Source organism: Kluyvera sp. (assembly GCF_047971185.1).
In the GTDB taxonomy this organism is placed as follows: domain Bacteria; phylum Pseudomonadota; class Gammaproteobacteria; order Enterobacterales; family Enterobacteriaceae; genus Kluyvera.
Map to the genome: position 1 here is coordinate 114,716 of NZ_JBKDZH010000035.1, position 40,411 is coordinate 155,126.

36 protein-coding genes (1 of these 36 only partly in view) are annotated in these 40,411 nt (G+C 56.9%); 25 read left to right on the forward strand and 11 right to left on the reverse strand.

The features are described 5' to 3' along the window. On the reverse strand, positions 1 to 1,148 hold the 5' portion of the coding sequence (ampH, locus tag ACK5JN_RS10160; RefSeq protein ID WP_416870060.1) for a D-alanyl-D-alanine-carboxypeptidase/endopeptidase AmpH. Its footprint begins 16 nt before the window's first position; only the first 1,148 of its 1,164 coding nucleotides appear in the window; it begins with the start codon at positions 1,146 to 1,148; the stop codon falls past the left edge of the window. A gap of 331 nt (positions 1,149 to 1,479) precedes the next feature. Between ampH and sbmA the strand changes: the two genes are divergently transcribed. Together sbmA and ACK5JN_RS10170 are read left to right on the forward strand one after the other, a co-directional pair. Continuing rightward, positions 1,480 to 2,703 (forward strand): peptide antibiotic transporter SbmA, encoded by a 1,224-nt coding sequence (sbmA, locus tag ACK5JN_RS10165; protein WP_416870061.1) that lies wholly within the window; start codon positions 1,480 to 1,482, stop codon positions 2,701 to 2,703. A 31-nt stretch (positions 2,704 to 2,734) separates the two neighbouring features. Then, a complete protein-coding gene (locus tag ACK5JN_RS10170; protein WP_416870062.1) occupies positions 2,735 to 3,841 on the forward strand; it encodes a DUF1615 domain-containing protein in 1,107 nt (368 codons plus the stop codon). On the opposite strand, the gene ACK5JN_RS10175 is transcribed toward ACK5JN_RS10170, so the two are convergent. After that, positions 3,838 to 4,140, reverse strand: a complete 303-nt coding sequence (locus tag ACK5JN_RS10175) for a DUF2755 family protein (protein ID WP_416870063.1) — start codon at positions 4,138 to 4,140, stop codon at positions 3,838 to 3,840. The genes ACK5JN_RS10170 and ACK5JN_RS10175 overlap by 4 nt on opposite strands. A gap of 249 nt (positions 4,141 to 4,389) precedes the next feature. Between ACK5JN_RS10175 and ACK5JN_RS10180 the strand changes: the two genes are divergently transcribed. Continuing rightward, entirely contained in the window at positions 4,390 to 4,584 is a 195-nt protein-coding gene (locus ACK5JN_RS10180; protein ID WP_416870064.1) for a DUF2754 family protein, read from the forward strand. 49 nt (positions 4,585 to 4,633) lie between these two features. On the opposite strand, the gene ddlA is transcribed toward ACK5JN_RS10180, so the two are convergent. Next, entirely contained in the window at positions 4,634 to 5,734 is a 1,101-nt protein-coding gene (gene ddlA / locus ACK5JN_RS10185) for a D-alanine--D-alanine ligase (RefSeq protein ID WP_416870065.1), read from the reverse strand. 276 nt (positions 5,735 to 6,010) lie between these two features. Here ddlA and ACK5JN_RS10190 point away from each other — a divergent pair, with 276 nt between their 5' ends. The 4 genes from ACK5JN_RS10190 (at position 6,011) to ACK5JN_RS10205 (ending at position 9,709) form a co-directional block, all read left to right on the forward strand. Next, complete coding sequence (locus tag ACK5JN_RS10190) at positions 6,011 to 7,210, forward strand: multidrug efflux MFS transporter (RefSeq protein WP_416870066.1); 1,200 nt, start codon at positions 6,011 to 6,013, stop codon at positions 7,208 to 7,210. A 300-nt stretch (positions 7,211 to 7,510) separates the two neighbouring features. Next, positions 7,511 to 7,771, forward strand: a complete 261-nt coding sequence (locus ACK5JN_RS10195; RefSeq protein WP_416870067.1) for a sigma-S stabilization anti-adapter protein IraP — start codon at positions 7,511 to 7,513, stop codon at positions 7,769 to 7,771. A gap of 99 nt (positions 7,772 to 7,870) precedes the next feature. Further along, the gene (phoA, locus tag ACK5JN_RS10200; RefSeq protein ID WP_416870068.1) at positions 7,871 to 9,274 is read left to right on the forward strand and encodes an alkaline phosphatase; all 1,404 of its coding nucleotides are present in this window, start codon (positions 7,871 to 7,873) and stop codon (positions 9,272 to 9,274) included. A 99-nt stretch (positions 9,275 to 9,373) separates the two neighbouring features. After that, complete coding sequence (locus ACK5JN_RS10205) at positions 9,374 to 9,709, forward strand: PsiF family protein (protein WP_416870069.1); 336 nt, start codon at positions 9,374 to 9,376, stop codon at positions 9,707 to 9,709. A 55-nt stretch (positions 9,710 to 9,764) separates the two neighbouring features. On the opposite strand, the gene proC is transcribed toward ACK5JN_RS10205, so the two are convergent. Further along, a complete protein-coding gene (proC, locus tag ACK5JN_RS10210; RefSeq protein ID WP_416870096.1) occupies positions 9,765 to 10,574 on the reverse strand; it encodes a pyrroline-5-carboxylate reductase in 810 nt (269 codons plus the stop codon). Positions 10,575 to 10,733: 159 nt separating this feature from the next. On the opposite strand from proC, the gene ACK5JN_RS10215 reads away from it, so the two are divergent. The 4 genes from ACK5JN_RS10215 (at position 10,734) to ppnP (ending at position 13,305) form a co-directional block, all read left to right on the forward strand. Next, positions 10,734 to 11,186, forward strand: a complete 453-nt coding sequence (locus ACK5JN_RS10215; RefSeq protein ID WP_416870070.1) for a YaiI/YqxD family protein — start codon at positions 10,734 to 10,736, stop codon at positions 11,184 to 11,186. A gap of 272 nt (positions 11,187 to 11,458) precedes the next feature. After that, positions 11,459 to 11,983: a shikimate kinase AroL gene (aroL, locus tag ACK5JN_RS10220; protein WP_416870071.1), complete on the forward strand. Its 525-nt coding sequence runs from the start codon at positions 11,459 to 11,461 to the stop codon at positions 11,981 to 11,983. Between the two features lie 281 nt (positions 11,984 to 12,264). Then, complete coding sequence (locus ACK5JN_RS10225; protein WP_416870072.1) at positions 12,265 to 12,942, forward strand: AroM family protein; 678 nt, start codon at positions 12,265 to 12,267, stop codon at positions 12,940 to 12,942. 78 nt (positions 12,943 to 13,020) lie between these two features. Continuing rightward, entirely contained in the window at positions 13,021 to 13,305 is a 285-nt protein-coding gene (ppnP, locus tag ACK5JN_RS10230) for a pyrimidine/purine nucleoside phosphorylase (protein WP_416870073.1), read from the forward strand. Between the two features lie 33 nt (positions 13,306 to 13,338). Here ppnP and ACK5JN_RS10235 read toward each other — a convergent pair whose 3' ends face one another. Beyond that, entirely contained in the window at positions 13,339 to 14,172 is an 834-nt protein-coding gene (locus tag ACK5JN_RS10235) for a helix-turn-helix domain-containing protein (protein WP_416870074.1), read from the reverse strand. A 194-nt stretch (positions 14,173 to 14,366) separates the two neighbouring features. Between ACK5JN_RS10235 and ACK5JN_RS10240 the strand changes: the two genes are divergently transcribed. Then, positions 14,367 to 15,689, forward strand: a complete 1,323-nt coding sequence (locus ACK5JN_RS10240; RefSeq protein ID WP_416870075.1) for an MFS transporter — start codon at positions 14,367 to 14,369, stop codon at positions 15,687 to 15,689. 10 nt (positions 15,690 to 15,699) lie between these two features. Continuing rightward, positions 15,700 to 18,318 (forward strand): family 78 glycoside hydrolase catalytic domain, encoded by a 2,619-nt coding sequence (locus tag ACK5JN_RS10245; RefSeq protein ID WP_416870076.1) that lies wholly within the window; start codon positions 15,700 to 15,702, stop codon positions 18,316 to 18,318. 81 nt (positions 18,319 to 18,399) lie between these two features. Here ACK5JN_RS10245 and rdgC read toward each other — a convergent pair whose 3' ends face one another. Beyond that, a complete protein-coding gene (gene rdgC, locus ACK5JN_RS10250) occupies positions 18,400 to 19,311 on the reverse strand; it encodes a recombination-associated protein RdgC (RefSeq protein WP_064547833.1) in 912 nt (303 codons plus the stop codon). A gap of 87 nt (positions 19,312 to 19,398) precedes the next feature. On the opposite strand from rdgC, the gene mak reads away from it, so the two are divergent. Beyond that, on the forward strand, positions 19,399 to 20,301 hold the full coding sequence (gene mak, locus ACK5JN_RS10255; RefSeq protein WP_416870077.1) for a fructokinase: 903 nt from the start codon (positions 19,399 to 19,401) through the stop codon (positions 20,299 to 20,301). Positions 20,302 to 20,392: 91 nt separating this feature from the next. Here mak and sbcC read toward each other — a convergent pair whose 3' ends face one another. Both sbcC and sbcD read right to left on the reverse strand, forming a co-directional pair. Then, positions 20,393 to 23,533 (reverse strand): exonuclease subunit SbcC, encoded by a 3,141-nt coding sequence (sbcC, locus tag ACK5JN_RS10260; RefSeq protein WP_416870078.1) that lies wholly within the window; start codon positions 23,531 to 23,533, stop codon positions 20,393 to 20,395. Then, on the reverse strand, positions 23,530 to 24,732 hold the full coding sequence (gene sbcD, locus ACK5JN_RS10265; protein ID WP_416870079.1) for an exonuclease subunit SbcD: 1,203 nt from the start codon (positions 24,730 to 24,732) through the stop codon (positions 23,530 to 23,532). Before sbcD ends, sbcC begins: the two co-directional genes overlap by 4 nt. A 180-nt stretch (positions 24,733 to 24,912) precedes the next feature. Here sbcD and phoB point away from each other — a divergent pair, with 180 nt between their 5' ends. From phoB to malZ, 5 genes are all read left to right on the forward strand, one after another. Further along, complete coding sequence (gene phoB / locus ACK5JN_RS10270) at positions 24,913 to 25,602, forward strand: phosphate response regulator transcription factor PhoB (protein ID WP_416870080.1); 690 nt, start codon at positions 24,913 to 24,915, stop codon at positions 25,600 to 25,602. 21 nt (positions 25,603 to 25,623) lie between these two features. Then, complete coding sequence (gene phoR, locus ACK5JN_RS10275) at positions 25,624 to 26,919, forward strand: phosphate regulon sensor histidine kinase PhoR (protein WP_416870081.1); 1,296 nt, start codon at positions 25,624 to 25,626, stop codon at positions 26,917 to 26,919. 410 nt (positions 26,920 to 27,329) lie between these two features. Continuing rightward, a complete protein-coding gene (brnQ, locus tag ACK5JN_RS10280) occupies positions 27,330 to 28,649 on the forward strand; it encodes a branched-chain amino acid transporter carrier protein BrnQ (protein WP_416870082.1) in 1,320 nt (439 codons plus the stop codon). A gap of 127 nt (positions 28,650 to 28,776) precedes the next feature. After that, a complete protein-coding gene (gene proY / locus ACK5JN_RS10285) occupies positions 28,777 to 30,129 on the forward strand; it encodes a proline-specific permease ProY (RefSeq protein WP_416870097.1) in 1,353 nt (450 codons plus the stop codon). A gap of 154 nt (positions 30,130 to 30,283) precedes the next feature. Next, a complete protein-coding gene (gene malZ, locus ACK5JN_RS10290) occupies positions 30,284 to 32,101 on the forward strand; it encodes a maltodextrin glucosidase (RefSeq protein WP_416870098.1) in 1,818 nt (605 codons plus the stop codon). Here malZ and ACK5JN_RS10295 read toward each other — a convergent pair. After that, positions 32,095 to 32,997 carry a LysR family transcriptional regulator gene (locus ACK5JN_RS10295; protein WP_416870083.1) on the reverse strand — a complete coding sequence of 301 codons (903 nt, stop codon included), beginning with the start codon at positions 32,995 to 32,997 and terminating at the stop codon, positions 32,095 to 32,097. The two genes, malZ and ACK5JN_RS10295, sit on opposite strands and share 7 nt — an antisense overlap. Before the next feature lie 272 nt (positions 32,998 to 33,269). Between ACK5JN_RS10295 and ACK5JN_RS10300 the strand changes: the two genes are divergently transcribed. From ACK5JN_RS10300 to ACK5JN_RS10310, 3 genes are read left to right on the forward strand one after another with little or no spacing between them, the layout of a single operon-like run. Then, positions 33,270 to 33,911, forward strand: coding sequence for a hydrolase (locus ACK5JN_RS10300; protein WP_006685746.1), 642 nt, complete (start codon positions 33,270 to 33,272; stop codon positions 33,909 to 33,911). A gap of 59 nt (positions 33,912 to 33,970) precedes the next feature. Continuing rightward, positions 33,971 to 34,513, forward strand: coding sequence for an antibiotic biosynthesis monooxygenase (locus tag ACK5JN_RS10305; RefSeq protein WP_416870084.1), 543 nt, complete (start codon positions 33,971 to 33,973; stop codon positions 34,511 to 34,513). A gap of 19 nt (positions 34,514 to 34,532) precedes the next feature. Beyond that, a complete protein-coding gene (locus ACK5JN_RS10310; RefSeq protein WP_416870085.1) occupies positions 34,533 to 36,401 on the forward strand; it encodes an amidohydrolase in 1,869 nt (622 codons plus the stop codon). A gap of 59 nt (positions 36,402 to 36,460) precedes the next feature. Here the strand turns inward: ACK5JN_RS10310 and ACK5JN_RS10315 are convergent, their stop codons facing one another. Both ACK5JN_RS10315 and acpH read right to left on the reverse strand, forming a co-directional pair. Continuing rightward, on the reverse strand, positions 36,461 to 37,063 hold the full coding sequence (locus ACK5JN_RS10315; RefSeq protein ID WP_064547849.1) for a peroxiredoxin: 603 nt from the start codon (positions 37,061 to 37,063) through the stop codon (positions 36,461 to 36,463). Between the two features lie 171 nt (positions 37,064 to 37,234). Further along, entirely contained in the window at positions 37,235 to 37,816 is a 582-nt protein-coding gene (gene acpH, locus ACK5JN_RS10320; protein WP_416870086.1) for an ACP phosphodiesterase, read from the reverse strand. A gap of 91 nt (positions 37,817 to 37,907) precedes the next feature. Here acpH and queA point away from each other — a divergent pair, with 91 nt between their 5' ends. The 3 genes from queA to yajC all read left to right on the forward strand — a co-directional run. Continuing rightward, a complete protein-coding gene (gene queA / locus ACK5JN_RS10325) occupies positions 37,908 to 38,978 on the forward strand; it encodes a tRNA preQ1(34) S-adenosylmethionine ribosyltransferase-isomerase QueA (protein WP_202216351.1) in 1,071 nt (356 codons plus the stop codon). Positions 38,979 to 39,033: 55 nt separating this feature from the next. After that, complete coding sequence (gene tgt, locus ACK5JN_RS10330) at positions 39,034 to 40,161, forward strand: tRNA guanosine(34) transglycosylase Tgt (RefSeq protein WP_416870087.1); 1,128 nt, start codon at positions 39,034 to 39,036, stop codon at positions 40,159 to 40,161. A gap of 22 nt (positions 40,162 to 40,183) precedes the next feature. Next, positions 40,184 to 40,411, forward strand: a 228-nt coding sequence (gene yajC, locus ACK5JN_RS10335; RefSeq protein WP_416870088.1) for a preprotein translocase subunit YajC, incomplete at its 3' end; no start/stop codon positions are given.

Here is a 40,411-nt window from a genome sequence, read left to right on the forward strand (position 1 = left end):
ACGTTAGCTTTATTACCGCTCAGTTCGGTCACTAACTCATTAATGCCGTCGCTCATATTCACGAAACGAGTTAACGGCGAGCGGGTGACCACCACAAACGCGCCGACGTTAGACTGCGGAATCATCGCCATATAGGTGATAAAGCCGCCACCGCCGCCGGTTTTCTGAATAATGCCCGGGCGGCCATCTTTCGGTGCCATATACACCCAGCCGAGGCCCAGCGCGTCGGCGTGGCCCGGCACGTCCATGCCGATCACGCGGGTGAGCTGGTTGCGTTTGTAGACCAGCGTCTGCATCCGGTCGGCCTGGTTGCTGCGCTGGTAGAAATCTGAGGACAGATACTGCTGCATCCAGCGCATCATGTCGCCCGGCGTCGAGTACACCCCGCCGCTGCCCATCGCCGCCAGCGTGTTGTTGCACGGGCTGGCTCCTTTTTCAGCCACCATCAGGCGGCCGCACTGGTCCGGTGACGGCGTAAAGGTGGTGTCCTTCATGCCCAGCGGGCGGGTGATTTGCTCTTCAAACAGCTGTGGATAAGGTTTGTGCGCGGCGTTGCCCAGCGCATCGGCCAGCAGGTCGAAGGCCAGGTTAGAGTAGCTGGCCTGTGATCCCGGCGCGGCATGCAGTTTCGCCGTCGACAGGTAGCTCCAGCGCTGCGACTGGGTTGGCCAGACGAAGACCGGGCGATGCGCCGCGCCGCCCGGCTGCTCGCGCGGCAGGGCGCTGGTGTGCGTCGCCAGGTTGACCAGTCGAATTGGCGTACCGTTGTAGGTGGGCACCCGTGCGCCCGGCGGTGCATATTTACTCAGCGGGTCGTCGAGCTTCACCACGCCCTGATCGAGCAGTTTCACCAGCATTTCGCTGGTCATCAGCTTGCTCAGCGAGGCGATGCGAACCACCGAATCGAGCTGCGGATGCACGTTGTTGCCCGGGCGGGTTTCGCCAAAGCTGCGGAACACGCGCTGGTTGCCGTCAATGACGACCAGCGCCATGCCGGTGGCGCCGCTGCCATAAAAAATATGGTTGGCGTAACGGTCAACAATATCGGACGCAAACGCGGGCGCGGTAATCGGCTGTGGCTGAGCAGCCTGCGCCGAGGTCAATGACGCCACGCACAGCGCGGCAGAAAAAAGCAGACTACGTTTCAACGGAAGCATCCATGAATTGAAATGGGAGAGTAACGCGTATTTATACTAAAAATACATCGAATCGGCATCAGGCACAGCGCCATTAAACGGTATGATAGCGGGAAAAACGTAACCGAGCGTAAACGCGGTGATGTTTCCGCCGCGCGGATGCGCACTTTTGTGATCCGGCGCGTATGATAGATACGCCGACCGTCGGCGAACTCTGGCGGTATTTTCCGGTCTGATTGCACAGTTACATTGCCTAATACCTCTTTACGGTAAAAATGATCCGTGGCGGTATTCTGTTGTCACAGCACAAAGCAGAACCATAAGAAGTTAGCAGGAGAGCACGATGTTTAAGTCTTTTTTCCCTAAGCCGGGACCCTTTTTTCTCTCGGCGTTTATTTGGGCAATGGTCGCGGTTATTTTCTGGCAGGTGGGCGGCGGTAGCTGGCTGCTGCGTCTGACCGGCGCGAGCAACGATGTGCCGATCAGCGCCGCGCGTTTCTGGTCGCTGAACTACCTGATGTTTTATGCCTACTATCTGGTGTGCGTCGGGCTGTTTGCCGGCTACTGGTTCATGCGCAGCCCGCACCGCTGGCAGTACTGGTCGATTCTCGGCACCGCGCTGATTATCTTCGTCACCTGGTTTATGGTGGAAGTGGGCGTCGCCATCAACGCCTGGTACGCGCCGTTCTATGACCTGATTCAGACCGCGCTGGCTTCACCAAATAAGGTGTCGATTAACCAGTTCTATCAGGAAATCGGCATTTTCCTCGGCATCGCGCTGATCGCCGTCGTTATTGGCGTGCTGAATAACTTCTTTGTCAGCCATTACGTTTTCCGCTGGCGTTCGGCGATGAACGACTATTACATGGTAAACTGGCAACGCTTGCGCCATATCGAAGGGGCGGCGCAGCGTGTGCAGGAAGATACCATGCGCTTTGCATCAACGCTGGAAGATATGGGCACCAGCTTTATTAACGCCATCATGACCCTGATAGCCTTCCTGCCGGTGCTGGTGTCGCTTTCGGCGCACGTGCCGAATCTGCCGATTATCGGCCACGTGCCGTACGGTCTGGTGATTGCCGCAATCGTCTGGTCGCTGATGGGCACCGGGCTGCTGGCGGTGGTTGGTATCAAACTGCCGGGGCTGAACTTTAAAAACCAGCGCGTTGAAGCCGCCTACCGTAAGGAGCTGGTCTACGGCGAAGATGACGCTACGCGCGCCACGCCGCCGACCGTCCGCGAGCTGTTCAGCGCGGTGCGCCGTAACTATTTCCGCCTCTATTTCCACTACATGTATTTCAACATCGCCCGTATTCTGTACCTGCAGGTGGACAACGTTTTCGGTTTGTTCCTGCTGTTTCCGTCGATCGTTGCCGGTACGATTACGCTCGGTCTGATGACGCAGATCACCAACGTTTTCGGTCAGGTTCGCGGGTCGTTCCAGTATCTGATCAGTTCCTGGACCACGCTGGTGGAGCTGATGTCTATCTACAAACGTCTGCGCAGCTTCGAGCGAGAGCTGGATAATAAAGATCTGCCGGATGAAATCATTCAGCCGCAAAGTTAAGAAAACCGTTTATTTTTGATAAGGATAGCCCATGGCGATAGCCACAACGCGTTACCGTTCGTTTGCTCTGACCCTGCTGGCCGCCGCGCTGTTAAGCGCCTGTACCAGCCAGCAGGCGCCGACGCTGAAAGAGGGCGAAAAAGCGGTAGATGTGGCGACCGTTGTGCGGCAGAAAATGCCCGCCAGCGTGAAGGACCGAGACGCCTGGGCGCAGGCGCTGGCGAAAACCTTTGAGAGCCAGAAGCTGGCGCCGACGGAGGAAAATATCTGCTCGGTGCTGGCGGTGGCGCAGCAGGAATCGAACTATCAATCGGATCCGTCGGTACCTAACCTCAGCAAAATCGCCTGGCAGGAGATAGACCGCCGGGCCGAGAAGATGCATATCCCGGTCTTCCTGGTGCACACCGCGCTGAAAATCAACTCGCCCAACGGCAAAAGCTACAGCGAGCGGCTGGATAACGTGAAAACGGAAAAACAGCTGAGCGCCATTTTCGACGACTTTATCGATATGGTGCCGATGGGGCAGAAGCTGTTTGGCTCACTTAACCCAGTGCATACCGGCGGGCCGATGCAGGTCAGCATCGCCTTCGCCGAACAGCATCAGGATAACTACCCGTGGAAAATGGACGGCACCGTACGCCAGGAGGTGTTTTCACTGCGCGGCGGCCTGTGGTTTGGTACCTATCATTTGTTGAACTATCCGGCGAACTACACGGCGCCTCTCTACCGCTTTGCCGACTTTAACGCGGGCTGGTACGCCAGCCGCAACGCGGCTTTCCAGTATGCGGTCAGCAAGGCGACCGGCGTGAAGCTGGCGCTGGATGGCGACGTGATTCTGTACGGCAGCGATGAAGCGGGCAGCACCGAAAAAGCGGTCAGGAAGCTGGCGGATAAGCTGTCGCTAAGCGACGCGGAAATTCACCGCCAGCTACAGAAAGGCGATAGCCAGGCGTTTGAAAACACCGCGCTGTACAAAGGGGTATATAAGATTGCCGAGCAGAAGGTGGGGAAACCGCTGGCTCGTGAGATGCTGCCGGGCATCCAGCTGGAAAGCCCGAAAATCACCCGTCAGTTAACTACCGCGTGGTTTGCGAAACGGGTTGATGAACGTCGGGCTAAATGTATGGCGATCAACTAATCGTGATGGCGCAGGCGGTGCACCAGAGACACCACGCCGAGGATCGCGCAGCCTGCCAGGAACGGCACGACGCCGAAGAGCGTGCCCACGCCGATGCCAATTTCCACCCGCGGGCGTCCGCTGTTCTGAATCTGCATCAGGTGCTCATAGATACCCGGTGCGTGCAGCACCAGCGACAGCAGCTGCGCGCCGACGGAAAAGCACAGCAGAACAAACAGCGCGTACGCCAGGTTGCCGGAGGCGGAGGACGCCTTTTTTTTCCCACTGAACATGAGCTTTGACAACGTAAAATCTGTCATTGGGACCCCCTGGGTAACGTGAAGACGGATGATTGCGTGATACTGCGGTGAGTGTGGCAGCAGATGGCGATTGTCAATATCGGATTTATGGTAAATTTTGAGCCAGATTATTCCTGGTTTTGCGATCCGATTCTGCTATTTCCCACTTCTGCTTGACGTTAAATCCATTTAACATTCGCTAACTGCCTTTCACACCACAGACGCTGTTGCGGGTTTATGGCATCCTGTTTTTTTTATGATGGAGCCGTTATGAACCTGCCTGTAAAAATCCGCCGCGACTGGCACTACTACGCGTTTGCGATCGGTCTGATCTTTATTCTTAACGGCGTTGTCGGCCTGCTGGGATTCGAGGCAAAAGGCTGGCAAACCTATGCCGTAGGGCTGGTAACCTGGCTGATTAGCTTCTGGCTGGCTGGGTTTATTATTCGTCGACGGGAAGAGTAGGCGCTGAAGAGGTTTCAGGGGCGCATTGCCGCGCCCCCGGAAGGTGGTTTTAGTCGTTCATCGACGTTTTCAGCGCCTTATCGGCCTGATGGCGCTCCAGCGCCAGCTCAATCAGACGGGTAATCAGCGAAGTGTAGTCCAGCCCGCTGGCCTGCCACAGTTTCGGGTACATGCTGATATTGGTAAAGCCGGGCAGGGTGTTGATTTCGTTAATCACCACCGCGTTATCGGCGGTCAGGAACACGTCGACGCGCGCCATGCCGCTACAGCCCAGCGTCTGATAAGCTTCAATCGCCACACCGCGGATTTTGTCGTTCACTTCCGCGGAGATCGCCGCAGGAACCACCACTTTCGCGCCGTTATCATCAATGTACTTGGTGTCGTAAGCGTAGAAATCGCTGTTCAGCACGATCTCGCCGCAGGTGCTGGCCTGCGGATCGTCATTGCCCAGCACCGCACATTCAATTTCGCGGCCTTTAATGCCCTGTTCTACCACCACTTTATGGTCGAATTCGAACGCCAGCGCCACGGCGCTGGCATACTGCTCGGCATTATTGACTTTGCTGACGCCCACCGAAGAGCCCTGGTTTGCAGGCTTAACGAACAGCGGCAGGCCCAGCTTTGTTTTGATCTCATCGAAAGTGAAGCTGTCGCGGTTGCGGCGCGTCAGGGTAACGAACGGCGCAATGGAGAGCCCGGCGTCGCGCAGCAGGCGCTTGGTGACGTCTTTATCCATGCAGGCGGCAGAGCCTAGCACGTCGGAGCCGACGAACGGCAGGTTGGCCATGCGCAGCATTCCCTGCAGGGAGCCATCTTCCCCCAGCGTACCGTGCACGATCGGGAAAATCACGTCGATGGCGTCCAGCGGCTGGCCGCTTTCGGCGTCGATCATCTGCTGGTGCTCGCGGCCTGGAATATGGGCCAGCGTGGTGGCAGAAGGGCGCAGCGCGATACGTGCGGGGTCCTGGGGGTTGAGCAGATAGTTTTGCGCATCGCTGATGTGCCACTGTCCCTGCTTATCAATACCTAACAGCACGACGTCAAAACGCGTTTTATCAATCGCTTCTACGATATTCTTCGCGGACTGTAGGGAGACCTCGTGCTCCGCCGATTTGCCGCCAAAAACAATCCCAACCCGCAACTTTGCCATTCTCTATTTCCATCCATTCCAAACGCAAAGCACATAACATACCACGGGCGTTGCGGGCTATCTGCCTTTTCCATATCGTTCCGCGCAAATCATCTACAGGCACTAAGCATAAGTCACTAACGGCTAGCGATTTTATCGTGATATATGTCACACAAATCGGCTATTTGGCTGATAAAATCCTGAAATAATCGATTAAGCATCTCTGACAATACGGCGAGAAGGGCAACTTGCTAACCTGATCGCCTGTTCTCGTCAATTGAAGTCAAACGCGTCGTTATGGAATCCTGGAAGGTTAACCTTATTTCCGTCTGGTTCGGCTGTTTTTTCACCGGGCTGGCGATTAGCCAAATTTTGCCTTTTTTACCGCTTTACGTGGCGCAGTTGGGGGTGACCTCGCACGAGTCGCTGTCCATGTGGTCGGGCTTAACCTTCAGCGTCACCTTCCTGGTGTCGGCCATCGTCTCGCCAATGTGGGGCAGCCTCGCCGACCGTAAAGGCCGCAAGCTGATGCTGCTGCGCGCGTCGCTCGGGATGGCGGTGGCAATTCTGCTCCAGGCTTTCGCCACCAACGTCTGGCAGCTCTTTTTCCTGCGCGCCATTATGGGCTTAACGTCCGGCTATATTCCCAACGCGATGGCGCTGGTGGCCTCACAGGTGCCGCGCGAGCGCAGCGGCTGGGCGCTCAGCACTCTCTCCACGGCGCAGATCACCGGCGTGATCGGCGGACCGCTGCTCGGCGGTTTCCTCGCCGACCACGTGGGCCTGCGGATGGTGTTCTTTATCACCGCGTTCCTGCTGATGGTGAGCTTCCTGGTGACGTTGTTTCTGATTAAAGAGGGCGCGCGTCCGGTGCTGGAAAAGGGCGAGAAGCTGAGCGGCAAGGCGGTGTTTGCTTCGCTGCCGTATCCGGGGCTGGTGATTAGCCTGTTTGTCACCACCATGGTCATTCAGCTGTGCAACGGCTCGATTAGCCCGATTCTGGCGCTGTTTATCAAGTCCATGTCACCCGACAGCACCAACATCGCCTTTTTAAGCGGCATGATTGCCGCGGTGCCCGGCGTCTCGGCGCTGATTTCCGCGCCACGGCTGGGTAAATTGGGCGACCGTATCGGCACTGCGCGTATTTTACTGGGCACGCTGATCTTTGCGGTGGTGCTGTTTTTGGCCATGTCGTTTGTGACCACGCCGCTCCAGCTTGGCATTCTGCGTTTTATTCTCGGTTTTGCCGACGGCGCGATGCTGCCGGCGGTGCAAACGCTGCTGCTCAAATATATTAGCGAGCGCGTCACCGGGCGTATATTTGGCTATAACCAATCGTTTATGTATCTGGGTAACGTGGCCGGGCCGCTGATTGGCGCATCCATATCGGCAATGGCCGGGTTCCGCTGGGTATTTATTGCCACGGCGGTGATTGTGCTGATTAACCTATGGCAACTGGCGGTTATGCTACGCCGCACTCAGCCGGTTCGACAGTAATATCACGTTAACGAGGGAATTAATGGCATAACGTTATTCCCTCGTGTTACTCCTTTCTTATTCAACTTTGTGCCATGACTTTGCATTATTATGCTATCAAAACGTTTCGCTGACGGAAAAAGAAAACAATGCCCTGATATTCATGAGGATTATATTTTTGCGAGTGACTCTTGCAGAATTGTCTGGATATTGTAATCCTATTCCTGCTTGCCAAAGGGGAATAGACCGTCTGTTTTCACGGTCTATTTATTTTTACAGGACTGGTGTCCTGCCCATCGCTGTCTACAAGGATAACGCGCGATGAAAAATTTCATTGCTGAATTGCTGGTAAAACTGGCCGAAAAGGAAGATGAAGCAAACGCCCTGCGTATACAGGTTGATGCGCTTGAGGTGGTGGTGACCACGCTGCTACAGCATTTGAAGCAAGAGCCACGGGCTCAGCTGGAAAATGATATTGCGGCAACGCTGAATAAACTCACGCCGCCAGAAGATGCCGCCGATCATAATCACGAATTATTATATAACCATGTCAAACGGTTATTTCTGACCCCCGAAAATTAGTAGGTCTCTGCTTATTTAGCGCTGTCATTAAACTGTCACGCTCTTTTCTTACAGTCTCCGTGTTTTCTTTTTTAAGTATTTGTACATGGAGAAACTAACGTGAAATACAGTGCTATCGTTGCTGCTTTATTACCTCTTCTCGGTCTGCCAGCCGCTCACGCGGAGACCGCCGTTCTCGATAACCGTGCCGCGCAAGGGGATATCACCCAGCCGGGCGGTGCACGCCGTTTATCTGCCGATCAGACCGAGGCAATTCGCGCCTCCCTCAATAATAAACAGGCCAAAAACGTGATTTTGCTGATTGGCGATGGAATGGGCGATTCTGAAATTACCGCCGCCCGCAACTACGCTGAAGGCGCGGGCGGCTATTTTAAAGGTATCGACGCGCTGCCGCTGACCGGCCAGTACACCCACTATGCGCTGAACAAAAAGACCGGCAAACCGGACTACGTGACCGATTCCGCCGCATCGGCCACCGCCTGGAGCACCGGCGTGAAGACCTATAACGGCGCGCTGGGCGTTGATATTCATGAAAAAGATCACCAGACCATTCTGGAGCTGGCGAAGGCCGCAGGGCTGGCAACCGGGAACGTTTCAACCGCCGAACTGCAGGACGCGACGCCCGCGGCCCTGATTTCGCATGTCACCTCGCGTAAATGCTACGGCCCGAGCGTCACCAGCGAAAAATGCCCGACCAACGCGCTGGAAAAAGGCGGCAAAGGCTCGATTACCGAACAGCTGCTGAACGCCCGCCCGGACGTGACGCTGGGCGGCGGCGCGAAAACCTTCGCGGAAACCGCCACCGCCGGCGAGTGGCAGGGCAAAACCCTGCGCGAACAGGCGCAGGCGCGCGGCTACCAGCTAGTGGATAACGCCACCACGCTGGCAGCTATCACCGAGGCCAATCAGGACAAACCGCTGCTGGGGCTGTTCTCTGACGGCAATATGCCGGTGCGCTGGGAAGGGCCAAAGGCCTCTTATCACGGCAACCTCGACAAACCGGTGGTGACCTGCGCGCCGAATCCGAAGCGTGACGCCAGCGTGCCGACCCTGGCGCAGATGACCGACAAAGCCATCTCGCTGCTGAGCACCAGTGAAAAAGGGTTCTTCCTGCAGGTTGAAGGCGCGTCCATCGATAAACAGGATCACGCGGCCAACCCGTGCGGCCAGATCGGCGAAACGGTCGATCTCGACGAAGCGGTGCAGAAAGCGCTGGAATTTGCGAAAAAAGACGGCAATACGCTGGTGATTGTCACCGCCGACCACGCGCACTCCAGCCAGATTATTCCGCCGGAAACCAAAGCGCCGGGCCTGACTCAGGCGCTGAACACCAAAGACGGTTCCGTGATGGTGATGAGCTACGGCAACTCGGAAGAAGAGTCGATGGAGCATACCGGCACCCAGCTGCGCATTGCGGCCTACGGCCCGCATGCCGCTAACGTGGTGGGCCTGACCGATCAGACCGATCTCTACTACACCATGAAAGCCGCCCTGGGGCTGTAACGCCCCGGCCGGACCGGCGGCAAATTATCGGCTGCCGGTCTGGTAAAATTCCTGTCAGCGACCAGACTTACAGAGTTCTACTCACAAAAGGATGGTGTAATGAAAATAACATTACTGGTTACCCTACTGTGTGGTCTGTTTGCGGCCAGCGCCGTTTCTGCGGCCACCACCGCCGCCGCGCCGGAGAAGACCCTGACGCCGCAGCAGCAGCGAATGAGCAGCTGTAATCAACAGGCTACCGCCAAAACCCTGAAGGGCGATGAGCGCAAAACCTATATGAGCAGCTGTCTGAAAGGGGAAGGGGCGGCCGCTGATGGCAAAGCGTTAACGCCGCAGCAGCAGAAAATGAAGGACTGTAACGCGCAGGCGGCTCAGAAGACCCTGAAGGGCGACGAGCGGAAAACCTTTATGAGTACCTGTCTGAAGAAAAAATAGGTTCACCGTTTATGGCAAGCTTGCTGGCCCGGCACTGTTAGCCGGGCCAGTTTCATCAGGACTTGCTCATCTTGTCCGATTTTTCCATGCATTTCGCCATCGCTTCGATCACCGCCGAGCGGAAGCCTTTCTCTTCCAGCACGCGTACCGCTTCGATAGTGGTGCCGCCAGGCGAGCACACCATGTCTTTCAGTTCGCCCGGATGTTTACCGGTTTCCAGCACCATCTTCGCGGAGCCCATCACCGCCTGGGCGGCAAATTTATAGGCCTGCGCGCGCGGCATTCCGCCCAGCACGGCGGCATCGGCCATCGCTTCGATAAACATGAACACATAGGCGGGCGCAGAACCGCTGACGCCAACCACTGGATGAATCATCGGTTCGGCAATCTCTTCGGCTTCCCCGAAGCAGCGGAAAATATTCAGCACGTCGGCGATATCTTCCGGCGTCACCAGCGCATTTGGCGTAACCGACGTCATCCCGGCTTTGACTAGCGACGGGGTGTTTGGCATAGCGCGGACGATTTTACGATCGTGGCCCAGCGCGCGTGCCAGCTGATCGAGGGTCACGCCAGCGGCAATGGAGACCACCAGTGAATCTTTGTTCAGGCTGGAGGCGATGTCGCTCAGCACCTTCACCATAATGCCCGGTTTGACGGCTCCGAAGACGATATCCGCGATCTGCGCGACATCCTGCGGGCTTTGCGCCGCGTTAATGCCGAACTTATCGCGCAGCGCGGCGACTTTATCCGGGGAGGGGGTGTAAACCCAAATCTGCCCAGGAAGTACCTGTCCGCTGGCAATCAGGCCGCCAAGAATGGCTTTTCCCATGTTACCGCAGCCAATGAAGCCAATTTTCTTCTCCATCATCTCTCTCCCTCTGTCTGTTTTTTTCGTAGTGTACTGTTATAGGCCATTCCCGGCGATGGGTAACGTACTTTTGTGACGATGGCTGCACATTATTACGCCCGGGGTCGCGCTTACCGTATAATCGCCCTTTAAAAGCCAGCGTTAACCGGAGTGAGTATGACGATTTGGGTGGATGCCGACGCGTGTCCGAACGTGATTAAAGAGGTGCTGTATCGCGCCGCAGACCGTACGCAGATTGAACTGGTGCTGGTGGCGAACCAGTATCTGCGCGTGCCGCCGTCGCGCTTTATCCGCGCCATGGTGGTGCCGAAGGGGTTTGACGTTGCCGATAATGAAATCGTGCGTCTGTGTCAGCCCGGCGATCTGGTGGTTACCGCCGATATCCCGCTGGCGGCAGAGGTGCTGGAGAAGGGCGGCGCGGCGCTGAACCCGCGCGGTGAACGCTACAGCGACGCGACCATCCGCGAGCGTCTGACCCTGCGCGACTTTATGGACACCATGCGCTCGAGCGGTATTCAGACCGGCGGCCCCAGCGCGCTTTCCCAGCGCGACCGCCAGCAGTTTGCCGCCGAGCTCGATAAGTGGCTGCTGGCGGTAAAACGCGGCTGACGGGATTTCTGTCAGCGGAATGTGCTACCTTTGCCGCGTCGTTCGGCTTGTCAAAGCCTGACGGTTTCATGTACTGTTAGCGCAACGCTTTATGGAATTATTTTTTTACGCTTTACGCTTGGTCTCTGTAGGCTTATAAAGCAGATTAAGCGTTCAGAATTACTCTTGTTGTAATAAAAAGTTTACACTTACTTGTGTACTAGTTTGGTGGTATGATTCACGACTCACACACAGATCCCGCATTGTCGCGTCACCAGGGGGAATTCCAGGTAATGACACAACCTATTTTTCTGATCGGAGCCAGAGGCTGCGGAAAAACAACAATAGGTCAAGCGCTTACCCATGCCTGCGATTTCCGTTTTGTTGATACTGACCAGGTGTTACAGCAGCGGTCAGGTATGAGCGTGGCGGATATTGTGGCGGCGGAAGGCTGGCAGGGCTTTCGCGGCAGAGAGACCGAAACCCTTATCTCCGTCACCCAGCCCGGTACGGTTATCGCCACCGGCGGCGGCATCATTCTCGCCCCGGTGAACTGCGAATTTATGCGCCAGAATGGGGTGGTGGTGTACCTGAATGCGCCGGTTCCCGTTCTGGCGCGTCGTCTGGAAGCCTTTCCAGAAGCCGACCAGCGCCCGACGCTGACCGGCAAACCCATTAGCGAAGAAGTTGCCGACGTACTGGCCCAGCGCGATGCGCTGTACCGCGCAACCGCACATTACATCGTTGACGCTTCCGCCACGCCAGAGCGCGTGGTGACGCTGATCCTTGACGCCCTGCACCTGGCGACCGCCAGCTAGCGGGGCCACCGCTTTTACCTCATTTCTTCCTCATCTTCTGCTGAGCGCTGCCGATATAACCCTTTTTATTTTGTGGCTATGTCGGGCGCAAATCACATTTTTTACCTATTCTGTATGTTATGAAAAAGTTAAAATCAAAATATATCAGGAGAGTATTGGAAATAACTGGAATCTTTACATTCCGTCATCCGCGACAGGTGCTACGCTTCTGAGCGGTATTTTTCATCCATCCAGGTGGCTATTTGTAAAGTAAGCTTTCAGAAAAGCAGAAGGTAAATAACATGAGTGCAACGATGGCGATTCTTACGATAGGGGTGGTGCCCGTCAGTGAAGTCTTGCCGCTTTTGACCGAGCACATCAGGGAAGATCAGATCACCCACATTAGCCTGTTAGGCAAAATGAGCCGTGCCGACGTCATGGAAGAGTATGCACCCCAACCCGGTGAAGAGCGTTTACTGGTCCTGTTAAGCGATAACCAATTTGCTGAAGTGTCTCGCCCGAAGGTTGAACAAAGTCTACAGGCGGTGATTGAAATTCTCGATAATCAGTCGTATGACGTTATTCTATTGCTGAATACGTTCAAGCTTCGCAGTATGGTGGCGCGCAACGCGATGCTGCTTGAGCCGCAGCGTATTATTCCGCCGCTGGTCTCCTCGATTGTCGACGGTCATCAGGTTGGCGTGCTGGTTCCTGTGGAAGCGTTGCTCGACGCCCAGCAGGAAAAGTGGCAAATGCTGACGAATTCTCCCTATTACGCCCTGGCAAATCCGCTTCGCGATACCGATCAGCATCTCATTTCCGCCGCGCATTCGCTGCTCGACAGAGGGGCCGACGTGCTGGTTCTGGACTCGCTCAGCTACCATCAGCGACACCGCGACCTATTACAAAAAGCGCTGGATGTGCCTGTTTTACTGTCGAATGTGCTGGTCGCCAGACTGGCGGCAGAATTATTGTGTTAACGGTAGAATTTCGCGTGACAGGTTTCTGTTCGCCCCCCTATATTGGTCTTTTGACGACACGATAATAAGGGCCTGTTTATGCTTCAAAGTAACGAATACTTCGACGGAAAAGTGAAATCCATTGGTTTTTCCAGCAGCAGCACCGGGCGTGCAAGCGTGGGCGTGATGGCGGAAGGCGAGTACACCTTCGGCACCGCGCAGCCGGAAGAAATGACCGTCATCAGCGGCGCGCTGAACGTGCTGTTACCGGGTGAAACCGAGTGGAAAGTCTACGCTGCCGGGGAAGTTTTCAACGTGCCGGGCCACAGCGAGTTTAACCTGCAGGTTGCAGAGCCAACGTCTTATCTGTGCCGCTATCTGTAATGATTGCCCTTCCTGCTGAGGCTGGAGGGGCGTTTAGTGTCCTCCCCGACGCTTTCGCTCATCGGTAGGGGAAATATTATAAATCCGCTTATAGCTTTGGGAAAAATGCGAAGCGTTGATAAAACCGCACTCAAAAGCTATCCAGGTAATTGATTCCTCGCTGAAAAGTAGCATGTGTTTCGCCGTACTCAGGCGCAGGCGCAGCAGGTAGTTTTCCGGTGAATATCCCGTGAGCTTACGCGTTGCGCGATACAGCGTCCGCTGCGAAATAGCGTATTTTTCGCACAGCGCGTCCCACTGAATTTCCCCCGTATGGCGTAACCGAATTTCATCGAGCAGTGGCTCAATGCCGCTATGGCTTCGCACGGGCTGCGCACGTACGCGATGAAAGCTCAGCAGTGAGATAAGCTGTAGCAATAGCCCTTCACGACGAACGATCACCAGCGGATCCTGCTGATTCAGCGTTTCGCTTAGCTGCTGAATTAGTTGATTATAGGTGGCACGGTATTGCAGGTTCAGCCGGTAAATACTTGACGATGACTCGGCAAACGTATTGGTTAAAACCTGATGTAATGAAGGGATATTAATGAATTTGATATCATCCCGTAACAGTATATTCGTCAGGCAAAGCGAGCCCATATTCTCATAATAGTGATAGTCCTGCCGCTGAATATAAAAAACGTCGCCGGTCTGAATGGCTATCGGCTCACCGTTTAAAATATGCGTACCGCTCCCACGATCGACGATCACCAGTTCTTCAAAATCATGGTCGTGTTCAATATTGTTCACTTCGGGATTGGTTTTATGTACGGCTATTGGCTGGCTTTGTGCCGCAAAGTATTTATCAAAAAAGATCCGGTACATCATTGCTCCTCCAGCCTCTATTTCTTCATTGCAGCACAGAAATGCATGAGCAGGTAGTCTGGTTTACGGAAATGTGAAGCGCGCAGCGCCGTTTTATTCAGCCTGCCAGTTGTCGAACAAAGCTGGCATTGTCAGTAATGTGTTCGATGGAGCATTAGATAAGACTGGTAACACTATCCTACTCAAGGTGATTGGCTATGGAATTGTCGTGGTGGCAAAAGCTAAGTTTCGGCAGCGGCGCATTTAGCAAAGATATTTTTAGCGTTGTCGTAACGTCTTATTTGATGGTGTTTTATACCGATGTCTTCGGGCTAACGGCTGCGATGGCGGGAATGATCTTGCTGATCACGCGGCTGATCGATGCGTTCTCAAACCCTTTTATTGGTACGGTAATGGATCGCACGCAGACGCGCTGGGGCCGTTTCCGCCCCTGGCTGCTGATCGTTCCCTTACCGTTTTGCCTGTTCACCGTGCTAATGTTCTGGGTGCCCGATCTGTCGCTGACAATGAAGTTTATCTATGCGCTGATCGTCTATAACATCGCGGGGCTCTGCTTTACCTGTATTGATGTCGCTATTTGGGGGCTGGTTCCCAACCTGACGCGTGATGTTACCCAGCGCAGCCAGCTGATTGCACTAAGCCGTGCTTTTTCTAACGTGGCGGGGATGATTATTGCGCCACTGGTGATGCCGCTGATTTACTTTTTTGGTAAAGGTCATGACGCCAGCGGTTTCCTGGCCGTCGGCTGGATTGTCGGCATTCTCAGTATTCTCTTTTCCTGGATGCTGTTCTTTTCGACGAAAGAGATTGCCAGCGCGTCAACGGGCAGTAAACCGCATTTCTTTGCTGCTATCAAACAGGCCTACGGTAGCGTAGCGGTGCGCTGCGTGGTACTGGCCATGATCGCCTTTGGCCTTAGCGTGGGTTTACAGAACAGCGTCGGTATTTATTATCTGAAATATTATCTGCGTGAACCGGAGCTTATCCCCGCATACATTTTTATGAGTTATACCTGTAAAGTTATTGGCTCATTAGGTGCCCCGTGGCTTATCGCTAAATTTGGTAATAGTCAATCGGCTAAATGTACCTATATGGTCATGGGGAGCGTCTGTATATTTATGATTTTCTCTCCAGTGGCGCTGCCAATGATTTACTTTGCGTTGGCCGCAGTATTTAGTCTCGGGATCGGCGTCCTGTTGGTGGCAATTACTGGGATGATGGCAGAAACGTCGGACAGAATAGAGGTAATGACCGGCCAGCGCAGCGATGGGATGCTTTTTTCGTTAAATGCGCTATCGATGCAAATCGGTTTTGCACTCTCTGCGGCATTTGCTGGATTTATTATGGAGTGGGCCGGATATGTTCCAAATCAGGTGATACAAAGCGCCAGTTCATTGGCTGCGATTAATCTCGTACGTTGCGCTGGCCCGGCAATATTATGCTGGCTAGTGGTCATGGTCTTTTATTTTTACCAGCGGGAAATCACCAGCTCGAAAACACTCATTCATAGTAAAGCGTAAGGTAAATAAAATGATCACGATCTTATCAGTGACCTGTCAGGGTTCGGCTGCGAATCTGGGCATGGATGCGCATGCAATCTCATTCAGCTGGATAATTGATGGCGACAAGCAGCAGAACGTTATTCAGCATCGCTATCATCTGCAAATATCGACAGATGCGGATTTCCAGACATGTATCTATGACAGTGATTGGGTGAGGTCTCAGCAATCACAGCAGGTGATCGCCCCAGGATTTATTCCGCTTCCCGAACAGCGCTATTTTTACCGCGTGCGGATTGAAGATAATTCGCGGCGGGTATGTTGCTGGAGCCAGCCCGGCTGGCTGGAGTGTGCCCCTGATGCCGCTACGCCGTGGCGCGCGCAGTGGATTTCGCCGGATGGTAACGATACGCCGCCTGAGAGCGTTCACCTGCTGCGCAAGTCATTCCGGCTGCGGGGGAAGGTTAAATGCGCGCGACTGTATGCTTCTGCGCTGGGTATCTACCAGCTACAGATCAATGAGCAAAGCGTTAGTGATGCGCTCTTTAGCCCCGGTTGGACCAGCTATCAGGACCATATTCAGTATCAGGTTTACGATGTCACTGCGCTACTGACGCAACCACAGGTGGCGATTGGCGCGCGTCTGGCGGAAGGATGGTACAAAGGCGAGCTGAGCTGGCTGAAGCGACGTGAGCTTTACGGTGACTGTAAGGCACTGTTTGTCCAGTTAAAGATCATCTACGAAGACGGGGCGGAACAGCTGCTTATCAGCGACAAAAGCTGGCAGTGTCGCCTTGCCGGGCAAAGTCATAGCAGTTTTTATCACGGTGAGCGCTGGGACGCGCGCGTAGAACCGCGCGATTGGGCTTCCTCTACCGATACACAAGGATGGAGAAATGTTGACGTTGTTCCTTCTCGCTGCGCATGGTTGGTTCCACAAATAGCCGAACCGGTGCGGGTTACCGACTGTCTTAAACCGCAGGCGCTGGTCAGTCGTAACGCGCGACGGGCCTTGATCGATATGGGGCAAAATATGGTGGGACGGATACGTATTCGTACCACCTTGCCCCACGGCGCACAGATTATCTTGCGTCACGGAGAAGTGCTGGATCGCGAAGGTGAGCTTTATACGGCAAACCTACGCGGCGCCGACCAGCGGGTTGAGATAGTAGGAAATGGCGAACCACTGGACTATGCGGCGCAGTTTTCATTCCAGGGGTTCCGCTATCTTGAAATTCAGGGGCTGAATGAACTTAGCGACGCCCAGCTGCTGGCCTGTATCACTGGTGAAGTACTGCATACTGATATGAGGCGTACCGGGCATTTCCGCTGTTCACGGGAGGATATCAACCAACTCTACCAGAATATTATCTGGGGCCAGCGTGGTAACTTTGTCGATATCCCGACCGACTGCCCGCAGCGTGATGAACGTCTAGGTTGGACGGGAGATGCGCATATTTTTATGCGAACCGCGGCGTTTAATTACAACATCCATCATTTTTTCAGCAAATGGCTACGCAGCCTCGCCGCCGATCAAAAGCCGGATGGCAGTGTTCCGATGGTGATTCCGGATATTCTGCGAGATTACATTTCGAAAATCTGGGGGGATGAGACCTACACTTCCTCCGGCTGGGGGGATGCGGCGGTTATCTGTCCCTGGACGCTGTATCAGACCTACGGTGATAAAGCATTGTTGGCTCAGCATTGGCCCTCGATGAAGGCCTGGGTTCACTACGTCCACGCTACTGGCGATGATCCCTGGGTATGGAACAGCGGATTCCAGTTCGGCGACTGGTTAGCGTTGGATGCCAAGCCGGACAGTTATTTTGGCGCGACGCCGGTCTATTTAGTTGCCAATGCTTTTTATGCTCATGTGACGAATCTGCTTTCCCTGGCCGCACAAGCGCTGGGGCTTGAAGATGAGGCCCAGCGCTACCGCGAGTGGTTTGTGCAGATTAAAGCGCGCTTTGTCCGTGACTGGCTTACCGCAGAGGGTGAGATGAAAGCGGACACGCAAACTGCGCATATTCTGCCGTTGGCGTTCCATCTACTGGACGAGGCGCAGTCCGCACGCGCCGCGCGGCGACTGCATGAGCTTGTCGCAGCACGTGATTTTCATCTGGATACTGGCTTCCTGGGTACCCCGTATCTGTGCCCGGTGCTTTCTGAGTATGGCTACCATCAAACGGCAGTGCGTTTGCTGTGCCAGACGACATTCCCATCATGGCTGTTTTCCGTTCATCAGGGGGCGACTACCGTCTGGGAGCACTGGGACGGTATTAAAGCCGACGGTAGCTTCTGGAGTGACAATATGAATTCGTTTAACCATTACGCCTATGGGGCTGTGGGTGAGTGGCTATATCGCTATCTTGCTGGGCTGGATTTTGCGTCAGATGCGGTCGCGGGAAATAAAATTGTATTCCGCCCGGATGTGGGAAATACAGAGGTGAGTAGCGCCGAGGCAAGCTATTGGTCACCGTATGGCGAAGTGGCTATTTGTTGGCAGCGGGAAGGAGAACAGGCGCAGGTGATGCTGACGATCCCCGTTAATATGCAGGCGACATTGCTGATACCAGAGGAATGGGAGCGCGCAGGACAGGAATGTCTCCTGGGATCGGGAACGTATACGATTTCGCTTAATAGACGGTAGCCCGGACAAGGCGTGCTATTACCGACGCCGGAGACACTCCCGGCGTCGCGATGCGATGCCGGGCTGCCTTACCTGGCTTGATTAACGCTGCGCTTCGCCGCCTAACCCTTCCACCAGGCTCTTAATCAGCGCCGCCAGCTCGCCGGTCATCAGAATAAAGTCGGCATCGAAACGCTGGGCGTAGTCGTCACGGTCGATATCTTCGTTCTGATCGCGCAGTTCATCGCAGAACTTCAGGCGCTTAATCGAGCCGTCGTCGCACATGACGAACTGAATGCGCTGCTGCCAGTCGAGGGCCAGCTTAGTCACCAGCTTACCCGCTTCGATGTGTACCGCAATTTCGTCGCACACCAGATCCTGTTTTTTCGCGCGGATCACGCCGCCGTCTTCGAGGATCGCTTTCAGCTCGGCTTCATCGAGCAGCTGGAAGCCCTGCGCCGTAGTACCAGAGCGGACCCACTCGGTCAGCGTCAGCTCGATCGGGTTTTCCAGCGTCAGCGGCACCACCGGCAGCGAGCCGAGGCTTTTACGCAGCAGCGCCAGCGTATCTTCCGCTTTTTTGGCGCTGGCGCAGTCGACCATAATCAGATCGTTCACGGTGTCGATCCACATCATCGTCTGGCTGAAGCGGCTGAAAGCGCGCGGCAGCAGCGAGTGCAGCACCTCGTCCTTCAGGGAATCTTTTTCGGTCTTTTTCAGCTTGCGGCCCTGATCGGCTTCCAGTTTCTGGATCTTCGCTTCCAGCGCCTGTTTAATCACCGGAGAGGGCAGGATCTTCTCTTCTTTACGCGCGCAGATAATGATCTGGCCATTCGCTGTGTGCGTCAGCGCATCGCTGTGTGAGCCCATCGGCGGTACCCAGCCGGTTTTCGCCATATCCTGGCTGCCGCACGGGGTGAAGGTCATCTCAGCGAGCTGTTTTTCCATCTCTTCCGCGCGCAGTGAGATGTCGCGGCTAAGACGATAAACCATTAAATTTTTGAACCACAGCATGATAATTTCCACGGTGTTATCGTTAAATCAGCGGGCAATGATAACGAATTGTCCACGGCCTTGCATTGTTTTAAACAGGAGCGATGAATGCGAATTGGTATCGATTTAGGCGGAACGAAAACGGAAGTCATCGCGCTGAGCGAGCGCGGGGAGCAGCTTTATCGTCACCGTTTGCCGACACCGCGGGACTACCTGCAAACCATTGAGAACATTGCGCATCTTGTCGCGCTGGCCGAAGAGGCAACCGGGCAAACCGGGACGGTGGGGATGGGGATTCCCGGCTCCATTTCGCCCTATACCGGGGTGGTGAAAAACGCCAATTCCACCTGGCTTAACGGCCAGCCGTTTGATAAAGATTTAAGCCGCCGTCTGAATCGCGAGGTGCGGCTGGCGAACGACGCCAACTGTCTTGCGGTGTCGGAAGCGGTAGACGGCGCGGCGGCGGGCGCGCAGACGGTGTTTGCGGTGATTATCGGCACCGGCTGCGGCGCGGGCGTGGCGATGGGCGGCCGCGCGCATATTGGCGGCAACGGGACGGCGGGGGAGTGGGGCCATAATCCGCTGCCGTGGATGAATGACGATGAGCTTCGCTATCGCGCGGAAGTGCCGTGCTACTGCGGGAAACAGGGCTGTATTGAGACCTTTATTTCCGGCACCGGTTTTGCGACTGACTACCAGCGATTAGGCGGCAGCCCATTGAAAGGCAGCGACATTATGCGGCTAGTCGATGAAGGGGATGCGCTGGCAGAGCAGGCTTTGAGCCGCTACGAGCAGCGGCTGGCGAAATCACTAGCCCACGTGGTGAATATTCTCGACCCGGACGTGATTGTGCTGGGCGGCGGGATGAGTAACGTTGAGCGGCTGTATCAGACGGTGCCGCCGTTGGTGAAAGAGTGGGTGTTCGGAGGGGAGTGCGAGACGCCGATCCGCAAAGCGTTGCACGGGGATTCGAGCGGGGTGCGCGGGGCGGCGTGGCTGTGGCCAGCGTGATTTGGCCCTCACCCTCTCCCTGAGGGAGAGGGAACCGTTCGGCAGCGTTTTTTCCCTCTCCCCTTGGGAGAGGGCCGGGGTGAGGGAAACCTCACTCCACGCTAAACATTTTATCCAGTCGGCTATATCCCAGCCCGTTGATTTTCTTCACCTTAATCTGCACCGGAATCCGCTCTTTCATCGCCTCGACGTGGCTGATCACGCCGATAATTTTGCCGCTGGCGTTTAGCGCATCCAGCGCGTCGAGCGCGGTATCCAGCGTTTCGCTGTCGAGCGTGCCGAAGCCTTCATCCAGGAACAGCGAGTCGATGCGCGTTTTGTGGCTAACCAGGTCGGAAAGCGCCAGCGCCAGCGCGAGGCTCACGAGGAAGCTTTCGCCGCCGGAGAGCGTGCGGGTATCGCGCACCGCGTCGGCCTGCCAGGTATCGACCACTTCCAGCTCCAGCGCGTCGCTGGCTTTGCGCTGCAACAGGTAGCGGCCATGCAGGCGGCTGAGCTGCTCGTTGGCGAGCCACACCAGATTATCCAGCGTCAGCCCCTGGGCGAACTTGCGGAATTTATCGCCTTCTTTCGAGCCAATCAGCGCATTCAGATGCGCCCAGTCTTCCAGCACGGCGCTGGCTTTTTCAATCTCCACGAACAGCGACTGCTGCTGCTGGCGATTGTCTTCATCCTGCTTGAGCTGCTGGCGTAGTTCGCCCTGACGCTCGCTGTTTTCGCGAAGCCCGCGCGCAAGTCGCTGGAGCTGTTCCTCCACGTCGGCAAGGGTTAACTCCGCCGCCAGCGTTTCCGGGCGTTGAGCCAGATGCTGCTGCTGCGCTTCAGTCACCTGCGCGGCAAGAGTCTGCCGCTGCTGGTGCTGGGCCTCGAGCGTCTGTTTAAGCTGCTCGAGACGCTGGCGTTCGCTGGCGTCCAGTAAAGCATCGAGAAACGCCTGACGGTCGGGGAAATGTGATGCGGCCAGCTGGTGGTCGAAGGTCTGTTCTGTCTGCTGAAGACGCTGATTTTCCAGCGCTTCCTGCTGCTGAAGCGTCTGCCACTGGCTTTCCAGCGACACGCAGTCATGATGCACCTGCTGCCAGCCGTCCAGCGCGGTGTGTTGACCTTCGTCGGCGCTAGTGGCGGGGGGCAGCGTTTCCAGCAGCGGCTGAATCAGCGCCAGCTGCTGTTGGGTGCTTTGCATCTGCGATTGCTGCTGTTGCCACTGGCTTATCTCGGCTTCGCGCGCCGCCAGCCAACGTCTTTCGTCGTCAGCTTCCGGCAGCGCCAGAGCAAAGGCTGTCAGCGCCTGGCGCAGCGCGGCGGTGCGCTGTTCCTGCTCCTCGCGCAGCTGCGCGTGCTGCGTTTCAAGCTCGCGAAGCTGTTGCTCCAGCGCCAGGCGCTGGCTGTGCTGATAGCGCAGCTGTTCGGCGTCGTCCTGGGCGGCCAGCCAGCCGTTGATATCGCCAGCGGGTTGCAGGTCGATGTGCAGACGCTGGATAGTCTCCTGCCATTGTGAGGTGAGTGCTTGCTCCTGCTGAGAAAGCGATGCCAGCTCGTCGTTTTCTTTCTGCTGCTGCTTTTGCAGCGTCTCCTGCTGGCCGCGCAGCGCTGCGCCGTTTTCTGCCAGCTGCGAAACCTCTTTTTCCAGCGCGTCGCGGCGCGCTTTGTTGGCGTCCGGCGTCAGCGCCTGGTATTCGGCCAGCGCCGGGTGGCTGGTGGAACCGCACAGCGGGCATGGTGCGCCCGGCTGCAGGCGCGCGCGTTCGGCTTCCAGCTTCACGATGGTGGCTTCGAGGTCGCAAATGGCCTTAACGTCGGCAAGCTGCTGTTTTTTATCTTTATAGGCCTGTCGCAGCTGGGCTAGCTCGGCGGTGATTTTCTCCAGCTGCTGCTGGCGCTGCTGCTGCGCGTCAATCAATTGCTGGCGACGGGCGTGGAGCGGGATAAACCGTGCGTGCAGGGCGCTGAGCTGCTGGCGCAGCGGGCGCGCCGCCGCATGTTCGGCAATCTGCGCGGCAACCTCCTCCTGCGAGAGCGTCAGGGCGGAAGGCGGCAAATCGGCGAGCTGCCTGGCCAGCGCGCTGCGACGCTGTTCCAGGGCCTGTAACTGTGTGCGCTCCCGCGTCTGCTGGGCAAATGCGCTGCGCCAGCCGGTCAGCTCGCCCTGCCAGCGCTGGATATGGTCGTGTGCCTGTAGCCACTGCTGATGCTGGTGCAGCGATTGCGTCAGCGTGGCGTTCTGGCGTTCCGCGCTGTGGCGAATGCGGTCACGTAAGGCCCGCGATTCCTGTAAGCGAGTGTTCACTTGCAGGACCTGCGCGCGGGTTCTGGCGAGCGTCGCGGCCTGTTCCTGCATCTGCGCCCAGTGCGGGCGCAGCGTTTCCGCGGGCTGTGCCCGGCTCAACGCGGCAAGCTGCGGCTGCGCGGCTTCCAGCGCCTGCTGGGCTTCCGTCAGCGCCTGCCGGGTTTTCTGCCCGTCGTGCTCCAGTTCGCGCTGGCGTGACAGCCATTGTTGATGGGTGACGGCGGTCGCCTGCTGCTGTTGCCACTGCTTCTCATCGGAAGTGAGCGCCTGCAAACTTTGTTGCAGGGCCAGCCGTTGCTCTTCGCTCAGCAGCGCGACGCCGCTGGCCTGAGCCTGGAGTTTGTCGAGGTCGTTACGCGCCAGCTTATGTTTTTCAAACACCTGCGCCGAAATCTGGCCGTAGATTTCGGTGCCGGTCAGCTCTTCCAGCAGTTCGGCGCGCTCTTTCGGTTTGGCGTTCAGGAAGGCGGCAAACTGCCCCTGCGACAGCAGCATCGAACGGGTAAAGCGGCCGTAGTCCAGCCCGCTCAGCGACGCGGTCATCTCCAGCTTATCTTTGACTTTATCGGCCAGGATCTGCCCGTCGGCGCAGCGCGCCAGCTCAACGCGAGGGGCCTGTAAATTGCCGTCCGGCTGGTTACGCGCGCGGTTCTGGCTCCAGAAGGCGCGATAGGCCACGCCCTGCACCTCAAACTCGACCTCCGCCAGACATTCGGCGGTGTCGCGGGTCATCAGATCGTTTTGCGACTGCGACACGGTATTGAGGCGCGGCGTCTCGTGGTACAGCGCCAGGCAGATGGCGTCGAGCAGGGTGGTTTTGCCCGCGCCGGTCGGGCCGGTGATGGCGAACAGGCCGTTGCTGGCGAACGGCTCCTCGGCGAAGTCGATTTTCCACTCGCCCTTCAGCGAGTTGAGGTTTTTCAGACGCAGGCTGAGAATTTTCATGGCTGTTGCTCCTCGCCAAGGCTGTTTAGCGTTTCGTTAAACAGCGTTTGCAGGCGCTGCTGCTGCGGTTCTTCCAGCGTTTCCAGCGCCAGGCGGCGGTGGAACACCTCTTCAATGCTCAGCTCGCTTAAGGTCTCACGCGTCTGGCTGGCCAGAATGCGCTGGCGCTGCTCGCGGCTACGGCGGACCAGCAGCACGTCTACCGGCAGATCGTCGGTGATGGCCTGGATTTTGCGCTGGATGTCGTGCAGGTATTCGTCGCTGGTGATTTCGATGTCGAGCCAGGTGCTGGCGTCGGCCTCTGTTTCTTTCCACGCCGCCAGCTGGGCACTGATGCTATCAAAATCGCCTTTAATCACCGCCAGCGCCTGGGTGACCGGGACGGTCAGCGGGGTCACATCCGCCAGTTTACCGTCGCTAAAGGTCACCAGATTTACGCTTTTCTCTTTGCCGGTTTCATCAAAACTCAGCGCCAGCGGCGAACCGCTATAGCGAATATGCTCGCTGCCGCCAATTTTTTGCGCCCGGTGGATATGCCCCAGCGCGATGTAGTCGGCGGGCGGGAAATTTTGCGCCGGGAAGGCGTCGAGCGTGCCGATGTAGATATCGCGCACCGCGTCGCTTTTGCTGGCTCCGACGGTGGTCAGGTGGCCGCTGGCGATGATCGGCAGCGGCCGATCGCCGCGCAGGGCGCAGGCCTGTTGATACTGCTGCTGGTAGTAATCGGTAATGCTCTCCAGCACCTGGCGTACTTTTTCATTGCCAGAAAGCCCCGCCTGGCTGGTGATGATGTCACGCGGACGCAGAAACGGCACCGGGCAGAACACCGCGCCGGGCGTGCCGTCGCGCCGGTTCAGCATCAACGGCGCGTGGCCGGCGCTGGCAATCACCGTGGTGTTGAGGAACGACAGAATATCGCGCGATTCATTCAGGGTGGCGACGGAGTCATGGTTGCCCGCCAGCACCACCAGATGGCAGCCCGTTTGCTGCAGGTTGACCACAAAGCGGTTATACAGTTCGCGGGCATAGCTCGGCGGCGAACCGGTATCGAAGATATCGCCCGCGACGATAATTGCGTCTACGCGCTCCGCCTCGGCGGTGGTTAGCAGCCAGTGCAGGAAGGCGTCATGCTCGGCCGCGCGGCTCTTGCTGTAGAAGTTCTGGCCGAGGTGCCAGTCCGAGGTATGGATGATGCGCATAGCGATTCCGTGAGAAGTGACGTAAAGTTGATTATAAACATTCACCTATGCTGGGGTCGATGTGCGCGTCATAAACGGCCTTGCGCGATCATCAAACGGTCATGTTTATCATAAAAGTGTCATAAATCTGACGCATAATGACGCCGTATATAATACTGATGTCTAAAAACAGGGCAAATAATGGCAAGACGTATTCTGGTCGTTGAAGATGAAGCGCCAATCCGCGAGATGGTCTGTTTCGTGCTGGAACAAAACGGTTTTCAGCCGGTGGAAGCGGAAGATTACGATACCGCAGTCGCAAAACTGAACGAACCCTGGCCCGACCTGATTTTGCTCGACTGGATGTTACCGGGCGGCTCGGGTCTACAATTTATCAAGCATATCAAGCGTGAAGCCTTAACCCGCGATATCCCGGTGGTGATGCTCACCGCCCGCGGTGAAGAGGAAGATCGGGTGCGCGGTCTGGAAACCGGCGCCGACGACTACATCACCAAGCCGTTCTCACCCAAAGAGCTGGTGGCGCGTATTAAAGCCGTCATGCGCCGTATTTCGCCGATGGCGGTGGAAGAGGTGATTGAGATGCAGGGCCTGAGCCTGGATCCCACGTCTCATCGCGTGATGACTGGCGAAAACCCGCTGGATATGGGCCCTACCGAATTTAAGCTGCTGCACTTCTTTATGACTCACCCGGAACGCGTTTATAGCCGCGAACAGCTGTTGAACCACGTCTGGGGCACCAACGTGTATGTGGAAGACCGCACCGTCGATGTTCATATTCGTCGTTTGCGTAAGGCGCTGGAGCACAGCGGCCACGACCGTATGGTGCAAACCGTTCGCGGTACGGGCTATCGTTTCTCCGCCCGATTCTAATTGTTAACAGGAGTGTGACGCGTGCTGGAACGGCTGTCATGGAAAAGGCTGGCCCTGGAGCTGCTGTTATGCTGCCTCCCGGCGGTGATACTTGGGCTTATTTTCGGTTATCTGCCGTGGTTTTTGCTGGTGGCGGTGACCGGGCTGCTGGTCTGGCATTTCTGGAATTTATTACGTTTATCCTGGTGGTTGTGGGTCGATAGAAGTATGACGCCGCCGCCGGGACGCGGCAGCTGGGAGCCGTTACTGTACGGGCTTAACCAGATGCAGCTGCGCAATAAAAAGCGCCGCCGCGAGCTGGGAAACCTGATTAAACGCTTTCGCAGCGGCGCCGAGTCGCTGCCGGATGCGGTGGTGCTGACCACCGAAGAAGGGGCGATTTTCTGGTGTAATGGCCTGGCCCAGCAGCTGCTGGGGCTTCGCTGGCCCGACGATAGCGGGCAAAATATCCTCAACCTGCTGCGCTACCCCGAATTTACCCAACACCTCAAAAAACGCGATTTCCTCAAGCCGCTGCACCTGGTGCTGAATAACGGTCGTCATCTGGAAATCCGCATTATGCCGTATACCGACCGTCAGCTGCTGATGGTGGCGCGCGACGTGACGCAAATGCACCAGCTGGAAGGGGCGCGGCGTAACTTCTTCGCCAACGTCAGCCACGAGCTACGCACGCCGTTAACCGTGCTGCAGGGCTATCTGGAGATGATGCAGGAGCAGGTGCTGGAAGGAAACGTGCGTGAGAAGGCGCTGCACACCATGCGTGAGCAGACCCAGCGCATGGAAGGGCTGGTCAGGCAGCTGTTAACGCTGTCGAAGATTGAGGCCTCGCCGACGCTGATGCTGAATGAAAAAATCGATGTGCCGATGATGCTGCGGGTGGTGGAGCGAGAAGCGCAGACGCTCAGCCAGCATAAGCATCAGTTCCGCTTTGAGATCGATGAAACGCTGAAGGTGCTCGGCAACGAGGATCAGCTGCGCAGCGCGATGTCGAACCTGGTCTACAACGCCGTCAACCATACGCCGGAAGGCACGTTAATTACCGTGCGCTGGCGGCATGTGCCGCACGGCGCGCTGTTCAGCGTGGAAGATAACGGCCCGGGGATTGCGCCGGAGCACCTGCCGAGACTGACCGAACGTTTCTATCGCGTGGATAAAGCGCGTTCAAGGCAGACCGGCGGCAGCGGCCTGGGGCTGGCGATTGTGAAGCACGCGGTCAGCCACCACGAGAGTCGGCTGGATATCACCAGCGAAATCGGCAAAGGGTCGTGCTTTAGCTTCCTGCTGCCGGAACGTTTAATTGCCAAAAACAGCGGCTGATCGCCTGCTTGTCATCTTAACTTTCCACAGACCAGCCTCGGCTGGTCTGTTTGCTTTGCAGTCAATGAAACGTCGCCTGATTAACGAACGTCTGGTTGTTTTTTGTTCGCATGATTAGCCGGATGTTTTTCTCAAATCCAGTTAATAAGTCTGGATGTTAATTAACTATCAAGATAATCATCTGGTTTTACGATCCCGTGTTGCTTTAAAACGTTATAAGCGTTTAAATTGCCCCCCATACGGTCGTAAACAGACTGTATATGCGCGGTAAATCAAAAAACTATTCTTATTTACGCCGCGAAGGGAGCATATCCCTCTGAGTTTATCGTTGGTTTGCTCTGTATCATTCCGCTGAATCTATTGCGATAAATTTTGTTTTACAACACCACATCCACAGGCAGTAGTTACATATGACCCATCAATTAAAATCGCGTGACATCATCGCCCTGGGCTTTATGACCTTCGCGTTGTTCGTTGGCGCAGGCAACATCATTTTCCCTCCAATGGTTGGTTTGCAGGCAGGTCCTCACGTCTGGACCGCGGCGATCGGCTTTCTGATTACTGCTGTGGGTCTTCCGGTGCTTACCGTCGTCGCACTGGCCAAAGTGGGCGGCGGCGTTGATAGCCTGAGTACCCCCATTGGCAAAGTGGCGGGCGTGCTGCTGGCGACCGTGTGCTACCTGGCGGTAGGGCCGCTGTTTGCCACGCCGCGTACCGCGACCGTCTCCTTTGAAATTGGTATTGCGCCGCTGACCGGTAGCGGTGAACTGCCGCTGTTTATCTATAGCCTTATCTATTTTGCGCTGGTGATTCTGGTCTCGCTGTATCCGGGCAAGCTGCTCGATACCGTCGGCAACTTCCTGGCGCCGCTGAAAATCCTGGCACTGATTGTGCTGGCCGTTGCCGCGGTTATCTGGCCGGCGGGCCCGATCAGCCATGCGCTGGATGCCTATGAAACGGCGGCGTTTTCTAACGGTTTCGTCAACGGCTACCTGACCATGGATACGCTTGGCGCGATGGTGTTTGGTATCGTTATCGTCAACGCGGCGCGTTCTCGCGGCGTGACGGAAGCGCGTTTACTGACTCGCTATACTATCTGGGCTGGCCTGATGGCCGGTGTGGGCTTAACGCTGCTGTATCTGGCGCTGTTCCGCCTGGGCTCTGATAGCGCGATTCTGGTCGATCAGAATGCCAACGGCGCGGCGATTCTCCACGCTTACGTCCAGCACACCTTCGGCGGTGCGGGCAGCTTCCTGCTGGCGGCGCTGATCTTTATCGCCTGTCTGGTGACCGCGGTTGGCCTGACCTGTGCCTGTGCCGAGTTCTTTGCTCAGTACCTGCCGTTCTCCTACCGCACGCTGGTGTTTATCCTCGGCCTGTTCTCTATGGCGGTGTCGAATCTGGGGCTGAGCCATCTGATTCAGATTTCGATTCCGGTGCTGACGGCTATCTATCCGCCGTGTATCGCACTTGTAGTCCTCAGCTTTACGCGTAATTGGTGGCATAATTCGGGCCGCGTTATTGCACCACCGATGTTTATCAGCCTTGTTTTTGGTATCCTTGACGGGATTAAAGCCTCTGCGTTCGCAGACGTGCTGCCGGCATGGACCGCTCGCCTGCCGCTGGCAGAGCAGGGTCTGGCATGGCTGATGCCGACGGTCGTGATGGCGGTTCTGGCCATTATCTGGGACCGCACCGCGGGCCGCCAGGTGACATCAAGCGCGCACTAATCCGCGTCGCGAAGGCAGGTGTTTAACCACGGAACGTGATGTTCCGTGGTTTTTTATTTTGGGTACTTTCACCTAAGTCGCTCGCGGTAACGCGGGGGATGATGGGTATGACATGGCACTGGAAACGATGGAAAACAACAAGCTGAAGCGCGGGCTAAGCACCCGACACATTCGCTTTATGGCCCTCGGATCGGCGATTGGCACCGGGCTGTTTTACGGCTCCGCCGACGCCATCAAGATGGCCGGGCCCAGCGTTCTGCTGGCCTATATTATCGGCGGCGTCGCCGCTTACATCATTATGCGCGCGCTGGGCGAGATGTCGGTACATAACCCTGCCGCCAGCTCGTTCTCCCGCTATGCGCAGGAAAACCTTGGCCCGCTGGCGGGCTACATCACCGGCTGGACCTACTGTTTTGAGATCCTGATTGTCGCCATCGCCGACGTAACCGCGTTCGGCATCTATATGGGCGTCTGGTTCCCGGCGGTGCCGCACTGGATCTGGGTGCTCAGCGTGGTGCTGATTATCTGCGCCATCAACCTGATGAGCGTGAAGGTGTTCGGCGAGCTGGAGTTCTGGTTCTCCTTCTTCAAGGTGGCCACCATTATCATCATGATCGTGGCTGGTTTCGGTATCATTATCTGGGGCATCGGCAACGGCGGGCAGCCAACGGGGATTCATAACCTGTGGAGCAACGGCGGCTTCTTCAGCAACGGCTGGCTCGGCATGGTGATGTCATTGCAGATGGTGATGTTCGCCTACGGGGGTATCGAGATTATCGGGATCACCGCCGGGGAAGCGAAAGACCCGGAGAAATCCATTCCGCGCGCGATTAACTCGGTACCGATGCGTATTCTGGTGTTCTACGTGGGTACCCTGTTCGTGATTATGTCCATCTACCCGTGGAACCAGGTCGGCACCGACGGCAGCCCGTTCGTACTGACTTTCCAGCATATGGGCATTACCTTTGCGGCCAGTATTCTGAACTTCGTGGTGCTGACGGCGTCGCTGTCGGCGATTAACTCCGACGTGTTCGGCGTAGGCCGTATGCTGCACGGCATGGCCGAGCAGGGCAGCGCGCCGAAGGTGTTCGCCAAAACCTCGCGTCGCGGCATTCCGTGGGTGACGGTCATGGTGATGACTATCGCGCTGCTGTTTGCGGTGTACCTGAACTACATCATGCCGGAAAACGTCTTCCTGGTGATTGCGTCGCTGGCCACCTTCGCCACCGTGTGGGTGTGGATTATGATCCTGCTGTCGCAGGTGGCGTTCCGTCGACGTCTGTCGGCTGACGAAGTCAAAGCGCTGAAGTTTAAAGTGCCGGGCGGCGTCACCACCACCATCGTGGGGCTGGTATTCCTGGTGTTTATCATCGGCCTGATTGGCTATCACCCGGATACCCGTATCTCGCTGTACGTCGGTTTCGCGTGGATCCTGCTGCTGCTGGTGGGCTGGGTATTTAAAACCCGCCGCAGCCGTTAATCACCGCAGCGCTTGTCAAACCCGGCCTCGCGCCGGGTTTTTTGTCTCTGAAATCTGCGCCCCCGTCCTCCTCCCTACAAAAAAGCCTAAAAGAGGATTAGGGTGACATGTGCCTATGGCAAGGTGTGCTCATTTTGATGATAGGGGATAGATGATGTTAAACGCCTGGCACCTTCCGGTTGCGCCCTTTATTAAACCGCAGCAGGACAAACTGATTGTCACTCTGTGGCTGCGTGGCGATGACCTGCCGCAGCGGGTGACGATGCGATCGGAAGTGGATAACGAAGAGATGGCGGTGCCGATGCGCCGCAGCGCGAAAGGCCCCGCGCCGGAAGTGGTGCAGTGGCGTGCGGAGATCGCGCTGCATGAAGGCCAGCCGCGCCGCCGCTACGCCTTCAAGCTGCTGTGGGATGACCGCCAGCTGTGGTTTGCCCCCACCGGTTTTAGCGCCTTTCCGCCGGCTAAGCTGGAGCTGTTTGCCTATGACAGCCCGGATAATGGCCCGCAGTGGGTCACCGATCAGATTTTCTACCAGATTTTCCCCGATCGTTTCGCACGTAGTCAGAAGCGTAGCGAGCAGCAGGACAAGGTCTACCATCACCATGCCGCCGGGCACGATATCATTCTGCGCGACTGGGACGAACCGTTAACCGCCGAGGCGGGCGGCTCGACCTTCTACGGCGGCGACCTCGACGGCATCAGCGAAAAGCTGCCGTATCTGAAGGCGCTGGGCGTGACCGCGCTGTATCTGAACCCGGTATTTACCGCCCCGAGCGTGCACAAATACGACACCGAAAACTACCGTGAAGTGGACCCGCAGTTTGGCGGCAACGAGGCCCTGCTGCGCCTGCGGCACAATACCCAGCGCGAAGGGATGCGGCTGATTCTTGACGGCGTCTTCAACCACAGCGGGGATACCCACGGCTGGTTCGATCGCCATCGCCGCAGCGAAAACGGCGCCTGCCATCACGCCGTTTCACCGTGGCGCGACCATTACAGTTTCTCTGCCGAAGGTCAGGCGCTGGACTGGCTGGGGTATTCCAGCCTGCCGAAGCTCGACTATCAGTCGCCGACGCTGATTGATGAAATCTACGGCGCTGAGGACAGCATCGTGCGCCACTGGCTGAAAGCGCCGTGGAGCATGGACGGCTGGCGGCTGGACGTGGTGCATATGCTCGGCGAAGCGGGCGGGGCGAAGAATAACCTCAAGCACGTGGCGGCGATTACCCAGGCGGCGAAGGCGGCGCGCCCGGATGCCTTCGTGTTCGGCGAACACTTCGGCGACGCGCGCCAGTGGTTGCAGCAGGACGCGGAGGATTCAGCGATGAACTATCGCGGCTTCACCTTCCCGCTGTGGGGCTTCCTCGCCAATACCGATATCTCCTACGACCCGCAGAAAATTGATGCGCAAACCTGTATCGCGTGGATGGAAAACTACCGCGCCGGGCTGTCGCATCAGCAGCAGCTGCGCATGTTCAACCAGCTCGATAGTCACGACACCGCGCGTTTTAAATCGCTGCTGGGCCGTGACGTGGCGTGCCTGCCGCTGGCGGTGGTGTGGCTGTTTAGCTGGCCCGGCGTGCCGTGTATCTATTATGGCGATGAGGTGGGGCTGGACGGCGATAACGATCCGCTGTGCCGCAAACCGTTCCCATGGCGTGAAAGCCAGCAGGACACGGCGCTGTTGGCGCTGTATCAGCGCTTAGCCGCGCTGCGTAAAGCGACGCCCGCCCTTCGCCACGGCGGATGCCAGGTGCTGTACGCCGAGGGTGACGTGGTGGTGTTCCTGCGCGTACTGGGCGCAGAGCGCGTGCTGGTGGCGATTAACCGTGGCGAAGCCGGTGACGTGGCGCTCCCGACATCGCCACTGCTTGCCGTGAAGGGGTGGCTGCGTCAGGAAGGGGAAGGCCAGTTAACCGACCTCAGGCTGTCCCTCCCGGCGATTTCCGCCACCGTCTGGACCGCTCACTGATACAGGCGGGCAATCTCGGTGCTGGCGAGCAGGGTTTCCCGCCACCAGCGCTGGGCCAGCCCGTCGCTGCCGTTGCGCCAGGCCATATAGGCGACATCTTTTTGCCGGAATGAGATCACCGTTTTCTCTACCAATTCGCCGCTCGCCAGCCACGGGCTGGCGATATGGCGGGGCAGAAAACCGCAGCCCAGCCCGGCGCGCAGCAGCTGCACCTTGCTGGCAAAATCATCGACGCGCAGCTGCGGCTGCTCATCCATCAGGTTACTTTGCAAAGGGTGGCAAACGCGAGCGCTGTCGCTGATGATCACCGCCCGGTGCAGGCACAGCTGCTCGTTGGTTAACCCCTCAGGCGCGGCGGCGAGCGGGTGGCCGGGGGCGACCACAAACACGTTGTCCAGCGTGCCGAGCATCCGGTAAGACCAGGCGGCGGCGGTGGGCGGTTCGTTGATGGCGCCCAGAATAATATCCGCGCCGTTGTGGGTCAGATCTTCCCACGACCCCGCCAGCGTATGGTGCGTGAAGTTCAGCCGGGTTTGTTTGTTGAGCGCGTAAAAGGCCTCAATCATCGGCAGCAGCGTGGCGAACGGGAAGGAGTCGTCCAGCGCGATCGCCAGATCCTTTTCCCAGCCGGCGCTCATCTGCAGCGCCTGTTTTTCCAGCTCTTTCGCGGCATTCAGCAGTAAACGGCCCTTTTCCAGCATCATTCTGCCGGTATCGGTAAATTTTGCCCGGTGTCCGGAGCGATCCAGCAGTTCAATGTTCAGATCGCTCTCTAGCTTCTGGATCATATAGCTGAGCGCCGCCGGAGTTTTAAACAATGAGTCGGCGGCGGCGGCGAAAGAACCGTGTGTGTCGAGCGCGTCGAGAATGAGCAGCACGTCCAGATTGATACGCATAAGCGAAAAATATCCTGAAAAATAACCCCCTACGTTTTAACGAATAGAGAAACACAATGCCAGTGAATAAATTAGATAAAACTCGCGCATTTTTTTGATGTCGTCAGGATATATCACCAGAGGAAATTATTATCGTCATGGTTTGGTAAGTTTTCTTTAATAACTCGTTAGAAATTTCCCGCTATACTCAACAAGCTTTCTGATTCAGGATCCTGCTGCTGACGGCAGTGTAAGACCGTTACCTTTTAACTTATTGATTAAGAAGGTGTGTTATGTCTATTCGGGAACTGATTGACCCTAAAAACTCTACGCTCATTTTTATTGACCATCAGCCGCAAATGTCTTTTGGCGTGGCGAATATTGACCGCCAGACGCTGAAAAATAATACCGTGGCCTTAGCCAAGGCTGGGAAAATATTTAATGTTCCGGTGATTTATACCTCCGTAGAAACCAAAAGTTTTAGCGGCTATATCTGGCCGGAATTACTTGCCGTCCATCCTGACGTGAAGCCTATCGAACGTACCTCAATGAACTCCTGGGAAGACGCCGCTTTTGTGAAAGCGGTAGAAGCCACCGGGCGTAAAAAGCTGATCATCTCCGCGCTGTGGACCGAAGTGTGTCTGACCTTCCCGGCGCTGATGGCGCTGGAAGCGGGCTATGAAGTGTATGTAGTAACCGACACCTCCGGCGGTACCTCCGTCGATGCGCATGAGCGCTCGATTGACCGCATGGTGCAGGCTGGCGCGGTGCCGGTGACCTGGCAGCAGGTGCTGCTCGAGTACCAGCGCGACTGGTCGCGTAAAGAGACCTACGATGCGGTGATGGATCTGGTGCGCGAGCACAGCGGCGCTTACGGCATGGGCGTGGATTACGCGTACACCATGGTGCACGGCGCACCGGAACGTAAAGCCTAAGGTGAGGATGCCGACGGGGCCTCTCCCCGTCGGTTGGCAAGCGCAAGGAACCTATCGTCATGACGCAAAAGCACGTCACGCTGGTTATTACCCACGCCATTCGCCCTGAACACGTCGCGCAATATGAAGCCTGGTTAGGCGAAATTATGCCCGTGGCGGCCAATTATCCCGGCCATTTAGGGGCCAACGTTATTCGCCCGGTTGACGGACAGACGGCGTGGAACATTATCATCCGCTTCGACACCCTCGAGCATCTTTATGCCTGGACCCAGTCTGATGTGCGCCGCCAGCTGGTGGAAAAGATCGCGCCGCTGCTGGGCGAAGGCGATCGCACCGAAGTGCGCACCGAAGCCGCTTTCTGGTTTACGCCGCCCGCCGCGCACGTGCGCCAGCCGAAGCGCTGGAAGCAGTTTCTGATCACTCTGCTGGTGATTTTTCCCAGCACCAATCTGGTGCCTGCGGTGACCGGGGCGCTGCTGCCCTCCCTGAAGGGAACCTTGTTGCTGCACTTTCTCAATGATGCCTGTGTGGTCGCGCTGGTGGTCTGGCTCTGGATGCCCATCGTGACCCGCCTGTTTGCCGGCTGGCTGAAAAAAGCCTGACCGGCACGAGGAAAACGCTATGTCACAAACAGCCACACTGATTTTAACCCAGGGGCAGATTCATACCCTGGATCCGCAACAGCCGCGCGCCGAAGCGGTGGCGATCGCCGACGGTAAGATCCTCGCCGTCGGCAGCGACGCACAGATGATGTCATATGCCGGTGAAGGCACGCAGATTATCGATCTTCACGGTCATACGCTGATCCCCGGTCTTAACGACTCGCACCTGCACCTGATCCGCGGCGGGCTGAACTACAACCTTGAACTGCGCTGGGAGGGCGTGCCGTCGCTGGCCGACGCGCTGCGGATGCTGAAAGAGCAGGCCGATCGCACGCCGTCACCGCAGTGGGTGCGCGTGGTGGGCGGCTGGAGCGAGTTCCAGTTCGCCGAGCGGCGGATGCCGACGCTGGAAGAGCTGAACGACGCCGCGCCGGACACCCCGGTGTTTGTGCTGCACCTCTACGATCGCGCGCTGCTGAACCGCGCGGCGCTGAAGGCCGTCGGCTACACCAAAGAGACTCCGGCCCCGGCGGGCGGCGAGATCGTGCGCGATAACAACGGCAACCCCACCGGGATGCTGATCGCCAAACCGAACGCCATGATCCTCTACGCCACGCTGGCAAAAGGGCCGAAGCTGCCGCTGGAGCAGCAGGTGAACTCCACCCGCCAGTTTATGCGCGAGCTGAATCGCCTGGGGCTGACCAGCGCTATCGATGCGGGCGGCGGTTTCCAGAACTACCCGGAAGATTACGAAATTATTGAGCAGCTGCACGCCAATAAACAGATGACCATTCGTATCGCCTATAACCTGTTTACCCAGCGTCCGAAGCAGGAGCTGGAGGATTTTGAGCGCTGGACCGATATGCTCAAACCCGGCCAGGGCACCGATTTTTATCGCGCCAACGGGGCCGGGGAGATGCTGGTGTTCTCGGCGGCGGATTTTGAAGACTTCCTGCAACCGCGCCCGGATCTGCCGCCGGGTATGGAAGAGGAACTGGAGCGGGTGGTGCGCCATCTGGTGGAGCACCGCTGGCCGTTCCGTCTGCACGCGACCTATGATGAATCCATCAGCCGGATGCTCGACGTGTTTGAGAAGGTCAATCGCGATATTCCGTTTAGCGGCCTGCACTGGTTCTTTGACCACGCGGAAACCATCACCGAGCGTAATATCGAGCGCGTGAAGGCGCTGGGCGGCGGCATTGCGGTACAGCACCGCATGGCCTTCCAGGGCGAATACTTTGTCGATCGCTACGGCAAAGACGCGGTGAAACATACCCCGCCGGTGGCGAAGATGCTGGAGATGGAAGTGCCGGTCGGGCTGGGTACCGATGCGACCCGCGTGGCGAGCTATAACCCGTGGACGGCGCTGTACTGGCTGGTCTCCGGGCGCACTGTCGGCGGGATGGCGATGTATGATGATGAAAATCGTCTGCCGCGCGACGTGGCGCTGGAGCTGTGGACGGCGGGTAGCGCCTGGTTCTCCAGCGAGCAGGGCAAAAAAGGCCGTATTGCCGCCGGGCAACTGGCCGATCTGGTGACGCTGTCGAAGGATTATTTCAGCGTACCGGAAGAGGAGATCAAGGGCATTGAGTCGGTGATGACGATTGTCGATGGCCGCGTGGTGTACGCCGCCGGGCACTTTACCCCTCTGGCGCCGCCGCCAATCCCGGTGCTGCCGGAGTGGTCACCGGTGGTGAAAGTGCAGGGGCACTATCGTTCAGCGCCTCCGGGATCCGAGCATATCGGTGCGGTAGTACAGATGCACCAGTGCTGCGGTAGCTGCGGTGTGCATGGGCATCAACACGATCTGGCGCGCAAATCGGGCGTGCCGGTATCCGATGACCGCGCCTTCTGGGGCGCACTGGGCTGTTCCTGCTTCTCGTTTTAATCTGCGGATAACAAAAAAGGCTCGCAAAATGCGAGCCTTTTCAACAGAACGTGAGCCGATTACAGGCTGGAGACGTTCTCGCTCAGGTACTTAGCCACGCCGTCCGGAGACGCGTTCATGCCTTCTTTCCCTTTTTCCCACTGCGCCGGGCACACTTCGCCGTGCTGCTCGTGGAACTGCAGCGCATCAACCATACGCAGCATTTCGTCGATGTTACGGCCCAGCGGCAGGTCGTTAACCACCTGGTGACGAACCACGCCGTTGGCGTCGATCAGGAAGGAACCGCGCAGGGCAACGCCTTCGTCCGGGTGCTCAATGCCGTAGGCTTTCTGGATTTCACGCTTAACGTCAGCCACCATCGCGTATTTCACCGCGCCGATGCCGCCTTTGTCGACCGGCGTGTTACGCCATGCGTTGTGTACGAATTCAGAGTCAAAAGAGACGCCAACAACTTCCACGCCGCGTTTCTGGAACTCTTCGTAACGTTTGTCGAAAGCGATCAGCTCAGACGGGCAAACGAAGGTGAAGTCCATCGGCCAGAAGAACAGCACGGTGGCTTTACCCTGGGTGTGCTGTTTGAAATTGAATTTCTCAACGATTTCACCGTTGCCCAGTACCGCTGCGGCGGTGAAGTCAGGCGCTTGACGAGTAACCAGAACCATGGGGTTCTCCTTTGAATTTATAAGGTTAATGGAACGCAACGCGGGCCAGTATAGGGAGGGCAGGCGGTTAACACAAAAAGGCTATGACGATTAATTGGATAGGTTTTACCTATCAATATTTTATTTTTCGCAAATAAATAAGCATAGCGGTTCCCGGCCATAGCGCAAGGGCTACAGCGCTTTGTTTTTCGCCTGGCGCATCATTTGCGGATAAAACTGCCAGAAGCGGGTCTCCAGCTCGGCGTAGTGAGCGTCCAGATCGTGCCAGGAATCCCGCAGGGCGTCGAGCTTCGGGCGGCGGCTGGCCATGCCGTTCAGTACACGCTGGATAAACGCCATCTCGGCGTAACGTTCCAGCCAGCGTTCAGACCACAGATGTTCATTCAGGGTGAGGAAGCGCGTCGGCGCGTGCGGCAGGATAGTGCTCACCTCCGCGCGGGCATAGCGCACAAAGTCCGGCAGGGCGATGTCGGGGGAGAGGCGCGCCCAGTGGCGGGAAAGAAAGTGATCCCACATCACGTCGAGCGTAATCGGCGCGACGCGGCGGGTTTCGGGGCGAAACCACTCGCGCGCTTCTTTTACCTGCGGCAGGTTGTCGGTCAGCACGTCGATGCGGCGATGCATATGGATACCCTCGACAATCGGAGCTGGGTAGTCCTGCTGCGGATTGCCGCGGACAAAATCGGCCAGCAGATTGCCCGACAGCGAACTGTCGGCGAGGTGCGCGAGGTGCAGGTGAGCGAGAAAATTCATGGTTTACTGTTTATCCAGAGGGGTAAGGGTTGCAGGGACGACGCCCCGGCACTAGACTACCCGCCTCATTATTAAGCCCAGAGTCACAGTCATGCGCGTTGCCGATTTCTCCTTTGAACTACCTGAATCCCTGATTGCCCACTATCCACAAGCCGAGCGTAGCAGCTGTCGCTTGCTGTCGCTGGACGGGCCGACGGGCGCGCTGACGCACGGTACTTTCACCGATTTGCTCGACAAGCTCAACCCTGGCGATCTGCTGGTCTTTAACAACACCCGGGTGATCCCGGCGCGCCTGTTTGGCCGTAAAGCCAGCGGCGGCAAGATTGAAGTGCTGGTCGAGCGCATGCTGGATGATAAACGTATTCTGGCACATATTCGCGCCTCTAAAGCGCCGAAGCCGGGTGCCGAGCTGCTGCTGGGCGATGATGAAAGCATTAAAGCGACGATGGTCGCCCGCCACGACGCGCTGTTTGAAGTCGAATTCGACGATGAACGCAGCGTGCTGGACATCCTCAACGCCATCGGCCATATGCCGCTGCCGCCGTACATCGACCGCCCGGATGAAGACGCGGACCGCGAGCTGTACCAGACCGTGTATAGCGAAAAGCCGGGCGCTGTTGCGGCACCGACTGCGGGTCTGCACTTTGACGAGCCGCTGCTGGCGAAACTGCGCGAGAAAGGCATCGAAATGGCCTTCGTAACCCTGCACGTAGGGGCAGGCACCTTCCAGCCGGTGCGCGTCGACAGTATTGAAGACCACATCATGCACTCCGAATATGCGGAAGTGCCGCAAGAGGTGGTGGATGCGGTGCTGGCAGCGAAAGCGCGCGGCAACCGCGTGATTGCGGTAGGCACCACCTCCGTGCGTTCGCTGGAGAGCGCGGCGCAGGCGGCAAAAGATGAGCTGATTGCCCCGTTCTTCGGCGACACGCAGATCTTTATTTTCCCTGGGTATCAATACCAGGTGATTGATGCGCTGGTGACCAACTTCCACCTGCCGGAATCGACGCTGATTATGCTGGTTTCCGCTTTTGCCGGCTATCAGCACACCATGAACGCCTATAAGGCTGCTGTAGAACAAAAATATCGCTTTTTTAGTTACGGCGATGCCATGTTTATCACGTACAATCCGCAGGCTATTTCTGAGCGTGTCGGGGAATAAATCCGCGGCATGAGTATTTAAAACGTCAGACTGTTTTTCTGACGCAGGAGTGAAGATGAAATTTGAACTGGACACCACAGACGGTCGCGCTCGCCGCGGCCGCCTGGTTTTCGATCGTGGCGTAGTGGAAACGCCTGCCTTTATGCCGGTGGGTACCTACGGCACCGTTAAGGGCATGACGCCGGAAGAAGTTGAAGCCACCGGCGCGCAGATTATTCTCGGCAACACCTTCCACCTGTGGCTGCGCCCGGGTCAGGAAATCATGAAGCTGCACGGCGACCTGCACGGTTTTATGCAGTGGAAAGGACCAATCCTTACCGATTCCGGCGGTTTCCAGGTCTTCAGCCTGGGCGATATCCGTAAGATCACCGAACAGGGTGTGCACTTCCGCAACCCAATCAACGGCGACCCGATCTTCCTCGATCCGGAAAAATCGATGGAGATTCAGTACGATCTCGGTTCTGACATCGTGATGATCTTCGACGAATGCACGCCGTACCCGGCCGATTGGGACTACGCCAAGCGCTCGATGGAAATGTCGCTGCGCTGGGCTAAGCGTAGCCGCGACCGTTTTGACGGGCTGGGCAACAAAAACGCGCTGTTTGGCATCATTCAGGGCAGCGTTTACGAAGATTTACGTGATATCTCTGTTAAAGGTCTGGTAGAGATTGGCTTTGATGGCTACGCTGTCGGCGGCCTGGCGGTGGGTGAGCCGAAGGAAGACATGCACCGTATTCTGGAGCACGTTTGCCCGCAGATCCCGGCAGACAAACCGCGTTATCTGATGGGCGTCGGTAAACCGGAAGATCTGGTGGAAGGCGTTCGTCGCGGTATCGATATGTTTGACTGCGTTATGCCAACGCGTAACGCCCGTAACGGTCATCTGTTTGTGACCGACGGTGTGGTGAAAATCCGCAATGCTAAGCATAAAAGCGATACCAGCACGCTCGATGCCGAGTGTGATTGCTACACCTGTCGCAATTATTCGCGTGCATACTTGCATCATCTTGACCGTTGCAACGAAATATTGGGCGCGCGCCTCAATACCATTCATAATCTTCGCTACTATCAGCGCTTAATGGCTGGTTTACGCAAGGCTATCGAAGAGGGTAAATTAGAGAGCTTCGTGACCGATTTTTACCAACGCCAGGGGCGTACCGTTCCACCTTTGAACGTTGATTAATTTTAATAATGAGGGACTTTGAATGAGCTTTTTTATTTCTGATGCGGTAGCAGCAACCGGTGGCGCGGCGCAGGGTAGCCCGATGTCTCTGATCCTGATGCTGGTGGTGTTTGGTCTGATTTTCTACTTCATGATCCTGCGTCCACAGCAGAAGCGTACCAAGGAACATAAAAACCTGATGAGCTCCATCGCGAAAGGCGATGAAGTGCTGACGAATGGTGGTCTGGTCGGTCGCGTCACTAAAGTTGCG

Bases quoted from the DNA above. Each gene is read 5' to 3' on its own strand.
- sbmA (WP_416870061.1), top strand. From the start codon at position 1,480: ATGTTTAAGTCTTTTTTCCCTAAGCCGGGACCCTTTTTTCTCTCGGCG.
- ACK5JN_RS10170 (WP_416870062.1), top strand. From the start codon at position 2,735: ATGGCGATAGCCACAACGCGTTACCGTTCGTTTGCTCTGACCCTGCTG.
- ACK5JN_RS10175 (WP_416870063.1), bottom strand. From the start codon at position 4,140: ATGACAGATTTTACGTTGTCAAAGCTCATGTTCAGTGGGAAAAAAAAG.
- ACK5JN_RS10180 (WP_416870064.1), top strand. From the start codon at position 4,390: ATGAACCTGCCTGTAAAAATCCGCCGCGACTGGCACTACTACGCGTTT.
- ddlA (WP_416870065.1), bottom strand. From the start codon at position 5,734: ATGGCAAAGTTGCGGGTTGGGATTGTTTTTGGCGGCAAATCGGCGGAG.
- ACK5JN_RS10190 (WP_416870066.1), top strand. From the start codon at position 6,011: ATGGAATCCTGGAAGGTTAACCTTATTTCCGTCTGGTTCGGCTGTTTT.
- ACK5JN_RS10195 (WP_416870067.1), top strand. From the start codon at position 7,511: ATGAAAAATTTCATTGCTGAATTGCTGGTAAAACTGGCCGAAAAGGAA.
- ACK5JN_RS10205 (WP_416870069.1), top strand. From the start codon at position 9,374: ATGAAAATAACATTACTGGTTACCCTACTGTGTGGTCTGTTTGCGGCC.
- proC (WP_416870096.1), bottom strand. From the start codon at position 10,574: ATGGAGAAGAAAATTGGCTTCATTGGCTGCGGTAACATGGGAAAAGCC.
- ACK5JN_RS10215 (WP_416870070.1), top strand. From the start codon at position 10,734: ATGACGATTTGGGTGGATGCCGACGCGTGTCCGAACGTGATTAAAGAG.
- aroL (WP_416870071.1), top strand. From the start codon at position 11,459: ATGACACAACCTATTTTTCTGATCGGAGCCAGAGGCTGCGGAAAAACA.
- ACK5JN_RS10225 (WP_416870072.1), top strand. From the start codon at position 12,265: ATGAGTGCAACGATGGCGATTCTTACGATAGGGGTGGTGCCCGTCAGT.
- ppnP (WP_416870073.1), top strand. From the start codon at position 13,021: ATGCTTCAAAGTAACGAATACTTCGACGGAAAAGTGAAATCCATTGGT.
- ACK5JN_RS10235 (WP_416870074.1), bottom strand. From the start codon at position 14,172: ATGATGTACCGGATCTTTTTTGATAAATACTTTGCGGCACAAAGCCAG.
- ACK5JN_RS10240 (WP_416870075.1), top strand. From the start codon at position 14,367: ATGGAATTGTCGTGGTGGCAAAAGCTAAGTTTCGGCAGCGGCGCATTT.
- ACK5JN_RS10245 (WP_416870076.1), top strand. From the start codon at position 15,700: ATGATCACGATCTTATCAGTGACCTGTCAGGGTTCGGCTGCGAATCTG.
- rdgC (WP_064547833.1), bottom strand. From the start codon at position 19,311: ATGCTGTGGTTCAAAAATTTAATGGTTTATCGTCTTAGCCGCGACATC.
- mak (WP_416870077.1), top strand. From the start codon at position 19,399: ATGCGAATTGGTATCGATTTAGGCGGAACGAAAACGGAAGTCATCGCG.
- sbcC (WP_416870078.1), bottom strand. From the start codon at position 23,533: ATGAAAATTCTCAGCCTGCGTCTGAAAAACCTCAACTCGCTGAAGGGC.
- sbcD (WP_416870079.1), bottom strand. From the start codon at position 24,732: ATGCGCATCATCCATACCTCGGACTGGCACCTCGGCCAGAACTTCTAC.
- phoB (WP_416870080.1), top strand. From the start codon at position 24,913: ATGGCAAGACGTATTCTGGTCGTTGAAGATGAAGCGCCAATCCGCGAG.
- brnQ (WP_416870082.1), top strand. From the start codon at position 27,330: ATGACCCATCAATTAAAATCGCGTGACATCATCGCCCTGGGCTTTATG.
- proY (WP_416870097.1), top strand. From the start codon at position 28,777: ATGGAAAACAACAAGCTGAAGCGCGGGCTAAGCACCCGACACATTCGC.
- malZ (WP_416870098.1), top strand. From the start codon at position 30,284: ATGTTAAACGCCTGGCACCTTCCGGTTGCGCCCTTTATTAAACCGCAG.
- ACK5JN_RS10295 (WP_416870083.1), bottom strand. From the start codon at position 32,997: ATGCGTATCAATCTGGACGTGCTGCTCATTCTCGACGCGCTCGACACA.
- ACK5JN_RS10300 (WP_006685746.1), top strand. From the start codon at position 33,270: ATGTCTATTCGGGAACTGATTGACCCTAAAAACTCTACGCTCATTTTT.
- ACK5JN_RS10305 (WP_416870084.1), top strand. From the start codon at position 33,971: ATGACGCAAAAGCACGTCACGCTGGTTATTACCCACGCCATTCGCCCT.
- ACK5JN_RS10310 (WP_416870085.1), top strand. From the start codon at position 34,533: ATGTCACAAACAGCCACACTGATTTTAACCCAGGGGCAGATTCATACC.
- ACK5JN_RS10315 (WP_064547849.1), bottom strand. From the start codon at position 37,063: ATGGTTCTGGTTACTCGTCAAGCGCCTGACTTCACCGCCGCAGCGGTA.
- acpH (WP_416870086.1), bottom strand. From the start codon at position 37,816: ATGAATTTTCTCGCTCACCTGCACCTCGCGCACCTCGCCGACAGTTCG.
- queA (WP_202216351.1), top strand. From the start codon at position 37,908: ATGCGCGTTGCCGATTTCTCCTTTGAACTACCTGAATCCCTGATTGCC.
- tgt (WP_416870087.1), top strand. From the start codon at position 39,034: ATGAAATTTGAACTGGACACCACAGACGGTCGCGCTCGCCGCGGCCGC.